General features: G+C 43.6%; 52 protein-coding genes, 1 tRNA gene and 2 rRNA genes (2 of these 55 running past the window's edge). 35 read left to right on the top strand and 20 right to left on the bottom strand.

The features are described from left to right. The 5 genes from ON006_RS00280 to ON006_RS00260 all read left to right on the top strand — a co-directional run. A protein-coding gene (locus ON006_RS00280; RefSeq protein ID WP_244824701.1) for a hypothetical protein crosses the window boundary here: on the top strand, nt 1-327 show its 3' portion. Its footprint begins 366 nt before the window's first position; 327 of the gene's 693 nt are visible here — the last part of the coding sequence; its start codon lies off the left edge, out of view; it ends in the stop codon at nt 325-327. 48 nt (nt 328-375) lie between these two features. Continuing rightward, a complete protein-coding gene (locus ON006_RS00275; protein WP_244824702.1) occupies nt 376-1,125 on the top strand; it encodes a hypothetical protein in 750 nt (249 codons plus the stop codon). A gap of 83 nt (nt 1,126-1,208) precedes the next feature. Next, nucleotides 1,209-1,769: a hypothetical protein gene (locus ON006_RS00270; RefSeq protein ID WP_244824703.1), complete on the top strand. Its 561-nt coding sequence runs from the start codon at nt 1,209-1,211 to the stop codon at nt 1,767-1,769. A gap of 86 nt (nt 1,770-1,855) precedes the next feature. Further along, nucleotides 1,856-2,506, top strand: coding sequence for a hypothetical protein (locus tag ON006_RS00265; RefSeq protein ID WP_244824704.1), 651 nt, complete (start codon nt 1,856-1,858; stop codon nt 2,504-2,506). Between the two features lie 17 nt (nt 2,507-2,523). Further along, on the top strand, nt 2,524-3,195 hold the full coding sequence (locus ON006_RS00260) for a porin family protein (protein WP_244824705.1): 672 nt from the start codon (nt 2,524-2,526) through the stop codon (nt 3,193-3,195). 344 nt (nt 3,196-3,539) lie between these two features. Here the strand turns inward: ON006_RS00260 and ON006_RS00255 are convergent, their stop codons facing one another. Both ON006_RS00255 and ON006_RS00250 read right to left on the bottom strand, forming a co-directional pair. Next, nucleotides 3,540-4,454: a hypothetical protein gene (locus ON006_RS00255; protein ID WP_244824706.1), complete on the bottom strand. Its 915-nt coding sequence runs from the start codon at nt 4,452-4,454 to the stop codon at nt 3,540-3,542. A gap of 71 nt (nt 4,455-4,525) precedes the next feature. Further along, entirely contained in the window at nt 4,526-6,007 is a 1,482-nt protein-coding gene (locus ON006_RS00250; protein WP_244824707.1) for a hypothetical protein, read from the bottom strand. A 229-nt stretch (nt 6,008-6,236) separates the two neighbouring features. Between ON006_RS00250 and ON006_RS00245 the strand changes: the two genes are divergently transcribed. Genes ON006_RS00245 through ON006_RS00230 form a run of 4 tightly spaced genes read left to right on the top strand, consistent with a single transcriptional unit; the run spans nt 6,237 to nt 11,537 of the window. Further along, on the top strand, nt 6,237-6,401 hold the full coding sequence (locus tag ON006_RS00245; RefSeq protein WP_267609938.1) for a hypothetical protein: 165 nt from the start codon (nt 6,237-6,239) through the stop codon (nt 6,399-6,401). A gap of 38 nt (nt 6,402-6,439) precedes the next feature. Then, a complete protein-coding gene (locus ON006_RS00240) occupies nt 6,440-7,729 on the top strand; it encodes a hypothetical protein (protein ID WP_244824708.1) in 1,290 nt (429 codons plus the stop codon). Next, nucleotides 7,726-8,505, top strand: a complete 780-nt coding sequence (locus ON006_RS00235; protein ID WP_244824709.1) for a hypothetical protein — start codon at nt 7,726-7,728, stop codon at nt 8,503-8,505. The genes ON006_RS00240 and ON006_RS00235 overlap by 4 nt, the downstream gene beginning before the upstream one ends. Continuing rightward, nucleotides 8,502-11,537, top strand: coding sequence for a transglycosylase domain-containing protein (locus ON006_RS00230; protein WP_244824710.1), 3,036 nt, complete (start codon nt 8,502-8,504; stop codon nt 11,535-11,537). Before ON006_RS00235 ends, ON006_RS00230 begins: the two co-directional genes overlap by 4 nt. A 420-nt stretch (nt 11,538-11,957) precedes the next feature. Here the strand turns inward: ON006_RS00230 and ON006_RS00225 are convergent, their stop codons facing one another. The 3 genes from ON006_RS00225 to tilS form a co-directional block, all read right to left on the bottom strand. Beyond that, on the bottom strand, nt 11,958-13,184 hold the full coding sequence (locus tag ON006_RS00225; RefSeq protein WP_244824711.1) for a site-specific integrase: 1,227 nt from the start codon (nt 13,182-13,184) through the stop codon (nt 11,958-11,960). 250 nt (nt 13,185-13,434) lie between these two features. After that, nucleotides 13,435-13,519, bottom strand: a tRNA-Ser gene (locus ON006_RS00220). 68 nt (nt 13,520-13,587) lie between these two features. Then, nucleotides 13,588-14,892: a tRNA lysidine(34) synthetase TilS gene (gene tilS, locus ON006_RS00215; RefSeq protein ID WP_267609937.1), complete on the bottom strand. Its 1,305-nt coding sequence runs from the start codon at nt 14,890-14,892 to the stop codon at nt 13,588-13,590. A gap of 149 nt (nt 14,893-15,041) precedes the next feature. Here tilS and ON006_RS00210 point away from each other — a divergent pair, with 149 nt between their 5' ends. The 11 genes from ON006_RS00210 (at nt 15,042) to ON006_RS00160 (ending at nt 24,724) form a co-directional block, all read left to right on the top strand. Further along, nucleotides 15,042-16,652, top strand: a complete 1,611-nt coding sequence (locus ON006_RS00210) for an OstA-like protein (RefSeq protein ID WP_244824713.1) — start codon at nt 15,042-15,044, stop codon at nt 16,650-16,652. A 178-nt stretch (nt 16,653-16,830) separates the two neighbouring features. After that, nucleotides 16,831-17,445, top strand: coding sequence for a T9SS type A sorting domain-containing protein (locus ON006_RS00205; protein WP_244824714.1), 615 nt, complete (start codon nt 16,831-16,833; stop codon nt 17,443-17,445). A gap of 75 nt (nt 17,446-17,520) precedes the next feature. Beyond that, nucleotides 17,521-18,444 carry an outer membrane protein assembly factor BamD gene (locus tag ON006_RS00200; protein ID WP_244824715.1) on the top strand — a complete coding sequence of 308 codons (924 nt, stop codon included), beginning with the start codon at nt 17,521-17,523 and terminating at the stop codon, nt 18,442-18,444. Nucleotides 18,445-18,491: 47 nt separating this feature from the next. Next, the gene (locus ON006_RS00195; protein ID WP_026632203.1) at nt 18,492-18,803 is read left to right on the top strand and encodes a DNA-directed RNA polymerase subunit omega; all 312 of its coding nucleotides are present in this window, start codon (nt 18,492-18,494) and stop codon (nt 18,801-18,803) included. Between the two features lie 155 nt (nt 18,804-18,958). Further along, nucleotides 18,959-20,167 carry a bifunctional phosphopantothenoylcysteine decarboxylase/phosphopantothenate--cysteine ligase CoaBC gene (gene coaBC / locus ON006_RS00190; RefSeq protein WP_244824716.1) on the top strand — a complete coding sequence of 403 codons (1,209 nt, stop codon included), beginning with the start codon at nt 18,959-18,961 and terminating at the stop codon, nt 20,165-20,167. Beyond that, complete coding sequence (porD, locus tag ON006_RS00185) at nt 20,164-21,081, top strand: type IX secretion system protein PorD (RefSeq protein ID WP_244824717.1); 918 nt, start codon at nt 20,164-20,166, stop codon at nt 21,079-21,081. Before coaBC ends, porD begins: the two co-directional genes overlap by 4 nt. Nucleotides 21,082-21,118: 37 nt before the next feature. Beyond that, nucleotides 21,119-21,355: a hypothetical protein gene (locus tag ON006_RS00180; protein WP_244824718.1), complete on the top strand. Its 237-nt coding sequence runs from the start codon at nt 21,119-21,121 to the stop codon at nt 21,353-21,355. A 127-nt stretch (nt 21,356-21,482) separates the two neighbouring features. Beyond that, complete coding sequence (recN, locus tag ON006_RS00175) at nt 21,483-23,138, top strand: DNA repair protein RecN (protein ID WP_244824719.1); 1,656 nt, start codon at nt 21,483-21,485, stop codon at nt 23,136-23,138. Nucleotides 23,139-23,181: 43 nt separating this feature from the next. After that, entirely contained in the window at nt 23,182-23,619 is a 438-nt protein-coding gene (locus ON006_RS00170; RefSeq protein ID WP_244824720.1) for a viral A-type inclusion protein, read from the top strand. Nucleotides 23,620-23,624: 5 nt separating this feature from the next. Then, the gene (locus ON006_RS00165) at nt 23,625-24,287 is read left to right on the top strand and encodes an SCO family protein (protein WP_244824721.1); all 663 of its coding nucleotides are present in this window, start codon (nt 23,625-23,627) and stop codon (nt 24,285-24,287) included. Between the two features lie 23 nt (nt 24,288-24,310). Continuing rightward, nucleotides 24,311-24,724, top strand: coding sequence for a c-type cytochrome (locus tag ON006_RS00160; protein ID WP_244824722.1), 414 nt, complete (start codon nt 24,311-24,313; stop codon nt 24,722-24,724). On the opposite strand, the gene lptC is transcribed toward ON006_RS00160, so the two are convergent. Genes lptC through ON006_RS00145 form a run of 3 tightly spaced genes read right to left on the bottom strand, consistent with a single transcriptional unit; the run spans nt 24,718 to nt 27,314 of the window. Then, entirely contained in the window at nt 24,718-25,299 is a 582-nt protein-coding gene (gene lptC, locus ON006_RS00155; RefSeq protein ID WP_244824723.1) for an LPS export ABC transporter periplasmic protein LptC, read from the bottom strand. The genes ON006_RS00160 and lptC overlap by 7 nt on opposite strands. Nucleotides 25,300-25,309: 10 nt before the next feature. Then, nucleotides 25,310-26,608, bottom strand: coding sequence for a BamG family beta-barrel-assembly machinery protein (gene bamG, locus ON006_RS00150; protein WP_510185784.1), 1,299 nt, complete (start codon nt 26,606-26,608; stop codon nt 25,310-25,312). Continuing rightward, a complete protein-coding gene (locus ON006_RS00145; RefSeq protein ID WP_244824777.1) occupies nt 26,592-27,314 on the bottom strand; it encodes a type III pantothenate kinase in 723 nt (240 codons plus the stop codon). The genes bamG and ON006_RS00145 overlap by 17 nt, the downstream gene beginning before the upstream one ends. Before the next feature lie 501 nt (nt 27,315-27,815). Here ON006_RS00145 and rho point away from each other — a divergent pair. From rho to ON006_RS00130, 3 genes are all read left to right on the top strand, one after another. After that, on the top strand, nt 27,816-29,588 hold the full coding sequence (gene rho, locus ON006_RS00140) for a transcription termination factor Rho (protein WP_244824725.1): 1,773 nt from the start codon (nt 27,816-27,818) through the stop codon (nt 29,586-29,588). A gap of 120 nt (nt 29,589-29,708) precedes the next feature. After that, nucleotides 29,709-30,062 carry a hypothetical protein gene (locus tag ON006_RS00135; RefSeq protein WP_244824731.1) on the top strand — a complete coding sequence of 118 codons (354 nt, stop codon included), beginning with the start codon at nt 29,709-29,711 and terminating at the stop codon, nt 30,060-30,062. 2 nt (nt 30,063-30,064) lie between these two features. Next, nucleotides 30,065-30,571: a helix-hairpin-helix domain-containing protein gene (locus ON006_RS00130; RefSeq protein ID WP_244824733.1), complete on the top strand. Its 507-nt coding sequence runs from the start codon at nt 30,065-30,067 to the stop codon at nt 30,569-30,571. Between the two features lie 69 nt (nt 30,572-30,640). Here ON006_RS00130 and htpG read toward each other — a convergent pair whose 3' ends face one another. Continuing rightward, nucleotides 30,641-32,479: a molecular chaperone HtpG gene (gene htpG / locus ON006_RS00125; protein ID WP_244824735.1), complete on the bottom strand. Its 1,839-nt coding sequence runs from the start codon at nt 32,477-32,479 to the stop codon at nt 30,641-30,643. Nucleotides 32,480-32,723: 244 nt separating this feature from the next. Between htpG and ON006_RS00120 the strand changes: the two genes are divergently transcribed. After that, on the top strand, nt 32,724-33,275 hold the full coding sequence (locus ON006_RS00120; RefSeq protein WP_244824737.1) for a hypothetical protein: 552 nt from the start codon (nt 32,724-32,726) through the stop codon (nt 33,273-33,275). A gap of 67 nt (nt 33,276-33,342) precedes the next feature. Here the strand turns inward: ON006_RS00120 and ON006_RS00115 are convergent, their stop codons facing one another. Both ON006_RS00115 and ON006_RS00110 read right to left on the bottom strand, forming a co-directional pair. Beyond that, a complete protein-coding gene (locus tag ON006_RS00115) occupies nt 33,343-34,044 on the bottom strand; it encodes an MCP four helix bundle domain-containing protein (RefSeq protein WP_244824739.1) in 702 nt (233 codons plus the stop codon). Between the two features lie 173 nt (nt 34,045-34,217). Further along, a complete protein-coding gene (locus ON006_RS00110) occupies nt 34,218-36,734 on the bottom strand; it encodes a TonB-dependent receptor (RefSeq protein ID WP_244824741.1) in 2,517 nt (838 codons plus the stop codon). A gap of 338 nt (nt 36,735-37,072) precedes the next feature. Here ON006_RS00110 and ON006_RS00105 point away from each other — a divergent pair, with 338 nt between their 5' ends. After that, the gene (locus tag ON006_RS00105) at nt 37,073-37,801 is read left to right on the top strand and encodes a DUF6962 family protein (protein WP_244824743.1); all 729 of its coding nucleotides are present in this window, start codon (nt 37,073-37,075) and stop codon (nt 37,799-37,801) included. Between the two features lie 74 nt (nt 37,802-37,875). Here the strand turns inward: ON006_RS00105 and ON006_RS00100 are convergent, their stop codons facing one another. Then, the gene (locus ON006_RS00100; RefSeq protein ID WP_244824745.1) at nt 37,876-38,511 is read right to left on the bottom strand and encodes a peroxiredoxin; all 636 of its coding nucleotides are present in this window, start codon (nt 38,509-38,511) and stop codon (nt 37,876-37,878) included. 304 nt (nt 38,512-38,815) lie between these two features. Here ON006_RS00100 and ON006_RS00095 point away from each other — a divergent pair, with 304 nt between their 5' ends. The 9 genes from ON006_RS00095 (at nt 38,816) to ON006_RS00055 (ending at nt 49,211) form a co-directional block, all read left to right on the top strand. Then, nucleotides 38,816-41,266 (top strand): YbcC family protein, encoded by a 2,451-nt coding sequence (locus ON006_RS00095; protein WP_244824747.1) that lies wholly within the window; start codon nt 38,816-38,818, stop codon nt 41,264-41,266. A 66-nt stretch (nt 41,267-41,332) separates the two neighbouring features. Next, a complete protein-coding gene (locus ON006_RS00090; protein ID WP_244824749.1) occupies nt 41,333-43,201 on the top strand; it encodes a proton-conducting transporter transmembrane domain-containing protein in 1,869 nt (622 codons plus the stop codon). A 125-nt stretch (nt 43,202-43,326) separates the two neighbouring features. Continuing rightward, nucleotides 43,327-44,511, top strand: a complete 1,185-nt coding sequence (locus ON006_RS00085; protein WP_244824750.1) for a cysteine desulfurase family protein — start codon at nt 43,327-43,329, stop codon at nt 44,509-44,511. Continuing rightward, a complete protein-coding gene (locus ON006_RS00080) occupies nt 44,477-45,679 on the top strand; it encodes an XdhC family protein (protein ID WP_244824752.1) in 1,203 nt (400 codons plus the stop codon). The genes ON006_RS00085 and ON006_RS00080 overlap by 35 nt, the downstream gene beginning before the upstream one ends. 1 nt (nt 45,680) lies before the next feature. Further along, a complete protein-coding gene (locus ON006_RS00075) occupies nt 45,681-46,283 on the top strand; it encodes a nucleotidyltransferase family protein (protein ID WP_244824754.1) in 603 nt (200 codons plus the stop codon). Between the two features lie 92 nt (nt 46,284-46,375). Next, the gene (locus tag ON006_RS00070) at nt 46,376-47,218 is read left to right on the top strand and encodes an ABC transporter ATP-binding protein (protein ID WP_244824756.1); all 843 of its coding nucleotides are present in this window, start codon (nt 46,376-46,378) and stop codon (nt 47,216-47,218) included. A gap of 96 nt (nt 47,219-47,314) precedes the next feature. Continuing rightward, nucleotides 47,315-48,127, top strand: a complete 813-nt coding sequence (locus tag ON006_RS00065) for a hypothetical protein (protein ID WP_244824757.1) — start codon at nt 47,315-47,317, stop codon at nt 48,125-48,127. Between the two features lie 12 nt (nt 48,128-48,139). Continuing rightward, nucleotides 48,140-48,520 carry a GntR family transcriptional regulator gene (locus ON006_RS00060; RefSeq protein ID WP_244824765.1) on the top strand — a complete coding sequence of 127 codons (381 nt, stop codon included), beginning with the start codon at nt 48,140-48,142 and terminating at the stop codon, nt 48,518-48,520. Between the two features lie 10 nt (nt 48,521-48,530). Next, entirely contained in the window at nt 48,531-49,211 is a 681-nt protein-coding gene (locus tag ON006_RS00055; protein WP_244824767.1) for a DUF2807 domain-containing protein, read from the top strand. A gap of 66 nt (nt 49,212-49,277) precedes the next feature. Here ON006_RS00055 and ON006_RS00050 read toward each other — a convergent pair whose 3' ends face one another. From ON006_RS00050 to ON006_RS00025, 6 genes are all read right to left on the bottom strand, one after another. After that, a complete protein-coding gene (locus ON006_RS00050; RefSeq protein WP_244824768.1) occupies nt 49,278-50,117 on the bottom strand; it encodes an SPFH domain-containing protein in 840 nt (279 codons plus the stop codon). Next, nucleotides 50,114-50,344: a hypothetical protein gene (locus ON006_RS00045; RefSeq protein WP_244824769.1), complete on the bottom strand. Its 231-nt coding sequence runs from the start codon at nt 50,342-50,344 to the stop codon at nt 50,114-50,116. The genes ON006_RS00050 and ON006_RS00045 overlap by 4 nt, the downstream gene beginning before the upstream one ends. Nucleotides 50,345-50,456: 112 nt before the next feature. Then, nucleotides 50,457-51,176: a 6-phosphogluconolactonase gene (gene pgl / locus ON006_RS00040; protein ID WP_244824770.1), complete on the bottom strand. Its 720-nt coding sequence runs from the start codon at nt 51,174-51,176 to the stop codon at nt 50,457-50,459. A gap of 3 nt (nt 51,177-51,179) precedes the next feature. Beyond that, a complete protein-coding gene (gene zwf, locus ON006_RS00035; RefSeq protein ID WP_244824771.1) occupies nt 51,180-52,688 on the bottom strand; it encodes a glucose-6-phosphate dehydrogenase in 1,509 nt (502 codons plus the stop codon). Between the two features lie 12 nt (nt 52,689-52,700). Then, nucleotides 52,701-54,113 (bottom strand): NADP-dependent phosphogluconate dehydrogenase, encoded by a 1,413-nt coding sequence (gene gnd / locus ON006_RS00030; protein ID WP_244824772.1) that lies wholly within the window; start codon nt 54,111-54,113, stop codon nt 52,701-52,703. Between the two features lie 181 nt (nt 54,114-54,294). After that, nucleotides 54,295-54,759: a hypothetical protein gene (locus ON006_RS00025; RefSeq protein WP_244824774.1), complete on the bottom strand. Its 465-nt coding sequence runs from the start codon at nt 54,757-54,759 to the stop codon at nt 54,295-54,297. Nucleotides 54,760-54,891: 132 nt separating this feature from the next. Here ON006_RS00025 and ON006_RS00020 point away from each other — a divergent pair, with 132 nt between their 5' ends. Further along, nucleotides 54,892-55,098, top strand: a complete 207-nt coding sequence (locus ON006_RS00020; RefSeq protein WP_244824776.1) for a hypothetical protein — start codon at nt 54,892-54,894, stop codon at nt 55,096-55,098. A gap of 174 nt (nt 55,099-55,272) precedes the next feature. Here ON006_RS00020 and rrf read toward each other — a convergent pair. Beyond that, nucleotides 55,273-55,384: ribosomal RNA gene (gene rrf / locus ON006_RS00015) — 5S ribosomal RNA — on the bottom strand. Between the two features lie 161 nt (nt 55,385-55,545). Further along, nucleotides 55,546-57,671: ribosomal RNA gene (locus tag ON006_RS00010) — 23S ribosomal RNA — on the bottom strand; it runs 694 nt beyond the window's last position.

Here is a 57,671-nt window from a genome sequence, read left to right as displayed (position 1 = left end):
TATGAAATCGAGGGCATGAAAGCCGTCTACCGAAAAGCAGCCAATGATAGCTTGCAATTTGTGGTCAATACAGGCGGCTCTGCACCAGAGTTTGTTTTACACAAGGCGAAAATTCACAAGAGCAAGCGCATTGCTGGCAACCTGACCGCTCGCCCCACAGGTGCCAAGTCAGGAAATAATACGATTGCCTGTAACATGATTTCAGCAGGTGAGGGGGTGTTCAAACTTGTACCATCTGTCAAGCTTGGAAAAGGAGAATATTTCTTCGCGGCAAAACTTATCGGGAGCGCCAACTCAATTGATGCTTACTCATTTGGCATTGACTAATGAAATTAAATTATTCCAAGCATCCAAATCTATTATACTAATCTCTCTATGAAAAAAGCCATTTCTACCGTCCTGCAAATACTCGTCGTCTTTGCCCTCGCAACATCCTGTTCAAAAGATCATGAACTTCCTGACCCAGATGATCTATCCGGAAACGAGAAGTTGCAAACCGACATTCTGGGCAAATGGATCGTCGAAACAAGCTCCGGCCGGACAATGACAGACAATGCCTTTCTGGAGTTTCTGTCGGACAGCAGCTTTATCATTTACAGTATCACGGATACGACCGTTACAGGCACGTTTAAAGTGACAAGCAACACAGAAATTTCGCTTGCAAACTTCGGTACTATGTCCGAAATCAAGATTACGCAGGATAAGATTAGTTTCAAACTGGCTTTTTCAGGTAAATGGTTGGCAATCAGCGCTGTAAAGTCTACTCTTGTCGATGCTAGCGATAAAACGAAACTGCTTTCACGTAGTTGGTCTTTGACCACCGATGAGAGCGGAGCAATATTGCTTGACAACGATTTAGGTGCTGATAAAGCGACTGTTCTGATTTCCGCATCAGGAACTTATTTCGCACAATTTTTAAGCAAAGGCCATGCTGTGGAGTCCGCAATGGGAAATTGGAAATGGCATTCGACGAAAACCGACCGTTTCGTCTATTGGGAAGATGGGGAGCCAATCAATGAAGAAACTAACTATATGATTATTCGAGAGCTGACGAAAGATATCCTTAAAACCACAGATCCTCAACCCGACGGCACTTTTGAGTACTTCGTATACATTCCCGATTGAAAACCGATCCCGTGGCGAAGATCGGGGGATAAGTTTTTAAACGGTAAGAGCAGTTATTTTACTCACCTTCAACAAAATCAATCATGAAACAACAGCCTCCATTAAAAATTGCAAGTTTATTTTTCAGACTATTACTAATTCTCACATTGTCTATTTTTCTATTTTCCTGTAAAGGTGGAAGTGATGACGTTGAGCCAAGTGCTGACTTCGTTAAATTCAAAGTAGACGGTAAGGAGGTATCGCAGGCTAATGCCAAAGGCAAATGGGATTTAGAATGCAGATTTATGGGCTACGAAACGGCAGGATATCGTTTTCAACTTGGGTTATCAACCGTAACCGGAGACGCTCCCAGTTTTTCAATTCACTTTAATACCAATGAAAAATATGTAGCTAACAAGGACTATACTTCTATTGATCCAAAAACACCGAACACGTATTCCTATGCTGATTTTAAGGCTCCAACAGATGATTTGATTATACAAAGTAAGAGTTTCAATCTATCTGGCGGTGTTACAATCCTTTTGACAGATATAACGGAGGACAGGGTTAAGGGCAAATTTACAGTTAATGCAAATCATGTTTTCGATTCTAAGCAGCCGTCCATAACAGACGGAGAGTTTTCCGCGAAGAGACGGAATCTCTGATGGAAAAAGGGACAATGACTTGGATGTTCATTTAACGTTGAAATGAATTTTTGTTTAAATTCTCAATCCACTTAAAAATTATGTGTATGAACTGTTTTTCAAGGTTCTTTTTAAATATTCTGCTGATAGTTCCCTGTTTAATTGTTGTGGGCAGTTGCCAGAACAAGGAGGTGGATCCGATCGTAAAAGAGTCTATTGATGGAGAGATCAAAAAAATCCAAATCGACATTTTCTTGCGTGGAATTGGTGGGGTGTATATGGATATTCTTGATAAAACAGATGGCAAACTCTATGAGGTGAATTTGGTCGAAAGAGGGGGAACTCCCTATTTCAATTCATTCGCGTACATCGATAGTACAGACCTTATCTTGCCAGAGACCAAAGAAGTACCATTCGGGCTTGAGGGTTTTACAACTGCTTTCGCCGTCAATCCGATTCGATCTACTAATAATGAGATTCATATCACTTATGATGATAATGACAGTGATCCAAGATTCAGCACTAAGGGTATTACAGGTCAGATAACGCCCAATACTATTCTTATTATCAGTTCTTTAGAGGAAGATGCCATAGCCATTCTTAGAACTAACGAAGGTATCCAACGATTCCTGAAGCCGATTCTTTTGGATGGCCTGAACAATAACTTCGCAAAAGATATTAATTACGCACAGGATGGCGATCAGGTTAACCGGTTTTTGATTTATACTCTAAGAATAAATTCGGGCAGAGAATTTTAAAACTAAATCTGGATTTTATGGTTAAAAAGTTCATTGGTATCGTGTGCGTCGTCTTGTTTTGCGATGGGTTCCCAGGTTCTGCACAAGTTCTCCGGTTTGGCATAAAGACGGGGCTGAACGGGTCATTGATTGTTGGTGAAAATTATTTCTCAGCACATAATTATAAAATACGTTATCCGTCGAAAACCTTGTTTTATCATGCAGGTTTAACTTCCGATGTAAGACTGTCCAAGACCCTCTCCGTTCAGCCTGAAATACTTTATTCAACTGCTGGATATGACTGGTTTTCGCGAGAGGAGGAATTCAATGGCTCGAATTCCACGACCGAACCCGATGTTTCCGAATCGCTGGCATCCATTAATATACCTCTTTTGTTAAGGGTCAAAGTCGGTGGCCTTGGTCTAGTTGTTGGTCCGCAGGTTAGTAGGTTAGTTTCAGCGAAGCGCAATGCTTTCGTAAAAGGCAATACCGATGTTAAATCAGATTATCTTATGGGTAACACGTTGTCTGGAGTGGCAGGACTGGAATATACATTTTGGTTTGGCTTAGGTTTCCATGCACGTTATTCCTATGCTTTCCGGAGCGTTGCCAAAATTACCGAAAAAGGGATTTATGCGGAAGGAAACAGCCTGTATAATCATGCTGCCATGGGAGGTATCCACTTTTACTTTAACAGTAAAAAGCAGTAATGTTTCCTGGTCGAAAAACATCGGAAACATGGAAACAAAGATAAGAATAGGGTGACTTGGCTAGTTGACCTGCTACATCATGGGGGATTAACGTCCTTTGTTAACTGCTTTTCTAAAGTTGTACTTTTATTACCTGAGCAATCGCCATTGAGCCAGGACGGTAGTTTCCGTTTGCCACTGGAAGCGTTGTTTCGTAAAGCTCAAAAATCTTACAATATTTAGAATATGCCTCATCTAACAAAGAGGTAAGCGACTCTGATCTGAATGGACGAGCCAAAAAGAAACTTCAATAACACACTTGACATTTTACTGACCCTCTTTACACCATCAATACATTTAGTCCGCTATTTTGTATTAAACTCATACCCCACCACCTCCCTGCCATAAATTTCATAAAAGTCTGCTTCCCGAAGCGGCCCAATACCATTAAAAAATATATTGATCACACTTACTCGTTGATTTTTGTTCTTTTTAAGGGTCTCTATGGCAAACTCGGATCCAACATTCACCGGCTTGATACAGCTCCGTGGCAAAAGATTGATAAAGTTAACGGAACTATGCCCTCTGTCTTTTCTCAGTTTATCGCTGATATCCATAATCATCTGAGCAATACCACCAATGCAATCGGTACGGCCATTTCGAAGAAGCGGATAAGATGATTCATCTTCCTTTTTAAACAAAACGTTGCCACAATCATCCAAATTTAGTGAACAGGAAGCTATTGCAATCTTTGATTGTTTTTTAAAAAGACGGTTTATATATCTGACAAATCTATCCCTCAATCCAACTTCCCTGAGGTAAAACTCGTCATTTTCCGAATGATATAAATCATTATCAAGGTTTAAGTTGTGCTGGTCAAACACTTTTTGATAAATGTCGGGTAGGGCCTTGAAATTATCATAAAATTCGGAACGAAATCTGTTTGGTTCAGCGGCCCGTCTTTCCTGATCCCGTGGTACCAGTTGCCAATCATTTACAAGTAAAGACAACTTGCTCGATTGGCCAAGTTTTTTTGTTCGTTCCAGAATGCCGCATCCAATCTTCCAGGTATATATAGGAAATATCCCGATCGTATTTTGTGCAGACTCCATTCCCGTTTCAATCCCGGTTTCGAAAATACCGGGTATAAGATGTTTGTTTTCGCTATCTGGAAGAATGATAAAATGACCTGCACAAATAATGGTGACTTCACCCTTCCCTTGTTGATTGATCCTGTTATCCAGGAAATTGATCAGCGACTTTTCATTTTCAAAAAGCATTTGATCTTCAAAACTGTACCCTGCTGTCATTTATTCTTAACGTCATTAAAGATTACAAAATTTGACTACCGCTAACGAAAAAAGGGCGAGCTCTTTGTATAAATTTCTCTGAGGTACGCTTTTACCCCTGCCAGGCCGGTTTCCGTTAAACACGGACCAAGACTAACTTCATTTTCATCGTCACCAAGCATAGGTTCAAAAATATAATGACGGTTGCCTGGAATTAATATTTTATCCAAATTGGCCATATAGTATTCCTCAGCATTTTTTTCGTCTGAGAAAAACACGCCTTCGGTCTCCTCTCCTGCGAATTTGGTCGTCATCAGCGCAGGCCATCCATCAATTTTGAGAACGGCAAAGTCCATGGCCTGGAGCTCCTCAGAAGAAAGGGAATACCAGGCACTTTTGAAAATGATATATACACGAACGTTATACCTCAATTGATTTCTAATGATTTCGGTGTCGGCGTTCGACAGTTCCAAAACCCCACCGCTGCCTTCTTCAACAAAGAAAATTCTGATGTAGCGAAAAGGTCTTCTATCCGGCATATGCTCGTTGGAAAGTCCTTCTGACTGCCTTTTGTTGCTTTCTAGAATAGGCTGTCCCAGTGCTTGATTAATCTGCCCGGGCGGCATACTCCATATTGTATTAAAATCCGGAATGCTAATGCCAAATCCCATTTCGCAGATTTCCATTAAGCGGGCCAGTTCACCGAGATATTCCTGTTTATCAAGGTGAATTTCACCCTTGGCGAGGTTCTCACAGTCACGCTGCGTCTTCCGTTGAAATATTCCGATAGCAAGATTAGTCAAAGCTCTTGACCTGCTTTTTTTATTTGCCTCTTCAAAAGACTCGATCACACCTCTCAGTGTCGCGGAGAACTCATCTCTTACCTTCGTCGGAATTAGCCTTATATATCCGTCTTGTATATACATGTCCTTATTTTCCGAAACTTCACTGTATGGTTTATGAAAACCGTAAAGGCATAGGACTTGCAAATGAGAATCAGGAATACTATTGTCCAGATTAATATCAAAATGATGATAAAAATTTGGAAGAAGATCTTTCTCGAATTTTCTGAATGAAGTTGCCTCTACGAGCTTTGTCCCGCCTCCCGGTTTTATGCCGTTCTTTTGAGTATTTAATATGATTCCTTTTACATCTTTCAGTTCATGCCTTTGATCAACAAGCGATCTGAATTTGGTGTCTTCGGTGTAGCATTTAGTTATGTAATCGCAAATGTCTGTTACAACCTGATCAACAAAGCTACCAAACTCACCATGCGTAACTAAATGGTCCATTGCCGAGTCCTCTCGTTTTCTTACAAAAAAGCGATCGTAAACTCCCCAAAGTATTTTAAAATGAATGTTAGAAGATAGAGCTTTAAGTTTACCTTTTTTTGCCATAATGCATTCTTGATGTAAAAGTAGAGGAAGAGTATGGCCGTAGTATTGCCGACACAAAATATAAAAAATCATCTGAAATTTCACCCAAAAAATCATCTTAAAAATCTGTCTATTTCCCGTGTCGATTTTACGAGCGTATATTTTCATTTCAGGACAAAGAAATTTTGGGGACAACCAAAAAAAGACAGTGGAAATTTTTGAAGTTCATTTCTGCAAAAAAATCTTACCTGATTTTCAGGGAGGTCGATTCCAATTCGTGAGGGTATTTTTTACCCTCAAATTCATAACCTCTAAATGTATTGCGGTTGTTTTGCTGCGGAGGTAACTTGTAATATAATTACATAAACAGTTATCTCAAACCACCAAGCCTAACAACATGAAAACAACAGATCTTTATGACAAAACCATTGCCAATCCGCCAGCAACGAAAAGCACTGTAGAAAGTGCCGTGAAGTCAGGGATTAACTTACAGCACGACACGGACAGACGGCTCATACTGGAGAAGATCCGGAACTTACTTGTATGGGCTTCCGAGCAATAGCATTGTTTCAAAATTTCCAGTTTAAATCAACGAGAACGATGAACGACCTGCTAATCCACAATTGCGCTGCAAAGGATCTCAGATTCGGCAGCTACCCGCGCATCGATACAGATGGCAATTATCTGTTCGATATCGGGCAAAAGGAAATCCTCAATCAACCGCAGTATATGGGAGAACTGCCCAAAATCGATCAAAAATCCCAAGAACTGAGCCTGAGGAAGGCGACACTCAAAAAAGAAATGCTCCTGTACGGAACAGTGACCGACTCGCTTGAAAAGGAAGCCAAGGATGAGGCAGAAGTAGGAAACATTAAAGTTACGGACGAGGAAGAAAGCCTAATAGATCAGGAAACGCAGCTGGAAGAACTTGAAAAAGATATGCGTCTCAGAGGTTTGTTACCAAACGAAAACCCGGCCATCATTCAGGAGCAGAAACCGACAACAAACAAGCAAAATGATAAATGGCAGATCCTCGGGAGCTTTCTGGCAAAATGGGCGATTACAGAAGGCGTAATGCTGATCATTCAATGGAGTGCCTTGCGGGAAACCAAGGGTTATATTGATCTGGCGGTCCGAAGCTTCTACTTTGGAATCGTCATTCTTTTGATCGAATATGTTTCCTTCCTGAACAAGAAGACACCCAAAACATATTATAAGCTCTACTTGAGCCTTACTTTGTTCATTTTGGTAGTGATGATTGCTTTGCCCCCAATCCTGAATATAGTATACCCTGCCAATGTTCCGGCCGCTGACATTGCCAATCAATGGTCAATCGCCGGGGCGACTGGGGCAACTAAAATCCTGCCCCGGGCCGAACATCCGGTATGGGTGGAATTCTACCGCTCCAATGAGTATCTGCAGGCAATCCTGTGTGTAATTCTTTTTATTGGTATGCAGATTTTTACAGTTGATACAAAGCCCGCAGAACAACCGGTAGTGCAAACCGACCCTTTGCCTGAGCCTCCGGAAAAAACATTTCACGATCAGCGGCTTCAACTTAAAGGACAGATAAAAGATACAGATCAGCGCATTGATCTGCTGAAAAAGATGCAAACTGAGACATTGGCTAAAATCACGAATACACTTCAGGGCTACCTGAAGGATCTTAGCAAGTTGAAAGAGGATATTCTTTTAATCGACAGTCAGACCGCAGCTCTGAAAATTGAGCGTGAAACAAAATTTAAATTCATTGAAAAAGAGCTGCAGACTTATCAGACAGATTTCGAGTATCTGCGTAACAGCGATATCATCAAGCAACATTCGATGACCACACCGCCATGGCCGACCGTCAAAGACATTTGTAAACATTATAACATCCAACCATTATGAAAACTGGAGCAATTGTATTCCCGTTAATCACGCTTGTTTTCATATTCTCCGGCTGTGATCCAATCACAAAATGTAAAAATATCAGTCAGAGAGAAGCTGTTTTGCTTATTGATGTGAGTGACCCGAAACTGTATACCGAAATAGAGAACGACCTCGGCAAACATCTTCCCAAATTTATGGCAGAGACAGGTTTGGCTACAATCGATGTCTGTCAGAAATTCTCGCTGTCTTTTGCACACTTATCAGGGAAAGACGCACTTGAATTAGAAACAGAAAATATTTCTATTAATCAAAAAGGACAAAGTAATTCTGCCGTTGAAATTCAGTCCAGCCCTGCCCCACTTGTAAAGCTGGTGCAAAAAAAGCTAACGGAATACAAGCTCTTGTCGGAAGATCCCGTGATGACCAGCCAGAGCAACATCGCCAATACCCTTTTCAAATCCATCAACTACTGCAATCCCAAGTCAGACAATGTCATAATCCTGTTTAGCGACCTCGTTGAAAACAATCGGCTTGTCAATTTCTATAAGAAAATTCCGGGTCAGGATGAAGTTTCGTCCGCCATCGATAAAATGATTGAGCCAGCAGTTCTGCAGAAATTCAAAAGTCAGTCGATAAAAGGCCGCACGAAAGTCATCATTGTTTTAAAATCGGAGTCAAAAGGCAGAGTTAGTGTGCGCGACGTAAGATCTTTTTGGGAAGCTCTTTTTAAGGAGCTGAAATTTGATGCGAATGTACAGTTCATAGATAACCTGTCTATCCCGGTAGAACTATGATGCTGTTGCTGCTGGCGCTGATCAGCTATATTTTTCTGTTGGGCAGCGTATTCCTGCTACTTCCTGATTTCTGGAGATTCCTGATCAGAAAGACATTTCGTACCGGCGTTCCGCAAACTTTTGTAGATCTTGGCCAGATCGCGACGACTTTCGTTACCGTTTGCTGCATTTCTGTTGTGGGCATCTTATTCTATAAATTCAGTGTAGCATTCACAGCCCATTTATTATCAAATGACCTGGTCTCTTTCTTTATCCAGTCACGTGGCGTATACAAGTTTAACAGTGATCTGCAAAGCCCACTTTCTTTTGACAATTTGGTCACCGGTTTACTTTTCACGCCTGCACTGCAGTTTCTGGCTTCCTACTTAATTATTGTCGCGATCCGCAGTGTCATGATGCGTTTTAACAGTAAATACGGTGAAGATAAGTTTTCGGAAGGAGACGTTTTGTGTTTCGGCCTGGTGTCTGTTTTCTTGATCATGCTTACCGAGGTTATTTTTTATACCCAAAAGATATCAGGACTATCGGGAATCGCCCATTTGCTTTACTTGGCAGCAGATAAGATTTCCACAATCTGTTATTTTCTTGCGATTACGCACATTCACCTATTGAAGACCACTACTTATCGCATCTCACTACCCAGCTATACCACACTGAATGCAGTCGAGTCAAAAGTCATTTTCTCTCCAATCAGGACTGTTCTGCTGACTTATGGATTGGGTGTTTGTCTTCATGTACCATTTTTTTGCGGCGCGCAGTTTTATGAAGATACCTTGTCTGTGGCGATGGTTCTGCTTTTGTGTACTGGCTCTTTCTTTTTTGTCCTGCGTGTAATGCTCTCAAAAGGGTTTAACTATCTGGGTGTGGTGATGCTCTCGGAAAAGCCGGAGTATTTATTAACAACCGGCAGGTTAATCAGTCAGGCAACAGAAATTACGATTTGGATTTGCCTGGCCGTGTTGTCTGTATTGCTGTTGTTTTTAAAGCCCGAGGTTCTATTTTTTTTGCTTTTCTTTATTGCTACGGGCGCCTGCGTTTATATCTTCATCCATATTGTTACCTATTTGTCTGGATACACAGTCTCTGTCCTCTGGGCGAAAAAATACCATCGAGCAATACCAAACTTTCAGGTCGCAGCCGCGTCCCGGTTTCTCGGATGGATGGCAAAAGTGACCCTTATTGCCATCGCGCCAATGTTTGCCTTTATATGTTCGGCTATTGTCGTCTTTGGTTTGTGGCCGGTAAAATTCCATAACCAAAATGAGAATTATATCAATTCGGTAGTGGATGAGCTGGGCAACCCGATTTTTATCGAATCAAAAGGGTTAAACGACTGTATCCCGATTGCCAAATCGGAGGTACCGGAATTTTTCTTGAAGTGCCTTTTCATTCAGGAGGACCGGGATTTTAATATTCAATATGCACTTTCACCCAACCTCTCAAACTGGCACGGCGTGTCACTAGCCATGTTCTACCGTTTCATTTCGGGAGGCGGAGGCTCGAATCTCAATGCGCAGTTGGTGAAAAATAATGCTTTCCAAAGATCCTTCCCTCAGGATGTTCAAAGGAAATTTTCAGAAGCGATCGCTTCATTTCAATTGTCTTTTCAGTCCCATCCTGATCAGATCGTCACGCAATACCTGAACAGAGTAGGTCTCAATGGGGGAGCGGGTCACAGTGGTGTATCCAAGGCCAGTCTGGCCACTTTTGGACAGCCGCTAAACAAACTGAATGCACTGGAGATGATGTATTTGATTTCAACATTGAAAGCCGGCAGCGTTTACAAAATCGGTGACAAATGGATAAAGACCCGCGATACTGGCCTTTACAGAAATGAAGTCAGAGCCGCTTTGCTATCCGTGGCGCGAAGGTGGTTTGAACAAGATTTAATTACCCCACAAGACCTGGCTAACTTGGGATCAGCTGACCTGAGATTTATTAACGAGCCTTTCAACACCCGGAGTGAAACAACCACAAATGAATTTTTAAAAAAAGAAATAGATAAAACGCCTTTAAAAGGCAAGACCTTTGTGACCTCCATATCTTTATTGAACCAGCGGAAGGTGACTACGGCTTACAGGCGGTTTCATGCCAGGTTTCAGCAAAACATCCGACTAGGCGAATACAACCTATATGCTGCCGCACTGGTAGTTGATGTAAAGAAAGGCCACATTATTGCCCATTACGGAGGAGAAGGAGTGACCGAATTGACCCGTTTTTCCGAGGGAAATCCGGTAGGGAGCATTATCAAGCCGTTTGTGATTCTGGAAATGCTGGAAGATGGGTGGAAACCCGACCAAATAAAGTTGTTCGACGGCAGGCTGAACGACAGATTAACCCCCAATAATTACAGCAAGCGTTTTTCAGAAAAATATGTGGGTATCGAGAAAATATTGAGCGTATCCCTCAATGCGCCTATGGCAAATATCTCGGAAATCACGGATCCGATTGACCTGTTTAAAAATATAGAGCGTCGGTTTTTGCGAATGAATATTTCGGAAGACAGGTCGCTGAATTTTAGCGATCGATCCAAGAGAATGGAGTATGAACTAAATTATCCGCTTGGGTCCCGGAGAATGACACTATACGAAATTGCGCAGGCTTATCAAACTCTCTTTAATGACGGTAACTATATCGAATTGACATCTTTGCTGGCGGCTTACGATCCGGATAAAGACACAACAACGAACTACACCGTTATTGGTAAAGAGGTGTATGGTAAGCTCAACACACAAATCATCAGGCGCGCCTTGGAAAAAACAATGTTGCCCGGCGGAACCGGAACCCACATTCGTGACCTATTGCCCCAAAACAAGCGATTTTATGCCAAGACTGGGACGAGTGATCAATCGACTCATGGCTATACCGTTCTCTGCGATGGACAAATTCTGGTAGTTACCTGGACTTCCTACGGAAAAGTCGAGAAAGGCAGACTGGAACTGAATGAAACCCCACCCATCCCTTTTGGATCGGGCGTCAGGACCGCAGGCGTGTTTGGTGCGATGATCTACTCAGAATTACAAAAAAATTAAAGGGTAAAAGCTTTCCTTATTACAATCTTTTTAACTAGTTATTTAATTTTCTTTGAAATTATTCAGAAATTTTGCCGCTATAGATGTCCCCAACCGACAACCATTTTGAACCAGAGAATTCGGCCAAATAACAAAAGATGCACATTCTGAACTTTCTTTAATGATGGTCTCGAATTGCCCACCGAAATCAGCAAATTTTTTAGATGTTGGCGGAGAATCTACTCTGGAATCAATCCGCTAGACTAGTTCAAAACAAAAATAGCGGAGATTTCGATCCGCTATCATTTGTCGTAAATTAATTACTTTTAACGCCTTGCAAAGACTTTAAGCATTCGCCCCTGACCCTAAGCATGTCGGTTAGATGCCCATACTAGAGCGAGCTTCGATTTTAGCTGCTTTTTCATCATCGCATTCACAGGCTTACTTTCTGCTGGTTAAAATTTCTTTCAATCTACTCATATCATCACTAATCTTCCTATCCACAATTTTCGCATATTGCTGAGTAGTCTTAATATTCCGATGCCCCAGCATCTTTGAAACACTCTCAATCGGCACTCCATTCGTCAAAGTAACAGTTGTCGCGAATGTATGCCGAGCCAAGTGGAAGGTGATATTCTTCTTAATCCCACATAAATCCGCAATCTCCTTCAAGTAAGAGTTCATTTTCTGGTTCGAAAGCACCGGCAGCACCCTATTCTCATTTTCACACTGCGGATGATCCTCATACTTTTCCATAATCTCCAGCGACATTGGGAGCAGTGGAATTCGCGAAGGAGTGTCCGTCTTCTGGCGTTTCGTGGTAATCCACTTGCCGCCGTCAATACCTTCAACTATCTCCGTTCGCTTTAATTTGTATACATCTGCATATGCAAGTCCAGTATAGCAGCAAAACAGAAATATATCCTTCACGTATGACAAACGCCCATCCCCCATATCCTTTTCCCAGACCTTTTTCAACTCGCTTTCGGTTAACGCTTGCCTATCAACCTCTCTCTTCGAGAACTTAAAGGCATAAAATGGATCACGCATGAGCCAACCTCTCTTAACACAAAGCAGAACGATCTTTTTAAAATTTGCCAAATACTTCATTGTCGTATTATGACTGATCTTCTTTTTGGCTTTGAACCAGAATTCAAATTGTGAGATGAACTCATAGTCCAACTTCTTGATATCAAAATCCTCCTCATTGTACTTCCATTTAATGTACTCTCGCGTATGCTTGAGAGAAGTCTCATATCGTTCGAGCGTGCCTGGGGCAAAATCAGCACCGACCAATGCTGCAATTTGGTCGTTATGTTCCCTAAAAATCTTTAGGATCGTCCGTTTGTCATCCTCTTTTCCTAGGAGCAAATTCTTGATTGCATCCGCAGTAACTTCCTTGTCCGCTTCCAGCAGAGCTTTTTTGGCCTGAAAAACTTTCGCAGATAGGGAGTCCAGGTAACTGTTTAATTCTTTAGAATCTTCCTTGTTTCCAGTGGCCCGTCCTGCGCGGATGTTCCATTTGGACGGGTGCCATACTCTTTTCGTGGCGATGTCCCGAGGTTGGCGATTCACGGTGATCCGCATATAAATATGCCTGGTTCCGTCTGGACTTTCATTGCGTGGGGTCTTCAAAAAGAAGTTCAACCCGAAGCTTGTTTCTAACATGGTAAAAATGTTTAAGATGAACAAAAATCGAATTGTTATCATTGAAACGCAAGATGTTCACTAGGTGAACAGCTTACTAACCAGCTAGTTAAGCGCTTTTTTGTGCGTCATTTCGTGAGACTTTTGGAGTTCCACGATTGGCGTATAAAAACATTGGGAATTATTGCATTTTTTGGTACACCTCAAAAACGCAAAAACCCCGTTTAAAGCGTTTAAACGGGGTTTTTGAATGTTTTGACATCATGTCCTGCAGAGAGAGAGGGATTCGAACCCCCGGACCTGTTACAGTCAACGGTTTTCAAGACCGTCGCAATCGACCACTCTGCCATCTCTCTAAATATTTCGCCGTGTGCGAAACGTGGTGCAAAGGTAAAAACAAAATCTTTATTGGCAATAGTTGTAGCTAAATTTTATTGGAAATTGAAATCGATATTAGTTGCCCTGCCAAGTCACCCACTCGGTAACGCTCGTCGGACCTCACTCCTATCACCCAGATAATCTCACCATTACCATTTAAAAGAACACTGGCCCGTTCCTTCTCGAAACGATTCATTTTCAGATCTATAAAAAGATCGCTCAGCTTTTTACGCTTACCTTTCATGCCAATTGGCGCAAAAATATCCCCCTGTTTCCATCTCCTGATTTTCAACGGAAATTCGAGTTTGGCAACATCTAAAAGAATTACTGATTTTTCATTGCCGGTCTGAGAATTATGATCTTTTCCTCTATTAACGAGGTTAATGGTCAAATCTCCAAAAGAAAACTCCCCCTCGGAATAAGGAATAGCCAATTCGTCATCCGTTTGGCCACCACTTCTTGCTCTAATGACAAGTTCGAGTCTGTCTATCAAAAGAATATGCGAATTCGAGAAAAAAATCTTACCAGAAATAGCATCCAGGCTCGCGAATACTTGCTTCGCCTGTTGGTAAGAAAATCCATAACCCTGCAAAACATGCCAAAGTCTATATGCAGGCTCATTACAAGAATACAGCAACTGCTTGTTAATTCGTATATCGTCCTGATTTGTGATGACCGTAGCGGCTCTCCACTGTTCTAAAAATTCGTTCAGCAAATTATTCCCGCTTCGCAACCTTTCAGAAGTCGCGTTAAAAGTAGCCTCCAATGAAGGATTCAATTGCTGAAAGACCGGTATAACTTTGTGCCTGATCAGGTTCCGTTTGTAATCGTCTGTATCATTGGATCGATCCTCCCGCCATTCTAAACCGTGCTCAGCGGCGTAAGCTAAAATCTCTTCTTTACTCGCCAAAAGCAATGGCCGGATCAAAAAGTTGTATTTTCCTAAAATTCCGGTCATTCCGGGCAGTCCTGTCCCACGTACCAGATTTAGTAACACGGTTTCCAGGGAATCGTTTGCGTGATGTGCCGTGGCTATCCAGTGGTATCCATTGGCATTCCTAATTTCCTCGAACCAGGGATACCTGAGTTCTCTCGCTGCCATTTGTGTCGAAACAGAATGCTGCTTTGCAAAATACTTTGCATCAAAACTTTTGGAATAAAAATCAAATCCGTACCGAGCGGCCAGATCCTTTACAAACTTCTCGTCCCCGTCAGACTCTTCTCCTCTCAACCCGAAATTGCAATGTGCAATCCCGGCACGCCATCCCATTATGTGGAACAAATGCGCCAGCACCACAGAATCCACTCCCCCACTCACAGTAAGCAGGCAAATTTCACGTTCGGGAGCCAATCCCTGTTGGTTAATAAAAGTTAAAAAAGAATCCAACATGAACCTGAGAGTCGTATTTGATGTAGTTTTGGCAGATATAAGATCAGATTGTCTTTTACCAAGGTAATTTTGGTAGCACCGATTTCAAAGGTAAAAGAAAGAACAGCAACATGAAGAAAAAAAAATACATAGCAAACTGCAACCCTTTTAAACTTTTGCGCGTCATCATTATCAAAAGGAATATATTTCAACTGACGTTCTTTGCTTTACTGATTTTTTCACCTTACCTCTTCGCACAGAAGGCTTTGCCTCAACAGCAACCCGCTCGAAGTGAAGACCTTGTCGAAATTTTGAAGTCCGACGAACTGGAAATCATTAGTGAAAACGGTGTCGATTCAAGAAGGGTTACGAATGGTATTTTCAAGCACAAAGGGGCGCTTTTGTATAGCAATCTCGCAGTACAGAATATCAGTACCAATGTGATTGAAGCCTTTGGAAATGTAAAAATTGTTCAGGGAGATACCATTACTGTGACCGGCGATACATTGCTCTATTTTGGGAATACCAGACTTGCCATTGTCAGCGGACGAAAAACGGTTTTGAAGGATAGCAAAAGAACGCTGACAACCCGAAAGATCGAGTACGACATGGCCAATGGGATCGCCAATTACAAAGTTCCGGGACGCACCGTAGATGAGGAAAACGTACTGACGAGCAAAGAAGGCTTTTACAACACGACAACTAAGGAGTTTACCTATTATAAAAACGTCAAGCTTGTCAATAAAAAGTATACACTGACCACGGACACCCTGCTATATAATTCAATTACAAAATGGTCGGACTTTAACGGGAAAACCAAAATCGTCAACAAAGACGGCACTGTCCTGGGAACGAAAGGCCGCTATAACACGGAATCGGCAGAGTCTGCCTTTCATAAACGAACAACCGTGGACAATGAAACGTATACACTTACAGCGGATTCGCTCGTAGTTGATGGCAAGAGTAACAACGGACAGGGCAAAGGAAACGTGGTCATTGTAGCGAAAAAAGATAAAACTGTTCTGAATGGTGACCAGGGATTTTACTGGAAATCAAAAGGTTATTCTAAAATATTTGGTCACGCTTATGTCAGAAATGTGGTTTCCGATGATACTTTGTACATACGCGCTGACACTTTATACTCTTACGAGAATGCACGGGATAGCACCCGTAAGCTTGTGGGATACAAAAACGTCTTCATTTATAAGACTGATTTTCAAGGCAAATGTGACTCAATCAGTTATAATACAGCTGATTCCATCATACGGTTTTTCCAAAAACCTATTTTGTGGAGCGACCAGCATTATCAGATGGAGGCCGACTCGATTACAGCGTTTCTTGTCAATAATGAGATGAACCGAATGCTTTTAAAAGGAAAATCTTTTGTCATCACTGAGGATACGCTTGTGAAGCAATTCAACCAGGTTAAGGGTCGAACGATCAATGCTTTTTTTCAAACTGGCAACAAGCTAAAACAGGTTTTGGTGGATGGAAACGGCGAAAGTGCTTACTATGCGATTGATGATAAGCAGAAAAGTATCGGGTTAAACCGCGTTGAATGCGGGAGGATGAATTTGTTGTTTGAAGACAATCGCGTTCAGCGTATCGCATTTGTGGGAAAACCTGACGGAAAGCTAATCCCACCAACCAAAATAAAGCCTGCTGAACGGCAGCTGGACGGGTTTAATTGGCGAATTAAAGAAAAACCGAGCAAGGCGAAGACAATTTGGGCCGAATTATAAATAAATTATTAAAAATCAATAAAAGAGTTTTCTATCGGCATGATTTTTTACTTTAAAAAATAAACATGGCCGTTCGCACAATATATTTTGAATATACAATTATTTCTCTATATTTTTGTAGCGTACTTTTTAACTATATCTCTTAAAATATTGGTCAAAAGTATTCTGATTTGCAGCTATGAAAAAAACTATACTTTACTTATTCATATTAACAGCGTTGGCCTTGCAGGGGTTAAACGCACAATCCGTCTCAAATGGGAGCCGGCTTAATATGGTGAGCAAAAAGAAACCTGCGTCTTCCGAAAATCTGAAATTTACATCTATGCCTACGGGGCTTAGTTATAAACCATTGTCTTTGCAAAATCCAAAAGCACTGAACAGTTTTTACAGATCCTTTCTATTTTCTTCTGCCGTTTCGCCTGAAAGCACGAATGTATTGGCTTCTGAGATTGTAGAAAAAAGCATCGACAAACGTTCTCCAGCTCTGGAAGCACAGTTAAGGGCGGAAGAGCTGTTGTACACAAGTGATAAGATTTCCGTTTCCAACATCTACCCCAACCCAGCGAGTGAATACGCAGAAGTGGATTTCAGTATCTCTACCAGCCTTCGTGATGCCAAGCTTATTTTTTACAATGTGCTGGGTTCAAAAATGGAAGAGTTTACACTGAATAAAAATGACCGAAAGCTGCGTGTAAATACGAGGGATATGCCAACCGGGCTATATTTCTATCAGCTATCTATCGACGGCAAAAAAGTAGCAACCAAGAAAATGCTTGTCCGCCATCAGCAATAGGCTAATTTTTAACACTATATCAGCTACGCATTCGTTATGAATGGTGTAGCTTTTTTTATTACCTTTGCAGCTAATATGCGAAAAAACAGTCCAGCAAGCTATTTCTTGCTTTTTATTGCAGTTCTTGTCATTACTTCCTGTAGTAAATTTTCTAGATTACAGAAGACCGGTACGGATCAGGAAAAGTATGATGCCGCGATGTCCTATTACAAAAAGGGAGATTTTTACAGATCGGGGTTATTATTTGAAGAGCTTATTCCTTTGTTAAAAGGAAGCACAGAGTCTGAGTTAGCGCAGTTTTATTATGCCTATACCCAGTACCAGCAGGGACAGTATAATACCAGTCAATTTCTGTTCAAAAAGTTTTTCGATACTTATGCCAGAAGTGACTACGCTCAGGAGGCATTATATATGCATGCATTTTCGTTGTATAAAGACTCCTCCCCTTTCAACCTGGATCAGACGAGTACATTTACAGCTATTTCGGCGATGCAGGACTTTATCAATACTTATCCTGACAGCCCGTTCCGCGAAGAATGTACCCGCTACATTCTGGAATTAAGGTCCAAGCTGGAAAGGAAAGCATACGAAAGAGCACGATTGTACCATAAGATCAGCGATTTCAACCCGATGTCCATGAAATCTGCGGTAATTTCGATCGAGAACTTCCGCAAAGACTTTCCAGACTCACGCTATAATGAAGAACTTGCATTTCTGAAAGTTGAATCTCAATACAACCTGGCGTCCAATAGTTACAGCGACAAGCAGAAAGAACGTTTTCAGGATGTATTGAAATTTTATCGAGAGTTGATCGACAAGTATCCAACCGGAAAGTACAACCGGGACGCAGAGAAAATGTTTGACGACAGCCAAAAGCAAATAGAAGTAATTGCAAAGTTGGAACAGGAAAGACAGAAATTGAAAGAAGTCCAGCCTGAACCTGAGAATAAACCAACGAAGGTTACAACCCCTGCCATTGCAGAGCCAAAGGGACAATAGTTGGATTAATAGTGTTTTAAAAGTTTTAAACTATATCAAAATCAAGTATGGCAACCAATCCATCGATCATTACCCGGGATACGGACAAAATTGCGGATGTAACAGGCAACCTATATGAATCTGTATCGGTAATTTCAAAAAGAGCTCGTCAGATATCCAGCAAAATGAAGGAGGAGCTCAATAACAAACTGGCGGAGTTCGCATCTGGTGTAGACAATCTGGAAGAAGTGTTCGAAAACAGAGAACAGATCGAGATTTCTAAATTTTACGAGCGTATGCCAAAAGCTGGAAGTATTTCTATCGACGAATTTATCGAAGGAAAAACTTACCACGCTTACCGCGATACTACGGAAGAATAATTCCTGACAAATTTATATAGCCAGCCATGAATCCTGATTTGTGGCTGGCTTTTTCATTTACAGGGTGTAAATTTAAATTGATAAGGTTATCTCGTAACTTTATACCCGCTGAGAATATGGCATTTTCCATGTTGACCACCCAAATTGTTTAAAGATTGAATCTCAAAGGAAAAAAGATATTGGTCGGAGTATCAGGCAGCATCGCAGCCTATAAGGCCGCATTACTGGTCAGGTTGCTTGTAAAAGCGGAAGCGTCGGTCCGGGTTGTTATGACTGACGCGGCGAAGGAATTCATCACTCCCCTCACCCTCTCGGTTCTTTCCAAAAATCCTGTTCTAAGCACCTTTTCGGACGCACAAGACGGGCTATGGAACAACCACGTCGATTTAGGACTTTGGGCGGATGCCATTGTAATCGCTCCTGCCACAGCAAAAACCCTTTCTAAATGTGCAACCGGCAATTGTGACGATCTGCTGACCGCTGTTTATCTGTCTGCAAGGTGTCCCATCTTTTTTGCCCCCGCAATGGACGTGGATATGTATCATCATCCCTCCACGAAAAATAACATTGATACCCTGGAAAGCTTTGGAAATAGCTTCATACTGCCTGATTTTGGCGAACTGGCCAGCGGTTTGATCGGCGATGGACGACTTGCTGAACCTGAAAAGATCATTACGAAGTTATCAGCGCATTTTGCCCGGAAACCGGTCGCTGTTACGAAAAAGGTGCTGATTACAGCTGGTCCTACCGTGGAACCGATCGATCCGGTGAGGTATATCAGCAACAGGTCTTCCGGCAAAATGGGTTATGCCATCGCTGAGGCATTTGCAGCATCAGGCGCGTCTGTGACCCTCGTCACTGGCCCTACGGACTTGAAAATTACCGACGCGACTATTAAAGTTGTCCGTGTGGAGAGTGCTAGTGATATGTTTGCGGTTACAAGCGATCAGTTTCAACAGAACGATTTGGTTATTTTCGCGGCTGCCGTGGCGGATTATACTCCGAAATTCGTAGCCGATCAGAAGATCAAGAAGCAGGGACATGAAATGATGTTGGAACTGGAAAAGACCACGGACATTGCAGGTACCCTCGGATCCACCAAAAAGGAAGGGCAATTACTGATCGGTTTTGCCCTGGAAACTGAGAATGAGCTGGAATATGCTATGGATAAATTGCAGCGCAAAAATCTTGACTATATTGTCCTCAACTCATTGAATGATCCCGGCGCCGGTTTTGCACACGATACCAACAAAATTACCGTTATTGACAAGTATAAAAACATTCAGCATTTCGATTTGAAATCCAAAGAGGAAGTTGCGCTGGATATTTTAAATATTGTTTTAGCCAAATGGAGCGAAGCATGAAAAAAATAGGTTTTTGGGCACTCCTAGTGACCGTTTTAAATCTCCCAGGCAAACTGCTGGCTCAGGAATTTCAGTTTACTGTAAACCTGAACTACGAGCAGCTGGTAGCACAACAAAAGACCGACCCTCAGTCGATGAGCCAACTCCAGACTTACATGAATGATTTTCTGAACAATACCCGCTGGACCAATGATCAGTTCAACAAGGAAGAGAAGATCAAATGTAAGTTGAACGTGAACCTGACACGGTCGCTAAGCCAGGGAAATTATGAAGGGAATGCGCAGCTGGTGGTATCACGCCCCGTTTTCAATTCAAACTACGAGACTGTTCTATTCACTTATGTGGATAAAAACTTCACATTTACATACCTGCCCAGCACACAGCTTTATTTTAATGAAAACAGCTATACCGAAGAACTACCCTATATTCTAGCGTTCTATGCCAATGTCGCGCTGATCTTTGATTATGATTCTTTTAGTAAGTTGGGCGGTGCCCCATATGTACAAAAAGCATTCAATCTGGTGAATCAGGCGCGAAATTCCTCCCCCAATAAAAGGGGATGGGATTCGAATGGAGACTCCAAAAACCGCTACTGGCTCATTGAAAACCTTATGAGCCAGCAATTCACACCTTTCCGGGAAGGTATGTATAAATACTATCGTCAGGGCTTGGATGTCGCTACTCAAAACCCGGCTGAGACCCGTGCGAAAGTGCTCGAATTCCTGAATACGGTTAAAGACGTCAACCAGCTTCGGCCCGCCAGCGTAGTAGTGAATTCATTTTTCGATGCCAAATCAGAAGAACTTTACAGGATACTAATCGAAGCGCAACCCGAGGAACGCGCCCAGGCTTATAGTCTCCTTGTGAACCTTGACCCAAGCAAAACCCAACTTTATCAGAGGTTGTCAATGTAGCTTTTCTATTAGTTTCAAATGACAGCGCCAGCATTTTATGAGTAAAAGATTAGTCCGTATTTCGACAGCGAATATCTTCCCTTCGTTAGATAAATTAGTAAAAAGAGAAATTAACGTCATTCTTCAAAACGGCAATACGCATTTTGGCAAACTGGCTTCCTTCACAAAGGAGCGATTGATCCTGACTGACACACGCAATCATCCGCACGAGCTGGCGCTTTCAGAACTTTACGAAATCGTTTATGATATCTCGCCTGTACCGACATTAAAATGACCCTTGCGAACGAGTTATATTTCCAAATTGCTGATATGATAACTATATTCGTATCGGAGACAAGAATTATCAATTTCCTCCTTAAAGGCTCGATTGCATTATCTCCGGTAATCCGCTTAAATTAGATATGCTTTCTAATTTACTTATCAAAAATTACGCTCTTATCAAGCAACTGGAAATGTCTCCCGATCCCGGGCTGAATATTATAACCGGTGAAACAGGGGCAGGAAAATCCATTATGCTGGGCGCGATAGGTTTGCTGCTGGGTAACCGCGCAGACGTCAAATCATTGTATGACGCAGATGAAAAATGTATCATAGAGGGTAGTTTCAATCTGGCAGGTTATGATTTGGCTCCCAACTTTGAAGAGGAAAATCTGGACTTTTCGGACGAATGCATTATCCGGCGTGAAATTTCGGTGGCGGGCAAATCCAGGGCGTTCATTAATGACACGCCGGTCAATCTTGATACATTAAAAAAAATTGGTAGCCAGTTACTGGACATTCATTCCCAGCATGACTCGATCATGTTAGGTAATAATGAGTTTCAATTACAGGTAGTTGATTCGTTTGCCGATAATGGTGATCTTTTAAAAACCTATAAAAACGATTATCAAAAATTCCGGGAGGCTTCACGTTTGCTGGAGGAATTGAAATCCAGGGCCGCGCAACTTCGCAAGGAATTTGACTACGACCAGTTTTTGTTTCAGGAATTACACAATGCAGCGCTTTCGGCCGATGAGCAGGAAAACCTGGAACAGGAACTGACGATCCTTGAAAATGCCGTAGAAATTAAAGAGCGACTGCTCCTGGCCCATACCTACCTCGACAATCCGGAAAATTCTATTCTGGACCTTTTGAAAAATGCAATAGCAGCCCTCTCGCAAGCGTCCAGGCTTGTTCCTGCCTATGACGCGCTCAGGCAACGGGGACAGAGTGCTCTCATTGAATTGAGAGATCTTGCTGACGAAATAGATCAGGTTAATGCGGGTGTGGAAGTAGACCGCGACAGAAGTACGCAGGTACAGGAACGGCTGGATTTGATCTACTCTTTCTTGAAAAAACACCAGGCCTCTTCTATCGAACAACTTCTGACGATTGAGCAGGCGCTGCAAGAGAAGTTGAGCATTGTTCTGAACCTGGATGACGATTTGGTACTGGCAGAGAAAAAAGCAGTGCAGGCAAAGGAAACTATGCTCAAAAGTGCAGGCATACTGTCTGCCAGAAGGCAAAAAGTAACCAAAGCCATTGAGAAACTGATTCTTGAAAGGTTGTCCGAACTGGGGATTCCCAATGCGACCCTTTCGATCAAGGTGAGCGAAACACCTCCCTCTCTAAACGGGATTGATTCCATTGTTTTCCTGTTTAGTGGTAATAAGGGTATGGTCCCGCAGGAGCTGAAACAGGTGGCATCGGGTGGTGAGTTTTCACGGCTGATGATGGTGATAAAATATATTCTGGCCGACAAACGCAAGTTGCCCACCATCATTTTTGATGAAATTGATACAGGAGTATCGGGTGAAATAGCGAAAAAAATGGGTCGGATGATGCTGAATATGGCTCACAATCACCAAATTATAGCGATCACCCACTTGCACCAGATAGCCAGCAGCGGCGACGCACATTACTTCGTATATAAGGACCATTCTTCTAAAAAAACAGTCAGTAAAATCAAGAAATTAACCGTCGATGAGCGCGTGCAGGAAATTGCGCAAATGATCGGCGGGCACAACCCTTCCGAATCAGTCTTACATAATGCACGTGAGATGATCATGAAAGATTGAAATTACGAACCACAATGAGCTACTCACCTTAATTAATACCACAATGAAACATTTTATGCTGACAATCGCCTTTCTGATCGCCCTTTGCGGCTGTGATAAGGAGGCGAAAAAAGATAAGGTCTCCGATCTGGAAGCCGAGGTTTTGACCATTCACGACGAAGTAATGCCTCAAATGGACGCCATCATGACGCTTAAATCCAAACTCTCTAAAAAGATACAAAGTATGGACAGTCTGCAGAATGAGGGCATCAGCAGTAATACATTGGCTGAACAACGCATTAAAGCAGCAGACCTGAACCAGAAATTGAACGAATCTGACAAACTGATGATGACCTGGATGCACGAATACCGCGGAGACTCGGCCAAAAAACTGAAACCCGAGGAAGCTATATCCTATTTTGAAAAAGAAAAAGAAAAAATCCTTCTGGTGAAACAAACAACCATTAAATCCATTCAGGAGGCCCAAACATTTTTAGAATAAAAGTTATGAAAATCAATTGCAAGACGTTCTCTTTTAATACTATTATCCTTTCAATTGTCTTAATATCCCTTTTTGGTTGCGGTGGCGGCGACAATAAACTTCCGATCCTGGGCGAGCGCGACTGGGAAAAGAAAACGGTAGATGGTAAGGAAGTGGTGGATACTATTTATAACACAATTCCTCCTTTTTCTTTTGTTAACCAGGAAGGCGACACGGTTTCTGAAAAAATCGTTGAGGGTAAAATCTACGTAACTGATTTCTTTTTCACGACCTGCCCTACTATTTGCCCGGTTATGAAGCGTCAGATGGTCAAGGTATTTCAACAATTCAAAGGTAATCCGGATGTAATGATTCTGTCACATACCATTGATCCTGAACATGATACTCCGCAGGTTTTGAATAAATTCGCGAAAGACCTGGGTGTAGAGGGGACACAATGGCAATTTTTGACCGGCGACAAAGATAAAATCTATAAAATCGGTCAGGAGAGTTATATGTCCACTGCCAAAGAGGACAAAAGTGCCGAGGGAGGCTACATTCATAGCGGAGCGTTTATTTTAGTGGATAAAGAAAAACACGTGCGCGGAATGTACGACGGAACTACCGAAGAAGGTACCCAGAAACTAATCGCCGATATGAAGAGGCTGCTTGACGAATATAAAAAATAAGCGGCGTTACCGCATCCATTTGAATGATTAAACCCAGTGCTCTAATTCTGGCCATTATGATGCTTGCTTCGTGCCAGAATGCGGAAGAATTAAAAAGTGAGCAATACTTTGTGGAAGGTTACCAGTTGTACACCACCCATTGCGCCAACTGTCATCAGCCCGATGGTAAGGGTATGTCAAACCTTTATCCGCCTCTGGCCGGTTCACCTGCGTTGACCAACAAGGCCTTGATCTCCTGTGTGATTAAAAACGGGATGAGGGATACGATTCAGGTGAATGGCAAAGTATTTAGCCGCCCGATGCCTGCTAATCCCAAACTCACCGAAATAGAAATCGCTGAGATCGTCAGTTTCGTGAGTATGAAATGGGGAAAGGATAGTACCTACACGAAGATTGAAACGGTGCAGGCCGCATTGCAAGGCTGCAAGACTTATTGAGGGCTTGTAAAATTATAAATACCGGTTGCCTTTCTGAATTTGATGTGGGTAAAATCCTGCTCCGCATCCATACCGATCGCGTTGGTAACTTCACTGGTACCTAGTTTGCGAACAGCCAGGGGTTTTTCCGTAAAAATCTTGCGCGTTCTCGGACTCCAGTTTAATTCCGAAGTGGTCAGAACCTGGTTCTCCTGGGACATAACGACCCGAACATTTCCTTTGACAATATATACATCGGCATTCTGATCATATCTCCCAGAATCAGAGCGAAGCCGGGTAACAACGGTACCCAGGGAATCGAAAAAACTGATATTGATCGTGTCAGGGAATACTTTTGTCTCGTTCTGATAGCGAAGCGATTTCGGAGTTCGCATCAGCACTTTCATATTTCCCTGCTCACTATATTTTACTTCCACATTATTGACAATTTCAAGAGGTCCGGTATACAATGCACCAATTTTTGTCTTTTTACCTTCGCACGCCTGAAAAATCAATGCAGCAAGGGCAATAAGATAAAAAGGAGATAAAAATTTATCTCCTTTTGCATTATACCGGAAGACTGATTTCTTCAACATGAAGTCTTGTCTAGTCAATTTTTTGTTTTGTAAACCAACGTTCAAGAAGCGTTATCCCAAGCACTGCTCGTCCGTAACGTTCCCGGATCATACCTGCGCCAGCATTTCCACGCTGCCCGCCAACGAATGCAAGCGAAAGGAAATTTTGATATCCTCTACCCATCGGGAATGTAAAGCCCAGACTGACATTGGTATCGTATACATCATTCTTGTTAACCGTATAAGGCGTTTTTCCGTGGCTAAAACCGACCCGGTACCTTACCAGATTAAAATAGTTAAGTGATGTAAAACGAGGCAGATACTCCATTCCAATATGAATGCGGCCCACGTCTTTCAAATTATCATTGGCACCCGCATAACTCTTGAACTTAGACCAGGACTGATGGCTGTAGTCTGCTGAAAGTATCAGCTTAAAAGGCCATTCAAGACTGGCTCCTACCTGCAACTGGCCAGGAGTGGTCAAGCCACGGTTCAGGTTGTTTTCCAATGTATCTGGATCGATCACATTAAAAGAACCCTGCGTAAGCTCAAAAGATGTTACGTGTGTAGAATTGATGGTAGTACTGAAACTGTACGCACCACCAAGATTAAGATTCAGCTTGTTGTCTTTCCGAATGGGGATGCGTGCAGCGGCCCCGGCACGAAACGATATATCCGAGTAAGTTGTCTTGTCGTTCAAGCTTACGATATAATCTGATCCGTCAGCAGAAAAAGGAATAGATACCTCTGTTGCCCTACGAACGTTACCGAAGAAATAGCTGCTTTCAAGCCCGACGCTCACATAGCGTCCTATCTGGAATGAGTTCGTAAGGGATGCCTTGTTTACGCCACCTTTACCCGTCGTATAGTACTGTGCCGACACTGGTGTGCCAGGGACAAATCGTGTAGATAAGTTCTGGTAGTCGATGAAGCTGTACGGTTTGAGGCTGATACCGACTGCCCATCTCGGGCTAACCGGGAAGGATAGCGACAAATATGCCAGGTTTCCGCCAGCATTTTGTTGTTTCTTGTCACCTGCAACAATGTCCTTATACTGACCGATCAATCCAATATCCAGCGTTGTGAACCGGTTACGGACCCAAAGTGCAGGATTGAGGTTGTTGATCTGAAAGCCACTTCCTGTGCTTACGCCAGACTGCCCCATTCCTGTGTTGTCAGAATATGCCTCTCCGTAAAACTCCCCCATTCCGAGGGACGAATATGGCGAATTGCCCAAGCCTTGTGCTTTTAGCTTTGTTGTAAAGTCTGTACAACTCCAACCAAGGGTAATTGCAAGAGTAAGTATTCCGATTCTACTGTAAAGAGACATTATATGTTAAAATTCTGTTCAATCCTATTAAAACCAATTCCGGCACCGCAAAGATGGGTGGTTTCAGGCTACTTTCAAAAAAAGCAGCATCCCCTCCGCATAATACTACGCGTAAACTGGGTGATTTGTGTCGGTACCTCTGAATAATTCCCTCTATTTCTGCCAGTACCCCATTCATCACCCCACTTCGCATTGCCTGCTTCGTGCTTTTACCGATCAAAACCGCATTCGGTTCAGGTTCCACAAGTGGAAGCCTTTTAGTGAACGAATGCATTGCATTGAATCGCATTTTAACACCGGGAGAAATTAATCCCCCCTGAAACGTCGCATTTGCGTCGATGAGATCATATGTAATGCAGGTGCCCATATCGATCACTACCAGATCTTCATTGGGGTATAGAAAATTGGCACCCACACAAGCCGCAATGCGATCAGCACCAAGTGTTTCGGGCGTATCGTAGTTCTTCGTTACCGGCAGGGGTGTATCCGGTGTGAGATTCAAGATATTGACCGGTATATCCAGCGCGTTTGCAAACTCCTCGCCTGTCCGGTTTACCGAGGAATAAATAATATTCTGGGGAATTTCTGATCGTATACTCCCGATCAGTTCATCAAAACTCAACCGCGTCGTATAGCGTATCAGTTTTTCTTCGTGGAACCAACCGATTTTGGAGTAAGTATTACCAGAGTCAACAATCACATTCATCGGGTGCAAAAGTCCTATTTTCCGTTGATAAAAACTAATGTAAGACGCTTGTAAAATCGTCCGTAAATGCCTCATTCCATGCATATCAGCGTTTGCAAATTTTCAAATATGCCCTGTGTATGCCAGATTAAGGTTTTTTGCGTTTAAAAATTTGGAAATAAAATTATATATAAGTACCTTCGTAACGCTAAGTCCAGTATCGACTTATAAATCCAAAATCCATCTCGCGATAACTCTCTATCTCAACGTTATCGAGGTTTAAAAAATCTTGCCGATTTATTGTCAATACTTCTATTGAATCTAATTGCAAACTTTCCCCGACTGTTCCTTCGTTATCTTTTAATTTGAAAGGTCATTTTCAGGGCTGCAACAAAAATATTTATTTGCTAATATTCAATGACCAACACGTGACGTCGAGATATGCTTCTCGGTTTTTATCCAATTAAATTCACAACCTTATTATTCAATTGGTAAAGTGTTACTTTACTTTCCATTTTCTGTATGCCTACAATTGATGAATTGAACATTAAGCTCCTATCTGAGCTGAAAGAAATAGCAGGTAGTCTTGGGATACCTGATCACACAAAACTCCCTAAAAAAGAACTAATTACCAGGATCCTGTCACAACAAGAAACTGCACAGGTTGCCGAAGCACCCGTTGCTACCGAAACTTTTGCCGACGACTCGGACGAACCTAAGAAAAAAAGGGTACGCAGGCCGGTTGAAACTACTCCAATAGCAGTTAAACCTAATAGCCGCCCTGCCAGAAACAAAAAAGACGGTACATCTGCTAAGTCGTCCATTCCATTGTTTGATCCTGTTATCAGGAGCGAAAACCTGAAAAGGAATAGCGAGATGTTGAAGAACTTCGAATTGACTGAGGAAAGCGATTCGGAAAGCGACACATTAAACGACCTGGGTAAAGAAGAAGCTGTTGCCGCTGCAGAAGTAGAAACCGCGGCGGAAGTGGAAACTCCGGAAGAAAAGACAACGGAGGAAAACGCTGAAGGAGAAGAAAATACTTCTACGAAAGAAGAAAGGCCTTTTCGTGCTACCCATGAAACTCCGGAGCGCCAGCCTCAGCAACAGCCCCAACCCAATCGCGAAGATCCTTCTTCTAAAATCAAACGCAATTATAACAACTACGTCAGGGAATTTGACGGCCTGATCGTCAACGAAGGTGTTCTTGAAATTATGCAGGACGGAGGATATGGATTCCTGCGCTCCGCCGACTACAACTACCTGGCCAGCCCCGACGATATATATGTATCTCCTTCTCAGATTAAATTGTTCGGCCTTAAAACCGGTGATACTGTAAAAGGCCAGATCCGCCCACCCAAAGAAGGTGAAAAATATTTTGCCTTGCTGAGAGTTGAAACAGTTAATGGTAAAACAACCGAAGAGATCCGTGACCGTATTCCTTTTGAGTACCTTACCCCTCTTTTCCCTGACGAATGTCTGAAACTCAGCTCTCGTCCTGACCAATATTCTACCAGGATACTCGATCTTTTCGCACCGATCGGAAAAGGACAGCGTGGTATGATCGTTGCGCAGCCTAAAACAGGTAAAACTGTTTTATTGAAAGAAATTGCAAATGCTATTACCCGCAACCACCCGGAGGTTTTCCTCCTGATCCTGCTGATCGACGAACGTCCGGAAGAGGTTACGGATATGCAACGCAGCGTTCGCGCCGAAGTAATTGCTTCTACCTTTGACGAACAGGCTGACCGTCACGTGAAAGTGGCCAGCATTGTTTTGGAAAAAGCAAAAAGAATGGTTGAATGCGGTCACGACGTCGTGATCCTCCTCGATTCTATCACCCGTTTGGCACGTGCGTATAATACTGTTGTTCCTTCTTCCGGTAAGATCCTTTCAGGTGGTGTGGATGCAAATGCATTGCACAAACCTAAGCGTTTCTTTGGAGCAGCGAGGAATGTTGAGCATGGTGGTTCATTGACCATTATCGCTACTGCATTGATTGATACAGGTTCCAAAATGGATGAAGTTATCTTTGAAGAATTCAAAGGTACTGGTAACATGGAATTACAGCTGGATCGTAAGCTTTCCAACAAGCGTGTATTCCCTGCCATTGATGTAATGGCCTCAGGTACACGTCGCGAGGACCTGCTTTTGGATAAAGAAACACTCAAAAAGGTATGGATTCTCCGCAAACACATGTCAGATATGAATGCCATGGAGTCCATGGATTTCCTTCTCGAACATATGAAAGGAACCCGAAACAATGAAGAATTCCTCATTTCGATGAACCGATAGATCAAAAAGAGCCTGGACCAACATCCAGGCTCTTTTAACTTATTGGCCATGCTATTGCATATGCTGCGGCCAGAAGTTACTTTTAGAGTACTATTAACGCTGCATCTAACCTACTTGAACATGTTCAAAAGCAAGGCGCTCTGGTGGACTCTCCTTACGGTTTGGATTTTGGGTGCCACTTACTGGCATGTATGCAGAATCAGATTAATGTGCGATGTTTTGGCCAATCCCAGCTTTTTTGCAACCACCATTGTTGACTCCAACGGGCAGGCAGGCTTCTCGGATTCCAACCTGATTTCATTCGCGCCCGAGACGGATATAGAAAAACTATGGCAACACATCCTGATGTTTGCAGGTGCTGTGCTATTGGGATTTTGTATAGGTAACTCATCCCGCAGTAGAAAAAGCAGAGATCTTAAATATAAACTGAACCGCATTCTCAGGGAGATTGAGTACCATCAGTCCAAGCAATAACTATGTCATTTCAAATTGATTTGCAGAGCTTACCAGTAGTCGCGGCAGAAATTTTCCTTCTGCTTTGTCTTGCCGCGTTGATTGGATGGCTTTTTGCAAGATTTATTATCAAGCGCCGGATGCGTAACTTGCGCGAGCTGATAGAAGAAAAGAAATTTGAACTTGCAGAATACAGAACACTGATGAAAAATCCAGTCGAATACCCCATAGCGACCAATGCGTCCAAAACTGTATACCCCGACACCAGCCCTGACCACGAACCGGACGACCTGAAACTGATAGAAGGTATCGGGCCAAAAATTGAGGAACTTCTCAACAAAGAAGGAATACATACCTACGAACAATTGTCCGAAGCTTCCATTATCCGCCTCGCGGGAATATTGAAAAAAGCAGGGCCGAGATTTCAGATCCATGATCCTTCTTCCTGGCCGAAACAGGCCATATTGGCAAGAGACAAAAATTGGGAGGCGCTTGATCAGTTGAAAATTGAGCTAATTTCCGGTAAATAATCTTCTCAAAAAGACATAATAAAAGCCCGCTATCGACGACAGCGGGCTTTATATTTTTACAAAAAACTGTTACAAAGTCGTAACTGTCCTTTGAATGAACTGAGTAAGGTCACTGCCCGATAGCAAACCTTGTGACAGCAATGCCAGGTCGTATACCTGCTTGGCAAGCGATTTCTGACTAGCCTCGTCTTCCGTCTGCAAAATGCGGTTGATCACAGGGTGGTTCGAGTTCAGCGAAACGGTGTACATCAACGGCATGTCACCGAACATAGAGCGCTGGCCTGAACTCGCCTGCATGTCCGTCATGCGGCGCATAAACTCAGGGAATGTGATCACGACAGGCAGCTCGTCAACCGGCATAGGTTCAACCAGTACATTGGCACTTTTGCTTCCGGCTATCTCCTCAAAAATCTTCTTGGCCTTATCCGAATCTTCCGACGAAAGAATGCTTTCCAGTTGCACATCCTTCTCCACAAGCTTATCCAATGTATCGGCATCTACCCTTTTCACATTGATTTTTTCAAGCTTCTGTTCCAATGCATTGATAAAATGAGAATCGATCATACTCGTCAGCGCGAGTACATCGTAGCTCCGTTTCTTCGCTGACTGAATGAATGCATCCTGCTTCTTCTCGTCCGTAGTATACAACCAGATCTGTGTATCATTCTTATCAGTCTGATTATCCTTCACCAGTTCACGGTACTCTTCGAAAGTGAAGAACTTACCATCCACGTTTTTCAGCAGACAGAAGTCTTTCGCTTTTTCATAGAACTTATCGTCGCTGATGATACCATATTTTACAAAAAGGCCGATATCGTCAAATTTCTTCTCAAACCCTTCGCGGTCATTTTTGAATATTTCCGAAAGTTTGTCAGCTACCTTACGTGTAATGTATCCGTTGATTTTCTTCACATTACCATCCGCCTGCAGGTAACTTCTCGATACATTCAAAGGAATGTCCGGAGAATCGATCACACCGTGCAGCAATTGAAGAAAATCAGGTACAATGTCTTTCACTTCGTCGGTGATAAACACCTGACGGCTGTAAAGCTGGATTTTTTCGCGTTGCCCCTGGAAATCGCCTTTCAGTTTCGGGAAATATAGCACCCCTGTCAGGTTGAATGGATAATCTACATTCAAATGGATCCAGAACAGAGGATCTTCGCCAAACGGATAAAGTTCTTTATAAAAAGCAAGGTAATCCTCGTCTTTCAGATCAGAAGGGCTTTTCGTCCAGATCGGGTTCGGGTTATTGATGACCTTATCTTCAAACTCAATTTCTATAGGCAGGAATTTGCCATATTTTTCAAGGATTCCGCGCAAACGGTGCTCGTCCAGGAATTCTTCCGAGTCAGCGGCAATGTGCAGGATAATGTCAGAACCGCGCTCTTCTTTTTCAGCAGCCGATAGTTCGAATTCGGTCGAACCGTCACATTGCCAGCGAACTGCTTCCGAACCTTCTTTGTAAGACTTGGTAATGATCTCTACATTTTCGGCAACCATATAGGCCGAATAAAACCCAAGACCGAAATGACCGATGATACCTTTGTCACCTTTTCCGTCTTCGCCTTTGTCTTTGTATTTTTCCACAAATTCCGTAGCGCCGGAAAATGCGATCTGGTTGATATATTTTTTGATCTCCTCAGCAGTCATCCCGATACCATTGTCACTGATCGTGATCGTTTTGGCATCTTTATCAAGCTTTACCGACACTTTAAGATCTCCCAGCTCACCATTAAACTCGCCATAGGAAGCCAGTTTTTTGATTTTTTGAGAAGCGTCAACTGCATTGGAAACTAACTCTCTTAAAAAGATTTCGTGGTCCGAATAAAGGAATTTTTTAATAATCGGAAAGATATTCTCGGTGTGAATGCTTAGGTTCCCTTTTTCCTGAATCACTGATTCCATAGTTAAATTGTTTTTGGTTTCTATATTTTAGAATTGTTTTTCTGTTCTGCAATACCGGATTGAAATATGCGTTCCAAATACAATCAAAATGCAGAATGGCTGACACATTGTCAGTCGGAGCATAAGGTTGCATTTCGGGCAATGAATGGGTTGGTAACTGACTTGCTTTTTCTTAATATTGCGCTCGTTAAACAACTCAACTAAAATCACCAAACCAGTTCATATAAGAACACCAATTTTAAACATGAATCTGATTAAAAAACTTTTTGCAGGGGTATTTCTTCTAGGCACAGTTTCGGCCTGCACGACTATGAACTCCGTTCCTTTATCGAATTATACAGTCTTTACCGAAGATCTTCGACGCGACCTTGAAGGCGCTAATATCCCCATTGAAAAAGTGCAGTTCTTCAATGATAAGTCTATTAACATCCGTCGCGAAGTGTCCGATCCGAATGATATCAAAGTGAATCCCGAAGGACAGATCACGATGAGCAATGGTAAGAGCATTCAGACCATTAATGTGCTTCCTTTCACACCCGGCGTGGCTTTGAGCTCAGCAAACGGTGTGATCAATGTATCCTGGGACGATACGCAGCAAGATACCAAGGGAATGAAATTTAACCTGAGCGGTCAAAACTACTTTCTTGATGTATTGCCAAACAACAAATTCGACTATAAAGAGCGTACATTCGATCTGCAAAGCGGAAATGGCACGAGGCTGTTCGTTAAAAAGGATCTCTTAAAACAGGTTAAGAATTCGAGAGAGACACTAAAAGGAAGAAAAGTAGGCCAGTAATGGTTGACAGATATCCATAAAAAAGAAAGGTCAGGAAAATCCTGACCTTTCTTTTTTAACATTCAATTTAGTTTAGGTTAAAATATTGGCTTTTTTCTCCACTGATCTTAGGCTTACTGATAATTTGTGAATTCCTGATCAGTACCAGTATCATCAGTCCAATGATCACCGCCAGGGCGATCTGTAAAAATGAAATGATTCCGAAACTGGCTATATTACTTTTGGATTCCTTCATCAGATTCTTTCCTATATCCGACTGAATCCCTGCTAATTCGTTCAAATTGGCAATGGTACCCTGAAATGTTCGCGCGCCCGCACCAGCGAAAAGTGATCTGCCTTCATCCGGCGTACCCGCCGCGCAAAGATGCAGAATGCGATTTTCCAGTTCACTATACTCATCGACCTGCCTTTTAAAGACGTCAAGGCTCTTCGCCTCCTGATCAACCAAATAAGTTTTTTCAAAAACACCGATCAGAGAATCAATACTTTTATTGTGATGGTGCAAAGCTGCTTTCACATACTCTGCCGATTGTACATCCTGTGCAAAAAGGTGCTTTTCCAATGACAATCTTTTTCCGTATAAATTCTCAGTCAGGTAAATGATCGTTGTCGCCGGAATTAAGCGATCCTGATAAATAGATGAAAACGACCGGTCTATCCCCTGCATATTGTAGCGCGAAAGAAGCGTTGCCATTATGATCAGCACCATTATCCCTCCCAGCAGCAGTGCTGCTTTTAGTTTTTGCTGGATTACGAAAGACCATTTCATGTAATGATTGTTATCTTTTCCTCAGTCGATCTGTGTATTTCAAAAATACAAAAATATCTTTTTATAGTAACGTTAAATAACGGCAATTAATATGGATTTGTCACCGCGATAATAAAAATAAAATAGGCCGATCTGTGCTGATCTGCCTATTTTTTGAATCATTAATGCTTCTTTTACCTCTGGCTGTCTCCACCGCCTATCACGTCATTGTTGTTAACTGACTTGGTCTTCTTTTTAGGAGCATTAAAACTCATTTTTCCTATTGAATAGTTAAATGTGATCTTAAAATTGCGGTTGTAAAGCTGCGTTTGGCCAGTCTGTACAAATTGCGGAGAGTTCAGGTCTGATGTGAATTTCACTCCTTTGGTCAGGAAGTTTTCTGCTGCAAATCCTACACTTCCCTTCTTGTTGGCAAAATCCTTTTTGAACCCTAATGAATACATGTAAAAGCCTGTGCGTGTTCCTTGTAGCTGAATCTCCTTGCCACGATAGAACCCGAACGCCTGCACGCCCCAGCCCTGCTGTAACGCAATCTGCGACATCAGGCGACCGCCATAATTGAACCCTGAATTACTCACCGGTACAGAAGTTCCTTCCAGGCTCGTAGTTTGTCCTTCCAGGTATGAATGCAAAATGTCAAGGCTACCATTAACCGTCCATTTCGAGGTCAGGTACACATTCGCAAACACATTCATTCCATACGCCTGCTGCTTTCCAATGTTCTCATAAGTGGTAACAATCGCGCCCTGCAATGTATCCACAGCCATTCTCACCTGCGTAATAGAATTGTTGGTCTGGCGGACAAATGCTGACACATTCAAATAGGTCTTTTTAACATTTGTGCTCAATGCCAGTTCAAAATTATCCGTCAGCTCAGGACTCAACGCTGGATTTCCGGTGCTGATATTTTGCGGGTTAGCAAGGTTCACATTCGGGTTCAACTGCTGAATACCAGGACGTTGAATCCTTCTGTTGTATGCAGCTTTCAATGTAGTGCTTCCCGAAAGGCTTTTGGAAATGTTGATACTTGGTACCAGGTTGCCGTAGTTAGGGATCGAAACTTTGCCGGCAGAGCCCAGGTCGGCCGTAATGCTTGTGTATTCGTAACGTGTCCCCGCTTTGAATGTATATTTATTCTTGGTAGTCAATGTATAAGAGACGTAACCCGCTGCTACATTCTGGTTGTAGTTCAATGTACCTGACGGATTGGACGGGCTCAGTGAAAAGTCACCGGACTCACCGGCAGTGAAGTATTTGTAATCACTGTTTACCGCCCTAAAAATACCTTTTGCACCAAATTCAACCAGCTGATTTTTGCCAATAGGCGTTTGATAATCAGTCTGCAATGTGAATTCCGAGTTGTAATTTGTATTCTCGTTTTTCAATTTGCCACTCACAGCGCCAGACTCATTCAGTAGGTCCGTGTTGAAATTGTTGGTCAAACCTGTGCGGCTATACAATGTTGAAATACTCCATTCCTGCTGTGGTTTGAAAGTGCGGATGTAGTCGATATTGAAATCAATGGTGCCGGACAAATCCTTACGATCTACTTTTCTAAGCGAAGTCCCATCCAGGACATCATTTTCAAACTGGTTAATGGTCAGATTTTGTTTTTGGAGAAAATTTCTGGTTCCATAACGCAAACCGGCCGACAGGGCCTGATTTTTCCCAAGATCATAATCCCAGCCTAATGAATACTGGCCAAATAAACCTCTGTCCTTCGCTGTGGAAGTTTGATGGGTCAAATAAGAATTCGCTCCTGAAAATGTGGTCTGGTCCAATACAGAAGTCGCTTTGTTATAAAATGCACGGCCAAAACCGCCCAGCGTAAAACCCATTTTCCCTTTTCTGTAACTTCCATTTAGTCCCAGGTTAGTACCACGGTTACCCACACCCGAATCGATATTAAGGGTCAGTCCCTGCAAGTTATTTTTCTTTGTAATAATATTAATGATACCGCCCGAACCTTCCGCGTCATACTTGGCCGATGGCGACGTGATCACCTCTACGGATTTTATCATATCGGCCGGTATCTGTTTCAATGCATCCGCAACATTGGCTGCGATAATGGTTGAAGGCTTGTTATTGATCAGTACCTTAATATTGGAACTACCTCGCAATGAAACGTTTCCATCCAGGTCCACCGAAAGCATGGGAACTTTACGCAGCAGGTCGGAAGCATCGCCGCCTTTGGAAGTAATATCTTTTTCTGCATTAAAAACCAGACGGTCTACTTTTTCCTCGATCAGTGATTTTTCTCCGGTAATGGTCACCTCTTTCAAATCCTGTACGCTGGAAGCCAGCTGGATGTTACCCAATTCAATATCCTTGCCTTTTTCAATTTTGATGTTTGAGATCGTTCGGTCCTTAAAACCGATAAACGAAATCAACAGCTTGTAACTTCCCGGGGCAACTTTGGTAATGGAGAACTTCCCGGCCTCGTCGGCAGTGGTACCGTCAATCGCTTTATTATCTGCAACACTGAATAATGCAATGCTTGCAAACTCAACTCCTTTATTGGCAGCTGAATCCAGTACAATTCCTGAAATTTTAGAATTTCCTTTTGGCGTAGCTTCTGTAATCGCCGTGCCGGCCGGCTGAACAGGCGCCTGAGCTTGAATGTGGTTAAAAGAACTCAGAATAAATATTGCAGCGACAATTTTTACTACTGAATGGATCGGGGTTTTCATGGTTTTATAACTTAGATAAAAGAAGGGATCAAATGTGTTTGTCCTATTTAAATACAATTTCCAATACAAAGGAAAATAATCTTGTCCATTTCTATAATGATAATAGACGGTTGAGCCGTTTTCATCTGCGAACTGACCGTTTTGAACACATCAATGTCCCTCTCCAGAAGCACTTTTCCGGTGCTCATCAGAGGGGAAAGGCTGCTGGTACAATTTTGGTAAAGAGTGTTGTTGCAACATTATTGTTGTAGTTAATTGCTCATTTGTGGTTTACTTTGGGTTTTGAAAACCCCAGGGTACAGGTTTTCACTCCGTTACCATTAAAAACTCTTCTATTCATGAATGATGTTGCTATTGATTTCAGTAAGGTTCACCAGATCCAGGTTTTCGGGATTACTATTATGGAACCTTCCACTGTAATCACAAGTCTGATGATGACCGTAATATGCATCTATGCATTTTTTCACCTCAACAAACTCGGTCGTGCACACAGAATGTATAAACAGATCCAGTACTTCTTCCTCTTCATGGCCATCGCCACGGCGATCGGGGGGGTCTTGGGACATGGCTTTCTATACCTTACCGGCATGAGAGGAAAAATCCCGGGCTGGTTTGCCAGTATGATTGCGGTAGCGCTTTTTGAAAGGGCTGCGATCTGGCATATTAAACCACTATTGCACAAACGCGGAGGCTTACTATTAGGCTGGCTTAATTACGTGGAACTAGCCATTTTCTTTGTGCTGGCATTTGTAACGCTGAATTTCGTAGTCGTAGAAATCCATGCTTTTTATGGCTTGTTTCTAATGCTGTTCCTGATCGAGATCTATGTTTACAAGCGTCGGAAAGACCCTGGCAGCGTGAATATATTCATCGCCACTTTCATGGGTGCATTAGCTGCCGGCCTACATGCATTGAAATTCAGCTTCGGGCCGTGGTTCAACTATAATGATATCAGCCACATTGCGATGGCCGCTTCGATCTGGTACTATTACCAGGGCGCGAGACATATGACCTATTATGGGGAGGAAATGGTCGTTCCGGAAGAAGTGATCGAAAGCGAGAGCTGACATATTTACCCTGATACCAAAAAGAGGATGTCCGACAACCGGGCATCCTCTTTTTGCTGATAACGAACCTAAACCTACTTGTTGGGCTGAGGCGTGTAGCGGAGGTATGGCTTCACAATGTTGAGGCCTTTTGTAAATTTCTTTTGCGCATCTTCCGTGCTCACAGCAGGAACCACGATCACATCTTCGCCATCTTTCCAGTCAGCCGGAGTTGCTACTGAATAGTTGGCAGTCAGTTGAAGTGAGTCTACCACACGCAGGATTTCATTGAAATTACGTCCTGTTGAAGCAGGGTAAGTCAATGTCAATTTGATTTTTTTGTCCGGACCAACGATAAATACTGAGCGAACCGTTGCTTTTTCGCTCGCATTCGGGTGGATCATGTCATATAGCTGAGCAACTTTGCGGCCCTCGTCGGCGATGATCGGAAAGTTAACTTCTGTATTATTTACCTCATTAATGTCCGGAATCCAACGGTGGTGTGAATCAATATCGTCCACGCTCACTGCAAGTACCTTTACATTGCGTTTTTCAAACTCTCCTTTCAAAAGAGCAGTCTTACCCAATTCAGTCGTACATACCGGAGTAAAGTCGGCAGGGTGAGAAAAAAGCAAGCCCCAGCTGTCTCCCAGCCATTCATGAAATTTAATGGTTCCCTGTGTGGTATTTGCCTCGAAATCCGGTGCAATATCTCCAAGTCGAAGTGACATAATGATTAAGATTTAAAATGAAACATTTAATCTACCAAAGATGTAGAGTTTAACACAAAAATAAATAATTAGTTTCATTTAAATGCCAATCGGGACATTAATAAATCTAATGATGACCGAATATGATTCTTATCATAATAGCCGCCTGATAATGTTGGCCTTACCCGATTTTAACCCGATTTTAAGGTGCCTTTAATTGCGTTTTAATTGCATTTGATCTCTTTTGAGTAACATTTGGAAGGCAGGGTGCAGGCTTCCATTCCCGAAGTGGTCACGGACAAATAAAAACGCCATCAACAAGTCAATGGAAGCTCACAAAAAATCTTTCGACGAACATGAGGTACTGCACGAGTTGAAGCATTTTTTACCAGCCCAGGCTCCCCTGAAAAACTTTATCCACCACAATACACTTCATGCTTTTCAAACCTTCAAATTTCATGACGGGCTTCGGAGAGCATCTGAAATATTTGGCTACAAGGTTTCTCTTTCCATTGAAGAGTACCGTGCGCTTTTCAATGCAAAAAGAATCACGCAGGACATTCTTGAAAAAGTATTGTTGGAGAAAAAAGGTGCCAGCAACACGATAGAGTGGCGTGACAAGGTGCTGTTTAAGAAATTTCTGCCGTCTGCATCGCCCAGGATCGGCGCTTTGAAGGCTAACTGGATGCGACAGTACCGCATCGATCTGGATTCAGTCGTTCATCCCATTCTGTTCCGTATACTCTGCAGCTATCTCGATCAGGGCATTTCTATCTGGAATTTTCCGGTGCGCGAAAAAGGTTTTCTGGCCTCGATCCGTGAAATGGAGGAAAATAGCTTTGTGAGTATTTTCAAAACCAACAGAGCTAAAAACCTGCTCTTGTATACTGAATGTTCCATTTCAGACCTGCTGGCGGTTGTAGTCGGCGACGAATCGCTCTACGAACAATATCTCTTCGATCAGCAATTCGCCCATCAGGGATGGTCCGGCATGGTTTCTGCCATTGAAGACCAACCGGAAACTTTGCTCGATACCAGAAAAATCACACTGCACGACCTCATTTGTTTCGAACTGCTTTTAGAAATCGACGCGCTGGACAGGCATTTCAAAGAGAACTGGACGCCACTCGCCGGCAAAATCACTGAAAAACCGGTTGAATTGTTTACAGAAGTAGCTGCTACTGAAATGAGCGAAGTCATAAGTATCTGGCAGGAAGCTTTTGAATGGACCTACTATGACCAGGTTCTTGCAGCCATTAAAAATCAGAAAAAAGAGATCAAGGCCATTGAAGCCAAAACTTTTCAGGCCATATTCTGCATCGATGATCGTGAAGGATCCCTGCGCCGGTGCCTCGAAGAATTTGATCCGCAATGCGAAACATTCGGCACGCCCGGTTTTTTCGGAGTTGAGTTTTACTACCAGCCGGAAGAAGGCAAGTTCTATACCAAAGTTTGCCCTGCACCGGTAACCCCAAAATATTTGATCAAAGAAATAGGCTCCACTACCAAACGAACGCAAGATGCGCATTTCAGTAAGCATTCGCATTCTTTCCGCAGCGGCTGGCTCGTTTCAAAGACACTTGGATTCTGGTCGGCGTTTAAGCTGGCGGCCCATATTTTCAGGCCTTCTGTCACGCCCGCCGCTGCTTCGTATCTGAAACATATGGACCGATTTTCGAAATTGACCATTGAAAATAAAAGCCTCGACGATCGAGAAAATGGCTTGCAGATCGGTTTTACGATTGAAGAAATGGCGGACCGTGTGGAGAGTGTTTTGAAAAGCATCGGTCTCGTCAAGAATTTTGCACCGATCGTATATGTGATCGGACATGGGTCGAGCAGTGTGAATAACCCACATTATGCTGCATACGATTGCGCTGCATGTGCCGGAAGAGCAGGTTCTGTCAACTCTCGAGTGCTTTCGTATATGGCCAATAGCGATTCGGTGCGCACGATCCTGCATTCACGTGGCATTACAATCCCTCCCGAAACGCAGTTTGTGGGAGGCTTGCACGACACCACCCGCGATGAGGTCGTATTTTATGACGAGACGTCACTTTCGCCTGCAAATCACGAAGGTCATAAGATCAATGAGGCGGTATTGATGAAAGCGTTGGACTATAATGCAAAGGAACGTTCAAGGAGATTTGAATTCATCGATACGAGCCTGAGTCCACAAAAAATCCACTGCAAGATGCGTTTGAGATCGTTATCGTTGTTCGAGCCGCGTCCCGAGCTGAACCACGCGACCAATGCCCTGTGCATTATTGGAAGAAGGAATTTGACCAAAAACCTGTTCCTGGATCGTCGTGCATTCATGAATTCGTACGATTACTCGATCGATCCCGAGGGCAATTATTTGTTCAATGTATTGAAAACAGCTGCGCCGGTTTGCGGCGGTATCAATCTTGAATATTTCTTTTCACGTGTCGACAATCACAAACTGGGTGCCGGTACAAAGCTCGCGCATAATGTAATGGGGCTCTTCGGTGTCGCCAATGGCATTGACGGCGACCTTCGTCCGGGACTTCCCAGTGAGATGATCGAAATACACGATCCGGTGCGGTTACTCTTCATTGTCGAGCAATTCCCCGAAGTAATCCTCAACGTGATCCAGCGGCTTTACGCCGTGTACGAATGGTTTATCAATGAATGGATACACCTGGTAGCCGCTAACCCGGAAACACATGAGCTTTCAGTTTTTAAAAACGGTGAGTTTGTTCCTTATTCTACCCGTTTATTCCATACATTAAAGATCTTAGCTATCGGCGGTTAGTACTCAGTAAGCCGCATTTTCTGACCATATTGATTGTCGATAGCTTACCCTGAAAGTCATTATTATATGATATCTCTGATTCCGTTTTTAGTTCTTCTTCCGGTCATTGGATTTCTGGTCAGTGTTCTGATTTCCAGTAAAAAGGAGAACCTTATTTCCCGGGTCACCTTTTCCACGGTCGGTCTACATATGGTCGCGACGATGTTTTTCCTGGCGTATTGGATTTTGCATGATCATCCCGTTTTAGACAAAAAGGATATCCTGCTTTTCAAATCGCCGGGATACGAGATTTTCATTGATTTCTATTTTGATAAAATAACCGCTACCTACCTCTTTGTAGGCGCATTCCTTACCTTCCTGATCGTACTTTACAGTCGCGATTACCTTCACAGGGAAAAAGGTTACAAGCGTTTTTTCAATACCATTCTTTTCTTTTATGTGGGGTACAACCTGGTTATTTTTTCAGGTAATCTCGAAACGCTGTTTGTAGGCTGGGAAATTCTGGGTATTTCCTCATTCCTGCTCATTGCTTTTTATCGTGAAAGATATTTGCCGGTAAAGAATGCAGTCAAGGTGTTTTCGATCTACCGGATCGCTGACGTCGGCCTGATCCTCGCCATATGGGCGAGCCACCATTTGTGGCACGAAAACATTACTTTTCTCAAACTGGGAAACTATGAGGTAGTGCACGAACATTTGCAATCACGTAGCCTTCTCGGAATATTTATCTCGCTAATGATCTTGATCACGGCATCTGTCAAGTCAGCGCAACTACCGTTTTCTCCCTGGCTGCCCCGTGCGATGGAAGGCCCTACCCCATCCAGTGCTATTTTTTATGGATCACTTTCGGTACACCTTGGTGTTTTCCTTTTGCTGAGAACATTCATGTTTTGGGAACATCAGTTGTCAGTCAGGATATTAATCGGGCTGGTTGGGTTTACCACTACGGCTATCGCCACTGGAATTGCCCGGGTACAGTCGTCCGTGAAAAGTCAGATCGCCTATGCTTCCATTGCGCAGATCGGGCTGATATTTATTGAAGTAGCCGCAGGATTTGAAAACCTGGCGATGGTCCATTTTGCCGGAAATGCTTTTTTAAGAACCTATCAATTGCTCGTTTCACCATCAGTAGTGAGTTATCTGATCCGCGAGCAGTTCTATAATTTCTCGCCGCGGGTCAAATCCATTGAAGATTCTTTCCCGAAAAAACTGCAATACACCTTTTACATTTTATGTATCAAAGAATGGAACCTGGATTCGTTTTTGTACCGTTTTTTGTGGAACCCGCTCAAAATGCTGAGCGGCCGTCTCAACTTCCTGACATTCATCCGCGCGATACTGATCTTCCTTCCTGCGTACCTGATTGGATTGTTCTGTGTTTATCACAAAGAAATAATTTCGCAAAATATAAGCGCTTACCTGCCCTTTACCTTTTCCCTGATCGGTTTGATAATGGTACTGAAATCATTCACGGAAAGGTTAAGGACGCGGATGAGTTGGTTACTGGTGATAATGAACCATTTTGGGGTTGCCCTGGCAATTTCCTTTAATGAGAATTTCAGTTTTGACCAGATCCATCTTTATCTGAGTGGTGTGGTAGTTTCCGGCGTCGTTGGTTACCTCGTTCTCAACAAATTAAAATCTATTGAGAACAACATTGGGCTCGACCAGTTTCACGGCCATTCTTACAAACACCCTGGTATGGCGCTTATTTTTTTGCTTTGCTGCCTGGGTCTCTCAGGCTTCCCGATAACCCCTACATTCATTGGAGAAGACGTTATTCTCAGTCATATCCACGAAAATCAAATCATTCTGGCATCATTTACCGCGTTAAGCCTCATCATCGACGGTCTCGCTATCATTCGCATTTATGCGCTTGTATTCCTGGGACCGCATGCGAAATCCATTGATGAAATGGCTTACCGATCTTCTTAATTGTTGTTAACCTGTTCGTTTAAGTTAAGGAAACCGTCTCATGTTTAAAATGAGATGGTTTTTTGTTTAATTTGAACTATTAATCTGCTTTTTGCTTTCTGAAATCGACATCATTTCTTGTTTCAATGGCCTTAAAGCTGCCCGTTTACCTGGATAACAATGCAACCACGCCCATGGACCCCAGGGTACTGGACGAAATGCTACCCTACTTTTCTGAAAAATTCGGTAATGCAGCCAGCAAAACCCATTCTTTTGGCTGGGAAGCTGAGGAAGCTGTGGACATTGCAAGAGAGCAGGTGGCCGCGCTGGTCGGTGCGCATCCTCAGGAAATCATCTTTACGTCCGGTGCGACCGAAGCTGTAAACCTGGCTGTTAAAGGAGTTTGTGATAATGTGGCCGGCAGTGATCATCACATTATCACGGTCGTTACCGAGCATAAAGCAGTGTTGGACACCTGTAAGCACATTGAAAAAACAGGCGGAAACGTTACTTACCTGCCCGTCAAACCCAATGGCCTCATCAGCCTGAAAGAATTGGAAAGCGCGATAACCGAAAACACCATTCTCATCGCGGTAATGTATGCCAACAATGAAACCGGTGTTATTCAACCGATCAGGGAAATTGCGGCAATTGCGAGGAAATACGGGATACTGTTCCTTTCCGACGCCACGCAAGCTGTTGGGAAAATACCCGTTAATGTACAAATGGATAGTATCGACCTCATGGCATTCAGTGCGCACAAGCTGTACGGACCGAAAGGTGTCGGAGCATTGTATGTGAGGAAGAAAAATCCTTCGGTGACATTAACAGCCCAGATCGATGGCGGCGGACACGAACGCAACATGCGCAGCGGCACACTCAATGTGCCTGGAATTGTGGGTTTTGGAAAAGCCTGTGAAATTTGCAGTAACGAAATGGCTGCCGATAGCAAAAGGCTTTCAAAGCTGCGGAATGCATTTGAGGTAGAACTGCTGGTTTTAAATGATATCAGTATCAATGGAGAAGATATTCCAAGGTTACCGCATGCTACCAACATTTCATTTGGATATGTGGACGGCGAAAAAATGATTTTCGAGGCCGGCAGCGACATTGCTTTTTCACGTAGCTCCGCCTGTACCTCAGCTACATTGGAACCAAGTTATGTATTGAAAGCAATGGGGATTTCGGACGAGGCGATCCATCATTCATTCCGGTTTAGTTTTGGTAGATTTACTACCGAAGATCAAACCAACCATGCCATTAAGGTAATTTCAAAAATTGTAAAGGAACATCGTCATGAAAGAGATCACGGACATCATCAAATCGTATGAACTAGCGCTGGTTGCCGGGAAGAAAATGGCACTGGCGACAGTGGTGCACGTAGAAGGTTCGTCGTACAGGCGCCCGGGCGCACGTATGCTCGTGACAGACGACGGGCAGCTAACAGGCGCGATCAGCGGTGGCTGCCTCGAAGGTGACGCATTGCGAAAAGCACTTCTGGCTATTTCTCAACAAAAAAACAAACTGGTTACCTACGATACCACCGATGAAAACGACACCAAACTAGGCGTCCAGCTGGGCTGCAATGGAATCGTACACATTCTATTTGAACCCATTGATAAAGAGCAAACTAACAACCCGATTGAGCTTCTAAAAAAAGCAGTAGCCAAACGACAGAATGCGATCCTGATCACATTGTTCTCCATGCATTCCAGGACCAGCGACCAGCCCGGAACCTGTTTTTTACATTTGGAAACTGACAAAGAGGTGGTCTGTAATTGCGAGGGGCAGGAACTGTATAATGTACTTTTAACAGAATCGGCAGAGGCTTATAATAAGGCGGATTCCTTTTTCAAAACATTCGATCTGGGCGAAAAAAAACAGACCGTATTTGCCGAGTACCTCAACACCCCGCCTTCACTCGTCATTGCGGGAGCCGGCAACGATATTATTCCATTGGTTGAAATGACCAGCATTCTGGGTTGGGACATTACTGTCGTGGATGGACGTGCCGGACATGCTACCAGGCAGCGTTTTCCGAAAGCTACTCAGGTTTTGGTTTCACGGGCCGAAGATGTTCTTTCGCATTTAAAGACCGATGAAAGAACTTTTTTTGTGCTGATGACCCATAATTACAACTATGACCTGTCATTACTCAAACAACTGATATTCCTCGAAGAATGCACCTATATCGGTACATTGGGTCCCAAAAAGAAGCTGGAAAGAATGTACACCGATATGCTCGCAGAGGGCATTATGGTTAGCGAATCGCAAAAAACAAAAATATACGGACCCGTTGGTCTGGACATTGGTGCTGAAACTTCCGAAGAAATTGCCCTGTCCGTGCTGGCAGAGATCAAAACGGTTCTGAACAAGAAAAGTGGGTTGCCGCTGCGTGACAAATCAGAGCCTATCCATAACCGGTCGGACCAGCAAGTAAAGTACTCCGAATCCGACAAGGAAGAGTTTCTTTGCGCAGTGACAACTGCACTTCCCTGACATGGAAATGTTATCCGCATATGCCATTATTATCCTTGCAGCGGGTAATTCTTCGCGGCTGGGCGAACCAAAACAGCTTCTAAAATATCAGAACAAAACCCTGATCCGGCACATTACCGAGGCAGCGGCTGAGACGGTCGGCAGCAATGTGATCGTGGTGACAGGCTCAAATGCCGAGCTGATTCAAAACGAAATCGACGGCTTATCATTCCAGCTGGCACACAATGCCGATTGGCAGGAAGGAATGGCTTCTTCCATTGTCACGGGCGTTTCAAAACTCATTACATTAAATCCCCAATGCCAGGGTGCGGTCATTGCGGTAAGCGATCAGCCCTTTGTTACCTCTTCCCTATTCCGCGATCTTATTCAAAGTAACATTCAAAACGGTTCCGGGATTGTGGCTTCTTCCTACGACCAAACCGTGGGCACGCCTGTATTTTTTTCCTCCTCTTACTTTCCCCAATTATTGCAGTTGACGGGAGTAGAAGGCGCGAAAAAGCTGATCAAACGATTCGAAAGTGACGTTACTACCATTTCTTTTCCACTGGGTAGCATTGATATCGACACTCAGGAAGACTACGGAAATTTACTCTCACTCAGCTAATTCAAAAAAATTCGGAAAAAATTTGCACAATGTAATCAACACCTTTACATTTACAGTGTACTATTTAACTAGAACACTAAAACAATCAGACTATGATCCACCTCGACGGTATTTCTTTTGGATATAGTAAGCATCACCAATTGTTTGAAAACCTGACGCTGAACCTGGAATCTGGTCACATCTATGGTTTGCTTGGCAAAAATGGGGCGGGTAAATCCAGTCTATTGCGCAATATGGTCGGGCTGTTATATCCATTGAATGGCAAAATCGAAGTGGCGGGGTATGAGCCGCGCAGACGGCAACCTGCCTTCTTACAGGATGTGTTTTTTATCCCGGAAGAAATTTACCTGCCGTCGGTAACAGTAGACAAGTACCTGGATATGTTCGCGCCGTTTTATCCGAAATTCGATGAAAAACAATTCAGAGGATACATTGCAGAGCTGGACATTCCTGAAAAGAACAAGCTTACGGGCATGTCGTACGGACAGAAGAAAAAGGTGCTGATCGCGTTCGCGCTTGCGACCAATACCCGGGTGCTTATTATGGATGAGCCAACAAATGGCCTGGATATTCCTTCAAAAAGTCAGTTCAGAAAACTGGTTTCATCGGTATTGGATAAAGACAGATTGATTCTGATTTCGACTCACCAGGTTCGTGATCTTGACAATCTCATTGATTCCATCATTATTCTGGAAGACAGCCAGATCTTGTTGCAGCACAGTCTCGACGTAGTTACTGAGCGGTTGTGTTTCGGCACACTAAGCAATGTCGAGTTTGACAATCGGGTTTTGTATTCAGAACCTTCTCTACGTGGCTATAAAGCTGTTTTCGAAAATTCTGAGCAGGAGGATAGCCGTGTTGATCTGGAATATCTGTTCAATGCGGTCATGGAAAATCCCGAAAGGATACGGAAAATTTTCAATAGCAAGTCATGAAAACGATCATCATAACATTGCTGACACTCTTGATCCTGTCGCTGCAACACAGTTTTCCTTTTATCATTTAGATCCTTTTTAGCCAATTCTGATACTATGAACCAAACATTTGACATCCATCGCTTTGTGACGATGATAAAGCTAGATATGGCCGAAAGAGGTAAAAACTATCTTGGGCTGGCAGCTCTTTTGGCTGTATCATTACTCTTCATGCTGGTTCCCATAGCATTGTACAGGGAACAAAACGGGCTACGGGAAGCACTGCATTACATGGCACTCTTCATGATCGTGTTGTTCGGGAGTAGCCTTTATACCAGTTCAGCTTTATCGCAATACAGCGCTTCTTCTACCGGCATATCAGCATTGATGGTTCCTGCGTCCAGACTTGAAAAATTCCTCAGCTCGTTATTATTTAATCTAATTTTCATCGTCACGTTCCTGATTTTTTTCACGCAGCTGCATTATCTTACGATTGATATCGCGAATGCGAATATGATCAACCCTAACCACCAGTATACCTACATTAACATCGATTACCTTCGCTACTTAACCTATTTTTACTTTATAATGCATAGCGTTGTGTTTCTGGGGTCAATATATTTTTCCAAGTCCTCCTACGTAAAAACCGCCTCATTATTTCTGCTTACCTGTCTTTTTCTCTTCGTGTTACATATTGTTCTCGTCAACAATTTCACATCCTACCCTGACAAGACGCAGACTTTGCCATGGGCTGGCTGGCGGGTATGGAACTTCCACATTGAAGGTGTTACTGTTTTCCAACAGGACACTGAGTTTTATCATGTCGAGTTTCCCTATGGTATCTACATTTTGATGCAGGTCTTCGCAGTCTTGCTCGCCGTGGGTTTTTGGGGAGTGGCCTATTTACGGTTAAAAGAGAAACAACTTTGATCTGGCATACGAATGGAATTTAAAGACAAACAGTCTATATACTTACAGATCGCCGACTACCTCTGCGAGCAGATATTACTTGGAAAATGGCCTCCTGGAGAGCGTATTCCCTCCGTCAGGGATTTAGCAAGTGCCTTAGAGGTTAACCCCAATACGGTCATGAGAACTTATGATTTTCTTCAAACCAGAGAAATTATATTTAATAAAAGGGGAATTGGGTATTCGGCAGAGGATAATGCAAATGAGAAGATCCTCAACTATCGAAAGGAAAGGTTTCTCGAAAGCGAGCTGCCCGAATTTTTCAAGACACTCTATCTTTTGAATGTAAGTATTGAAGAGATCGAAGCCCGATACTCCAAATTCATAGCAGAAACCTATCCAGTCAACAGTTAATAACGAATTTATGAAAGCTAGCAATATTCTTTTGGCCGTGCTGATATCCATGGTTTTGCTCATCACCGTGGGTTCCAATTTGGTATTAAAGGCAGAATTTGACAATATAGATAGAAAGAATCCCTACGCGGGCTACAAAATGGAGTCTCTTAAACCTTTTAAACATGTAAAACTGGAAGGAAAGGAATTGGGCTTAACCGAGATACGGCAGGGCGACACGTACGAGATCAGAATGATGCCCGAACACCGTTATCTGGACGTGGACGTAGTGGGAGATACTTTGAGACTTACTTACAAAAGGGACGGATCACCTAATGGGCTAACTTCTGCAATGAAGCTCAACTCAGTGCCGTCATTCTACATTTTCGCGCCTACTATCACCAGTGTAGAGGCTGAAGATATTACCTGGAAATTACGAGATTGGAAAGGTGAAAACATGCTTATCAACCAAAATGGCAGCGGATTTGGCCTTGTCGACAATGACATCAAGAATTTGAATGTACAGGTCAGCAAAGGTGCTTTTGCCAAACTCGAAGCAAAGAATGCTTTCGGAACGGCAAACATGGCTGTAAAAGACAGCAGTACCCTGCTAATCGAAAAAGACGTTTTGAAGACGTTCAATGCAAAAGTTGATAGTTCAGCACATATCAGCCTACCCGGAAGCCTGCTCAGGAAGATGGGCCCACTATAGGATCCTATATCCCACTAACCCAGGGTTTAAACCCTGGGCTTGGACGCCGGAGATGGCTGCGCCCTCCTACTTAATCCCCAGCATTAAACTTGCACCTCCGGCGTTGGTCGTCGGCAGTACGCCATTCCATTTGGCGACCCATTCTTGCTGGATCAGCAATGGTGTAATGGTTTTCTGGCGAAGTTCGTTGGCTTCCGCTTCTGCCCGGGCCTTGATCAATGTCGCTTTTGCCTGACCTTCTGCCCGCGCAATGATCACTTTCGCTTCTGCTTCCGCTTGTTTTGCCATGTTTTCCGCTTTCAGTCTAGCCTGAATCGAAGTATTCTTTTCATCGATCATCTGACGAAGGGATGGAGGAGGCGTAATCGCGGAGGTTAACTGGTCGTAAATGAATCCGTCTTTTCCCAATGTTTTCGTCAATACATTCTGAACACGGTCCTCAAACACTTCCCTGTTCGACATTACACTGTCGGAAGTGAATGAATTGGCTACGATGCGATAGGCGTCGTAAATGGTATTTTTCATAAAACCCTGCTGAATCTCTCCTAACGGTCTCCTGTATTGGCGGTAGATCTGTGGGACTTTGTCAGGATTAATATGGTAGTTCAGTTTTGGGTCAACTTTAAATTCCGCTGCGTCTTTGGTGGTGATAACAAACGAATCATAGTCAACACTCTGTGTATAAGTAGGGAATTCAATGATTTTGGTAGTCCACGCATTGTACCACACGCGGCCGGTTACCAATGTGATATTATCTACACCTTTATCAGTTCCGTACAAGTTAATTCTGATCCCGACATTTCCTGCATCAATATTTTCGAATGTAAATGGTTGAATCACCACGACAATTATCAAAAGAACAAATGCCGCAACTCCAATCATAATTTTTCTACCGAGAGTCATCATAGTTTAGATTTTAAAAGGTTAATAAACTGACTGAAATCCGCCACCAATAAGTAAATGGCCACGCCAATGATCCCTAAACCGCCGAAAACAAGCAGGTCGGACTGGGCATTGACAAGTTGGAGGGAATAGGTAATCAGGATGATTACGGCGATAATTTTAAGAATGTGTACCATGTTTGTGAGGTTTGTTTCCAATAAAAGTAACATTCCCACAAGTATAGATTCCATTGTTTTTATCTAATGGTATTCTGGAATGTTGAACGCATAAAAAGCCTTATAAAACAATAGGAGCACACCAGATGGTATGCTCCTATTTGCTTCATTCTATGCTACGATAGGCTCAGATCAAAGCTGCTGCTGCTTCATCGATAAACCAATGTAATTGTCCTTTTGCAGGCTTAATGATCTGCGACGGATAAAGATCCAGATTTTGCTCGCCTTTCAGCACATGTTTCAGCGTCTCAGCCTTGCCAGCACCGGTTGCCAGAAAAGCCACACAAGCAGCTTCATTGACCAAAGGCGCTGTAAGGGTAATGCGGTACATATCCTGCGCAGCGAGAAAAAAGGCTTTTACCCAATCATTTTGCTCATGAATTACCTGAGTTCCTGGGAACAATGATAATGTATGTCCATCGTCACCCATGCCAAGCAACACAAAGTCAAATGTAGTTTCTGAACCGTTAAAATACGTTTTCAGTACCTGTTCATATTCCGCAGCTGCCAGTTCCGGCGCAATGTCTGTGCGCATTACGTGGATATTTTCAGCTACAACAGGTACCTTGTCCAGCAATTCGTCGTAACACATGCGTGCATTATTACGCGAATCTTCAAAAGGTACTGCGCGCTCGTCACCCCAGAAAAAATGAATGCGGTTCCACGGAATCGATTCGCTATAAGGCGCCTCTGCAAGCAATGCGTACAATTGCTTGGGGGTACTGCCACCTGACAAAACAAATGTAAAGCGATCCTGCTTGCCCAGCACTTCCTGAATGTATTCCGAAAACCACTCAGCCAGCTTGCTGCTCAGATCTTTTGAATTCTTACCAATATGTATTTCCATGCGTCAGGGAATTGGCGGTACGTTGATCCAGGTATGCCCGTCGCGTGCGATCAATGCATCGGCACCGTCTGGGCCCCACGAATCTGGCGCATAGTTCGGGAAGTCCTGAGGAATCCTGCTTTCCCATGTTTCCAATATTGGCATGATCACTTTCCATGCAGCGTCCACCTGGTCGTTACGCATAAACAATGTTGCATCCCCCTCTAGTACGTCAAGCAGCAAAGTCTCGTATGCCTCGGGAGCATGCTCGCCAGCCACTGCGTCGTAGTCAAAAGTCATATCAACAGGGTCCAGCGTCATGGTTTGACCGGGACGTTTGGCCTGGAAACGGATACTGATATCCATATTGGGTTGAATACTGATAGTCAACCTGTTCGAGCGCCATGATTCTGCTGATTCCGATGGGAATGCGTAATGTGGTGCAGGCTTGAACTGCAAAGTAATGTGGGTAGCTTTCTGATTCAGGTACTTACCGGTACGAACATAGAAAGGTACTCCCTGCCAGCGCCAGTTGTCAATATAGAATTTCGCAGCGGCAAAAGTATCGATGTTTGACTGTGGGTTAACACCTTCTTCCTGACGGTATCCCACCACTTTCTCACCTTTTTTCCAGCCTCCCGAATATTGTCCGCGAACGGCAAAGTCATGTACCTGGTCTTTGGTAATACGGCGGATCGCGTTCAGTACGTCTACCTTCTTATTGCGGATCTCATTGGCGTCGAAGGATACCGGTGGCTCCATCGCGATCATACAAAGGATCTGAAGAATGTGGTTTTGAACCATATCGCGCAACGCTCCCGCATGTTCAAAATAGCCACCTCGTCCTTCCAAACCAACGCTTTCAGCAGCTGTGATCTGGATATGGTCAATGTAATTGCGGTTCCACAATGGCTCGAAAAGCGCATTGGCAAAACGCAATGCAAGGATATTCTGAACGGTTTCTTTACCCAGATAATGGTCAATTCTGAAAATCTGCTCCTCCGCAAACATGCCCGAAAGCAATTGATTCAGTTCGTGCGCACTTTCGAGATCATGGCCGAATGGTTTCTCAACAACGATCCGGGTAGTACTTTTATCATGACATATTTGAAGTGCCCCAAGTTTCTGAGCTATAGAAGGTACCAGTTGCGGAGCTACCGCGAGGTAAAAGATCACATTGGGATGTACTCCCCATTCCTCTTCTTTTTCTTTTACAAGATCCGTAATCTTGTGGTATGCCGCCGCATCATCACCGTCCATTTGTAGGTAGGAAACGTGCTGGCTGAACTCAGTCCAATGACCATTCTGCTTTCCTTTGCGACGCGAAAATTTGGTCACACCATCCAGCAAATGTTCGTGGTAAGCCTCATTGGTATAAGGACTTCTTCCGATACCTGCAATTGCAAATTGCTCAGGCATCCAGTTGTCCAAAAATAAATTATAGAGCGCCGGAGTAAGTTTTCTGTAATTAAGGTCCCCGCTTCCCCCGAAAATAAATACTATCGAGGCAGGAGGACGTTTATTGCTTTGCATATAATTTCCGATTTATTGTTGACCCCATTCTGTATGAAATGTACCGGGGATATCAGTACGTTGATAAGTATGCGCTCCGAAATAGTCACGCTGGGCCTGGATCAGGTTCGTTGGCATTCTTTCGCTGCGATATGCGTCAAAATATGCCAGAGAAGCCATTAGGGCCGCTGCCGGAGTTCCTGATTTCGCCGCGAAAGCTATCAGAGAACGCGTATTATCTTCTACCGATTTAACGAGTGAAGCTACTTCTTGGTTCAGTAAAATATTGGATAATTCCGGTGACTGGCGGTATGCACTGGTGAATACTTCCAATAAGGAAGACCTGATAATACAGCCTCCTCTCCAAACACTTACCACTTCCGGTAGCGGGATATCCATATTTAAGTCCTTGGACGCCTGAAACAACATGGCAAGTCCCTGTGCATAGCTTAGGATTGTGGCAAAATACAGTGCATCATGAACCTGCTGGATCAATTCATCGATATCACCAGAAAAAGTCGCATTGCTACTGTAAAGCTCAGATGCCTTCACTCTTTCATCTTTATATCCCGACACCGTGCGCATTGCGACAGCCGTATCAATCACCGGCACCGCCACCGGCAGCTCCATTGAATCCTGGGAAGTCCATTTCCCGGTACCTTTCGAACCTGCTTTGTCAGAAATGACATCTACCAGATGCGCATCGGTTTTATCATCTTTTTGCAAAAATATATCAGCAGTAATTTCAACCAGGAAAGATTGAAGCTTACCTTCATTCCAGCTCTTGAAAACTTCATGCAATTGCTGATTGCTCAGTCCTGCATATTTCAAAATGGCGTATGACTCGCTGATCAATTGCATAATCGCGTACTCGATACCATTATGAACCATTTTCACATAATGACCTGCGCCTTCCTTACCTAAATAAGCAACACATGGAGTATCTCCCACTTTGGCTGCAATGGCTTCGAGCATTGGTCGCACATTTTCATACGCCGACTGATCTCCGCCAGGCATAATGCTCGGGCCTGTACGGGCACCTTGCTCGCCGCCAGAAACACCTATACCCATAAAATGGATTTCCTTATCACGAAGGTATTTCACCCTCCTCAAAGTATCTGTATAATGAGAATTTCCTCCGTCGATAATGACATCACCTTTTTCCAAAAGTGGTAACAATGATGCAATCACATCGTCGACGGGCTGGCCTGCCGGAACGAGCATCATAACCTTCCGGGGCCTCTGCAAAAGCTGGATCATTTGCGAAAGCTCGGACACTCCCTTTACCGTTGTTCCTGGCGTTGCCGAGGCCTCCAAAGCAGAGTTTTTAGCTTTATCCTTATCGAAACCGACAACAGAAAAGCCATGATCAGCCATGTTGAGCAACAGGTTTCTACCCATTACACCCAGCCCGATCATTCCAAAATCGAATAAGTTCTTTGACATAATTTAAGCGTCTTGAATAAAGAAGTTGCAATAATAAAGGAATTTACGCTACCCGATTCGCTTTGTAGCTAATTTTATCTACTATCGTCTTGAAGCATAGTCATTAGTGACTATAACAAGAGTTATCGCTGGCAGATCCTAGTTAATACAGCATGATTAAATTGGATCATTTTCTTGCCACTCAATTTCTCCTTACCAAGTCATTAACTTCCTGTCTGTTCGGTAAACTTAAATAGACAGACTCAATGTAAAAGGTAGCCTTTTTGACGCATAGGCATGCTTCTTTAAAATCGTCAATTTCCGTTACTAAGATTCCTCCTTCCAATAAAATCTCGTAATCCGTTACCAATAGCTCGGAATTTGTAGCTAGATACCGGCATGAAGAAATCAAAGCATATATTATCTGCATATCTTCCTCGTTGGGATTCCTCAACTTCCGGGTTAGCCCTTCTACCTGCCTGCTAATGCCTTCCATTACACCTGTGGAAAGCACAAACCAGCGGCGGATATGATTGATGCGGCCGAGGTTTTCGGCCGACGGGTTTTTCGTCAGATCTTTCAAGGCTTTTTTAAATTCCTCAAGGTTAAAATCATTGGATGAGGAACTGCTTAGTTTTTCTCTGAATTTTCTGATTGGCTTGCCCATTTGAATGAAGATGATTAGAAAGTGTGAATCCCTTTTCGCTCGAAAAGGGATAATCTAAATCTAGGTGAAGACCTTCCTATTAGGAATAAATACCAGTCAGAGGCGGAGTTGATTTATTTAATGGTAAAATAAATGCGAAAAACAACGCCAAAATGTCGGAAAATAAAAGACGCTACTAAAACCACTGACGACGAGAGCTTGTGGAGATTGCCGAATTCTTGCCGGGAAGAGGTGAATATCGTGGCATCAGGCACAAAAAAAGACCATCCTTATGAGACGGTTTTTGAGATGGTATTGTGGCGGCTACCTACGCGGCCCGACCTACTTTACCAGGTTTGATCGGGGACGCCCAGTCCAAGTATCATCGGCGGTTCTGGGTCGGGCCACGCTGGCTGGGCGCCCCCGGCTTAGGCAGCCCCGCTTAACTTCTCTGTCCGGACCGGGCTCGCGGGCGAGTGGAAAGAGGTAAACACAAAAAAAGACCATCCTTTTGAGATGGTCTTTGATATGGTATTGTGGCGGCTACCTACTTTACCAGGTTTGATCCAAGTATCATCGGCGGTTCTGGGCTTAACTTCTCTGTTCGGGATGGGAAGAGGTGAACACCAGGCCAATAGCCACCAACAAGGTCTTTGTTGGTTATTAGCAACAATATCTTTGAGTTAGAGTTTAAAGTCTATGAGTTTAAAGTTTATGAGTATTCTTTACTCATTGACTCATGAACTAATAAACTTATAGGCTCATTTCATGTCATATTGGAAGTAGAAGAGAAAAATAAGAAGTGTAATGTGCAAGCTGTTGGGTAATTAGTACTGCTCAGCTGAATGTATTTCTACACGTACACCTGCAGCCTATCAACGTCGTAGTCTACAACGACCCTTATGTGGAAGATTCATCTTCGGGCTAGTTTCGCACTTAGATGCTTTCAGCGCTTATCTATTCCCCACATAGCTACCCGGCCATGCCACTGGCGTGACAACCGGTTCACCAGCGGTGGGTCCACCTCGGTCCTCTCGTACTAAAGGCAGCCCCCGTCAATCTTCCTACGCCCACCACAGATAGGGACCGAACTGTCTCACGACGTTCTGAACCCAGCTCGCGTGCCACTTTAATCGGCGAACAGCCGAACCCTTGGGACCTTCTCCAGCCCCAGGATGTGACGAGCCGACATCGAGGTGCCAAACCTCCCCGTCGATGTGAGCTCTTGGGGGAGATCAGCCTGTTATCCCCGGCGTACCTTTTATCCTTTGAGCGATGGCCCTTCCATACAGAACCACCGGATCACTATACCCTGGTTTCCCACCTGCTCGACCCGTCGGTCTCACAGTCAAGCCTGCTTGTACTATTGCACTCCACACACGGTTACCAAGCGTGTTGAGCAGACCTTTGGAAGCCTCCGTTACACTTTTGGAGGCGACCACCCCAGTCAAACTACCCACCATGCACGGTCCTTCTTTTAAAGAAGTTAGATCCCAGGCCAGCGAAGGGTGGTATTTCAACGTTGGCTCCTGAACGCCTGGCGACGCCCACTCACAGCCTCCCACCTATCCTACACATCCCTGACCCGAAAACAATGCAAAGCTATAGTAAAGGTGCACGGGGTCTTTCCGTCCCGTGGCGGGTAAGCGGCATCTTCACCGCTACTACAATTTCACCGAGCTCACGGCCGAGACAGTGCCCAGATCGTTACACCATTCGTGCAGGTCGGAACTTACCCGACAAGGAATTTCGCTACCTTAGGACCGTTATAGTTACGGCCGCCGTTTACTGGGGCTTCGATTCAATGCTTCTCTTGCGATGACATCCCCTCTTAACCTTCCAGCACCGGGCAGGTGTCAGGCCCTATACGTCAACTTTCGTTTTGGCAGAGCCCTGTGTTTTTGCTAAACAGTCGCCTGGGCCATTTCTCTGCGGCCTCTCATCGCTGAGGAGGCTCCCCTTCTCCCGAAGTTACAGGGTTAATTTGCCGAGTTCCTTAGCCGTGATTCACTCGAGCACCTTAGAATATTCTTCTCGACTACCTGTGTCGGTTTACGGTACGGGTTGCGTACAGCTGATGTTTCAAAAGCTTTTCTTGGAAGCGTTTTCGTGTATTCGCATCGCCCGTAGGCTCCGCTCAACGCACTATTCCGTCAGTACGTATACACCACAATACTCCGTCACTTTTTCACACTGCATGCAAGGGCAGGAATATTAACCTGCTGTCCATCGGTAGTCGCCTGTCGGCTATACCTTAGGCCCCGCCTAACCCTCCGTTGATTAGCATAGCGGAGGAATCCTTAGTCTTTCGGTGTGCGGATTTCTCATCCGCATTATCGTTACTTATGCCTACATTTGCTTTTCTCACCAGTCCAGCCCAGCTTACGCCAAACCTTCACCCCTGTGAGAATGCTCCCCTACCGATCGTATAAATACTATCGCATAGCTTCGGTAATATGCTTGATGCCCGTTTATTATCGATGCCCGCCCCGCTCGACCAGTGAGCTGTTACGCACTCTTTAAATGTATAGCTGCTTCCAAGCTAACATCCTGGCTGTCTCTGCAGTCGGACCCCCTTAGTTCAACTTAGCATATATTTTGGGACCTTAGCTGATGCTCTGGGTTGTTCCCCTCTCGGACTGGGACCTTAGCACCCCAGCCCTCACTGCCGTGTATATCATGCCCCATTCGGAGTTTGTCAGAATTTGGTAGGATTTGACTCCCCCTAGTCCTATCAGTAGCTCTACCTGAACATGACTCGACCACGACGCTGTTCCTAAAAACATTTCGGGGAGTACGAGCTATTTCTCAGTTTGATTGGCCTTTCACCCCTACCCTCAGTTCATCCGAAAACTTTTCAACGTTTACCGGTTCGGTCCTCCACGATGTGTTACCAGCGCTTCAACCTGACCAAGGGTAGATCACCAAGTTTC

The organism is Dyadobacter pollutisoli, assembly GCF_026625565.1.
Taxonomy (GTDB): Bacteria; Bacteroidota; Bacteroidia; order Cytophagales; family Spirosomataceae; genus Dyadobacter; species Dyadobacter pollutisoli.
This window is presented reverse-complemented; position numbering and strand designations above follow the sequence as displayed.

Bases quoted from the DNA above. Each gene is read 5' to 3' on its own strand.
- ON006_RS00275 (WP_244824702.1), top strand. From the start codon at position 376: ATGAAAAAAGCCATTTCTACCGTCCTGCAAATACTCGTCGTCTTTGCC.
- ON006_RS00270 (WP_244824703.1), top strand. From the start codon at position 1,209: ATGAAACAACAGCCTCCATTAAAAATTGCAAGTTTATTTTTCAGACTA.
- ON006_RS00265 (WP_244824704.1), top strand. From the start codon at position 1,856: ATGAACTGTTTTTCAAGGTTCTTTTTAAATATTCTGCTGATAGTTCCC.
- ON006_RS00260 (WP_244824705.1), top strand. From the start codon at position 2,524: ATGGTTAAAAAGTTCATTGGTATCGTGTGCGTCGTCTTGTTTTGCGAT.
- ON006_RS00255 (WP_244824706.1), bottom strand. From the start codon at position 4,454: ATGCTTTTTGAAAATGAAAAGTCGCTGATCAATTTCCTGGATAACAGG.
- ON006_RS00250 (WP_244824707.1), bottom strand. From the start codon at position 6,007: ATGAAAATATACGCTCGTAAAATCGACACGGGAAATAGACAGATTTTT.
- ON006_RS00245 (WP_267609938.1), top strand. From the start codon at position 6,237: ATGAAAACAACAGATCTTTATGACAAAACCATTGCCAATCCGCCAGCA.
- ON006_RS00240 (WP_244824708.1), top strand. From the start codon at position 6,440: ATGAACGACCTGCTAATCCACAATTGCGCTGCAAAGGATCTCAGATTC.
- ON006_RS00235 (WP_244824709.1), top strand. From the start codon at position 7,726: ATGAAAACTGGAGCAATTGTATTCCCGTTAATCACGCTTGTTTTCATA.
- ON006_RS00230 (WP_244824710.1), top strand. From the start codon at position 8,502: ATGATGCTGTTGCTGCTGGCGCTGATCAGCTATATTTTTCTGTTGGGC.
- ON006_RS00225 (WP_244824711.1), bottom strand. From the start codon at position 13,184: ATGTTAGAAACAAGCTTCGGGTTGAACTTCTTTTTGAAGACCCCACGC.
- ON006_RS00210 (WP_244824713.1), top strand. From the start codon at position 15,042: ATGAAGAAAAAAAAATACATAGCAAACTGCAACCCTTTTAAACTTTTG.
- ON006_RS00205 (WP_244824714.1), top strand. From the start codon at position 16,831: ATGAAAAAAACTATACTTTACTTATTCATATTAACAGCGTTGGCCTTG.
- ON006_RS00200 (WP_244824715.1), top strand. From the start codon at position 17,521: ATGCGAAAAAACAGTCCAGCAAGCTATTTCTTGCTTTTTATTGCAGTT.
- ON006_RS00195 (WP_026632203.1), top strand. From the start codon at position 18,492: ATGGCAACCAATCCATCGATCATTACCCGGGATACGGACAAAATTGCG.
- porD (WP_244824717.1), top strand. From the start codon at position 20,164: ATGAAAAAAATAGGTTTTTGGGCACTCCTAGTGACCGTTTTAAATCTC.
- ON006_RS00180 (WP_244824718.1), top strand. From the start codon at position 21,119: ATGAGTAAAAGATTAGTCCGTATTTCGACAGCGAATATCTTCCCTTCG.
- recN (WP_244824719.1), top strand. From the start codon at position 21,483: ATGCTTTCTAATTTACTTATCAAAAATTACGCTCTTATCAAGCAACTG.
- ON006_RS00170 (WP_244824720.1), top strand. From the start codon at position 23,182: ATGAAACATTTTATGCTGACAATCGCCTTTCTGATCGCCCTTTGCGGC.
- ON006_RS00165 (WP_244824721.1), top strand. From the start codon at position 23,625: ATGAAAATCAATTGCAAGACGTTCTCTTTTAATACTATTATCCTTTCA.
- ON006_RS00160 (WP_244824722.1), top strand. From the start codon at position 24,311: ATGATTAAACCCAGTGCTCTAATTCTGGCCATTATGATGCTTGCTTCG.
- lptC (WP_244824723.1), bottom strand. From the start codon at position 25,299: ATGTTGAAGAAATCAGTCTTCCGGTATAATGCAAAAGGAGATAAATTT.
- bamG (WP_510185784.1), bottom strand. From the start codon at position 26,608: ATGTCTCTTTACAGTAGAATCGGAATACTTACTCTTGCAATTACCCTT.
- ON006_RS00145 (WP_244824777.1), bottom strand. From the start codon at position 27,314: ATGAATGTGATTGTTGACTCTGGTAATACTTACTCCAAAATCGGTTGG.
- rho (WP_244824725.1), top strand. From the start codon at position 27,816: ATGCCTACAATTGATGAATTGAACATTAAGCTCCTATCTGAGCTGAAA.
- ON006_RS00135 (WP_244824731.1), top strand. From the start codon at position 29,709: ATGTTCAAAAGCAAGGCGCTCTGGTGGACTCTCCTTACGGTTTGGATT.
- ON006_RS00130 (WP_244824733.1), top strand. From the start codon at position 30,065: ATGTCATTTCAAATTGATTTGCAGAGCTTACCAGTAGTCGCGGCAGAA.
- htpG (WP_244824735.1), bottom strand. From the start codon at position 32,479: ATGGAATCAGTGATTCAGGAAAAAGGGAACCTAAGCATTCACACCGAG.
- ON006_RS00120 (WP_244824737.1), top strand. From the start codon at position 32,724: ATGAATCTGATTAAAAAACTTTTTGCAGGGGTATTTCTTCTAGGCACA.
- ON006_RS00115 (WP_244824739.1), bottom strand. From the start codon at position 34,044: ATGAAATGGTCTTTCGTAATCCAGCAAAAACTAAAAGCAGCACTGCTG.
- ON006_RS00110 (WP_244824741.1), bottom strand. From the start codon at position 36,734: ATGAAAACCCCGATCCATTCAGTAGTAAAAATTGTCGCTGCAATATTT.
- ON006_RS00105 (WP_244824743.1), top strand. From the start codon at position 37,073: ATGAATGATGTTGCTATTGATTTCAGTAAGGTTCACCAGATCCAGGTT.
- ON006_RS00100 (WP_244824745.1), bottom strand. From the start codon at position 38,511: ATGTCACTTCGACTTGGAGATATTGCACCGGATTTCGAGGCAAATACC.
- ON006_RS00095 (WP_244824747.1), top strand. From the start codon at position 38,816: ATGGAAGCTCACAAAAAATCTTTCGACGAACATGAGGTACTGCACGAG.
- ON006_RS00090 (WP_244824749.1), top strand. From the start codon at position 41,333: ATGATATCTCTGATTCCGTTTTTAGTTCTTCTTCCGGTCATTGGATTT.
- ON006_RS00085 (WP_244824750.1), top strand. From the start codon at position 43,327: ATGGCCTTAAAGCTGCCCGTTTACCTGGATAACAATGCAACCACGCCC.
- ON006_RS00080 (WP_244824752.1), top strand. From the start codon at position 44,477: ATGAAAGAGATCACGGACATCATCAAATCGTATGAACTAGCGCTGGTT.
- ON006_RS00075 (WP_244824754.1), top strand. From the start codon at position 45,681: ATGGAAATGTTATCCGCATATGCCATTATTATCCTTGCAGCGGGTAAT.
- ON006_RS00070 (WP_244824756.1), top strand. From the start codon at position 46,376: ATGATCCACCTCGACGGTATTTCTTTTGGATATAGTAAGCATCACCAA.
- ON006_RS00065 (WP_244824757.1), top strand. From the start codon at position 47,315: ATGAACCAAACATTTGACATCCATCGCTTTGTGACGATGATAAAGCTA.
- ON006_RS00060 (WP_244824765.1), top strand. From the start codon at position 48,140: ATGGAATTTAAAGACAAACAGTCTATATACTTACAGATCGCCGACTAC.
- ON006_RS00055 (WP_244824767.1), top strand. From the start codon at position 48,531: ATGAAAGCTAGCAATATTCTTTTGGCCGTGCTGATATCCATGGTTTTG.
- ON006_RS00050 (WP_244824768.1), bottom strand. From the start codon at position 50,117: ATGATGACTCTCGGTAGAAAAATTATGATTGGAGTTGCGGCATTTGTT.
- ON006_RS00045 (WP_244824769.1), bottom strand. From the start codon at position 50,344: ATGGAATCTATACTTGTGGGAATGTTACTTTTATTGGAAACAAACCTC.
- pgl (WP_244824770.1), bottom strand. From the start codon at position 51,176: ATGGAAATACATATTGGTAAGAATTCAAAAGATCTGAGCAGCAAGCTG.
- zwf (WP_244824771.1), bottom strand. From the start codon at position 52,688: ATGCAAAGCAATAAACGTCCTCCTGCCTCGATAGTATTTATTTTCGGG.
- gnd (WP_244824772.1), bottom strand. From the start codon at position 54,113: ATGTCAAAGAACTTATTCGATTTTGGAATGATCGGGCTGGGTGTAATG.
- ON006_RS00025 (WP_244824774.1), bottom strand. From the start codon at position 54,759: ATGGGCAAGCCAATCAGAAAATTCAGAGAAAAACTAAGCAGTTCCTCA.
- ON006_RS00020 (WP_244824776.1), top strand. From the start codon at position 54,892: ATGCGAAAAACAACGCCAAAATGTCGGAAAATAAAAGACGCTACTAAA.